The sequence below is a fragment of the Bradyrhizobium sp. HKCCYLS3070 genome (genome assembly GCF_051167575.1).
Classification (GTDB): domain Bacteria; phylum Pseudomonadota; class Alphaproteobacteria; order Rhizobiales; family Xanthobacteraceae; genus Bradyrhizobium.
The window spans coordinates 1-53,753 of record NZ_JBNPTI010000012.1; the positions used below are offsets into that span (position 1 = coordinate 1).

Annotated in this window: 60 protein-coding genes (1 of these 60 running past the window's edge); 34 read left to right on the forward strand and 26 right to left on the reverse strand. The window is 65.7% G+C overall.

All coding sequences use genetic code 11. The features are described 5' to 3' along the window. A partial coding sequence (locus ACQR03_RS27200) for a flagellin (RefSeq protein WP_316187257.1) occupies window positions 1-737 on the forward strand: 737 nt, incomplete at its 5' end. A gap of 174 nt (window positions 738-911) precedes the next feature. On the opposite strand, the gene flbT is transcribed toward ACQR03_RS27200, so the two are convergent. Continuing rightward, window positions 912-1,337, reverse strand: a complete 426-nt coding sequence (flbT, locus tag ACQR03_RS27205) for a flagellar biosynthesis repressor FlbT (protein WP_315715996.1) — start codon at window positions 1,335-1,337, stop codon at window positions 912-914. 388 nt (window positions 1,338-1,725) lie between these two features. Between flbT and ACQR03_RS27210 the strand changes: the two genes are divergently transcribed. The 4 genes from ACQR03_RS27210 (at window position 1,726) to ACQR03_RS27225 (ending at window position 6,124) form a co-directional block, all read left to right on the forward strand. After that, the gene (locus ACQR03_RS27210; protein WP_315715997.1) at window positions 1,726-3,273 is read left to right on the forward strand and encodes a flagellin; all 1,548 of its coding nucleotides are present in this window, start codon (window positions 1,726-1,728) and stop codon (window positions 3,271-3,273) included. A gap of 227 nt (window positions 3,274-3,500) precedes the next feature. Continuing rightward, window positions 3,501-5,072, forward strand: coding sequence for a flagellin (locus tag ACQR03_RS27215; protein ID WP_315715998.1), 1,572 nt, complete (start codon window positions 3,501-3,503; stop codon window positions 5,070-5,072). Window positions 5,073-5,443: 371 nt separating this feature from the next. After that, a complete protein-coding gene (flaF, locus tag ACQR03_RS27220; protein ID WP_315715999.1) occupies window positions 5,444-5,809 on the forward strand; it encodes a flagellar biosynthesis regulator FlaF in 366 nt (121 codons plus the stop codon). Between the two features lie 156 nt (window positions 5,810-5,965). Next, on the forward strand, window positions 5,966-6,124 hold the full coding sequence (locus ACQR03_RS27225; protein WP_315753144.1) for a hypothetical protein: 159 nt from the start codon (window positions 5,966-5,968) through the stop codon (window positions 6,122-6,124). A 90-nt stretch (window positions 6,125-6,214) separates the two neighbouring features. Here ACQR03_RS27225 and ACQR03_RS27230 read toward each other — a convergent pair whose 3' ends face one another. The 4 genes from ACQR03_RS27230 to ACQR03_RS27245 all read right to left on the reverse strand — a co-directional run bounded on the left by ACQR03_RS27230 (window position 6,215) and on the right by ACQR03_RS27245 (window position 8,870). Next, the gene (locus ACQR03_RS27230) at window positions 6,215-6,601 is read right to left on the reverse strand and encodes a hypothetical protein (RefSeq protein WP_315716001.1); all 387 of its coding nucleotides are present in this window, start codon (window positions 6,599-6,601) and stop codon (window positions 6,215-6,217) included. Window positions 6,602-6,817: 216 nt separating this feature from the next. Beyond that, window positions 6,818-7,303, reverse strand: coding sequence for a hypothetical protein (locus ACQR03_RS27235; protein ID WP_315716002.1), 486 nt, complete (start codon window positions 7,301-7,303; stop codon window positions 6,818-6,820). A 56-nt stretch (window positions 7,304-7,359) separates the two neighbouring features. Next, window positions 7,360-7,746 carry a flagellar assembly peptidoglycan hydrolase FlgJ gene (gene flgJ, locus ACQR03_RS27240; protein ID WP_315716003.1) on the reverse strand — a complete coding sequence of 129 codons (387 nt, stop codon included), beginning with the start codon at window positions 7,744-7,746 and terminating at the stop codon, window positions 7,360-7,362. After that, window positions 7,746-8,870 (reverse strand): flagellar basal body P-ring protein FlgI, encoded by a 1,125-nt coding sequence (locus ACQR03_RS27245; RefSeq protein WP_315828149.1) that lies wholly within the window; start codon window positions 8,868-8,870, stop codon window positions 7,746-7,748. Before ACQR03_RS27245 ends, flgJ begins: the two co-directional genes overlap by 1 nt. Window positions 8,871-9,139: 269 nt before the next feature. On the opposite strand from ACQR03_RS27245, the gene ACQR03_RS27250 reads away from it, so the two are divergent. Then, window positions 9,140-9,553, forward strand: a complete 414-nt coding sequence (locus tag ACQR03_RS27250; protein ID WP_315804304.1) for a flagellar assembly protein FliX — start codon at window positions 9,140-9,142, stop codon at window positions 9,551-9,553. A 15-nt stretch (window positions 9,554-9,568) separates the two neighbouring features. Here the strand turns inward: ACQR03_RS27250 and ACQR03_RS27255 are convergent, their stop codons facing one another. Next, complete coding sequence (locus ACQR03_RS27255; RefSeq protein ID WP_315716006.1) at window positions 9,569-9,943, reverse strand: winged helix-turn-helix transcriptional regulator; 375 nt, start codon at window positions 9,941-9,943, stop codon at window positions 9,569-9,571. 144 nt (window positions 9,944-10,087) lie between these two features. Here ACQR03_RS27255 and ACQR03_RS27260 point away from each other — a divergent pair, with 144 nt between their 5' ends. The 4 genes from ACQR03_RS27260 to ACQR03_RS27275 all read left to right on the forward strand — a co-directional run bounded on the left by ACQR03_RS27260 (window position 10,088) and on the right by ACQR03_RS27275 (window position 14,740). Beyond that, on the forward strand, window positions 10,088-10,699 hold the full coding sequence (locus ACQR03_RS27260) for an NAD(P)-dependent oxidoreductase (RefSeq protein WP_315716007.1): 612 nt from the start codon (window positions 10,088-10,090) through the stop codon (window positions 10,697-10,699). A 228-nt stretch (window positions 10,700-10,927) separates the two neighbouring features. Then, window positions 10,928-11,293, forward strand: a complete 366-nt coding sequence (gene dksA, locus ACQR03_RS27265; protein ID WP_170323279.1) for an RNA polymerase-binding protein DksA — start codon at window positions 10,928-10,930, stop codon at window positions 11,291-11,293. A gap of 233 nt (window positions 11,294-11,526) precedes the next feature. After that, complete coding sequence (locus tag ACQR03_RS27270; protein ID WP_434844009.1) at window positions 11,527-13,623, forward strand: sensor histidine kinase; 2,097 nt, start codon at window positions 11,527-11,529, stop codon at window positions 13,621-13,623. A 325-nt stretch (window positions 13,624-13,948) separates the two neighbouring features. After that, entirely contained in the window at window positions 13,949-14,740 is a 792-nt protein-coding gene (locus tag ACQR03_RS27275) for a 2-keto-4-pentenoate hydratase (RefSeq protein ID WP_316167109.1), read from the forward strand. A gap of 357 nt (window positions 14,741-15,097) precedes the next feature. Here the strand turns inward: ACQR03_RS27275 and flgH are convergent, their stop codons facing one another. Genes flgH through flgF form a run of 4 tightly spaced genes read right to left on the reverse strand, consistent with a single transcriptional unit; the run spans window position 15,098 to window position 18,545 of the window. After that, a complete protein-coding gene (gene flgH / locus ACQR03_RS27280; protein WP_315716010.1) occupies window positions 15,098-15,877 on the reverse strand; it encodes a flagellar basal body L-ring protein FlgH in 780 nt (259 codons plus the stop codon). Window positions 15,878-15,882: 5 nt separating this feature from the next. Further along, window positions 15,883-16,947, reverse strand: coding sequence for a flagellar basal body P-ring formation chaperone FlgA (gene flgA / locus ACQR03_RS27285; protein ID WP_315716011.1), 1,065 nt, complete (start codon window positions 16,945-16,947; stop codon window positions 15,883-15,885). A 22-nt stretch (window positions 16,948-16,969) separates the two neighbouring features. Then, complete coding sequence (flgG, locus tag ACQR03_RS27290) at window positions 16,970-17,758, reverse strand: flagellar basal-body rod protein FlgG (protein WP_315716012.1); 789 nt, start codon at window positions 17,756-17,758, stop codon at window positions 16,970-16,972. A gap of 22 nt (window positions 17,759-17,780) precedes the next feature. Continuing rightward, the gene (gene flgF / locus ACQR03_RS27295; RefSeq protein WP_315828144.1) at window positions 17,781-18,545 is read right to left on the reverse strand and encodes a flagellar basal-body rod protein FlgF; all 765 of its coding nucleotides are present in this window, start codon (window positions 18,543-18,545) and stop codon (window positions 17,781-17,783) included. Between the two features lie 377 nt (window positions 18,546-18,922). On the opposite strand from flgF, the gene fliL reads away from it, so the two are divergent. The 5 genes from fliL to ACQR03_RS27320 all read left to right on the forward strand — a co-directional run bounded on the left by fliL (window position 18,923) and on the right by ACQR03_RS27320 (window position 25,757). Next, entirely contained in the window at window positions 18,923-19,417 is a 495-nt protein-coding gene (gene fliL / locus ACQR03_RS27300) for a flagellar basal body-associated protein FliL (RefSeq protein ID WP_315716014.1), read from the forward strand. A 20-nt stretch (window positions 19,418-19,437) separates the two neighbouring features. Beyond that, window positions 19,438-20,640 carry a flagellar motor switch protein FliM gene (fliM, locus tag ACQR03_RS27305; protein ID WP_315716015.1) on the forward strand — a complete coding sequence of 401 codons (1,203 nt, stop codon included), beginning with the start codon at window positions 19,438-19,440 and terminating at the stop codon, window positions 20,638-20,640. Further along, complete coding sequence (locus ACQR03_RS27310; protein WP_315753139.1) at window positions 20,637-21,122, forward strand: DUF6468 domain-containing protein; 486 nt, start codon at window positions 20,637-20,639, stop codon at window positions 21,120-21,122. Before fliM ends, ACQR03_RS27310 begins: the two co-directional genes overlap by 4 nt. Next, entirely contained in the window at window positions 21,119-21,889 is a 771-nt protein-coding gene (locus ACQR03_RS27315) for a flagellar protein FlbB (protein WP_315716017.1), read from the forward strand. Before ACQR03_RS27310 ends, ACQR03_RS27315 begins: the two co-directional genes overlap by 4 nt. Window positions 21,890-21,992: 103 nt before the next feature. Beyond that, window positions 21,993-25,757 carry a tetratricopeptide repeat protein gene (locus tag ACQR03_RS27320; RefSeq protein ID WP_434842005.1) on the forward strand — a complete coding sequence of 1,255 codons (3,765 nt, stop codon included), beginning with the start codon at window positions 21,993-21,995 and terminating at the stop codon, window positions 25,755-25,757. 145 nt (window positions 25,758-25,902) lie between these two features. Here the strand turns inward: ACQR03_RS27320 and ACQR03_RS27325 are convergent, their stop codons facing one another. Beyond that, window positions 25,903-26,310 (reverse strand): MerR family transcriptional regulator, encoded by a 408-nt coding sequence (locus tag ACQR03_RS27325; RefSeq protein WP_315753137.1) that lies wholly within the window; start codon window positions 26,308-26,310, stop codon window positions 25,903-25,905. 66 nt (window positions 26,311-26,376) lie between these two features. Between ACQR03_RS27325 and ACQR03_RS27330 the strand changes: the two genes are divergently transcribed. After that, complete coding sequence (locus ACQR03_RS27330) at window positions 26,377-27,039, forward strand: cation transporter (RefSeq protein WP_315753136.1); 663 nt, start codon at window positions 26,377-26,379, stop codon at window positions 27,037-27,039. Window positions 27,040-27,103: 64 nt separating this feature from the next. Here the strand turns inward: ACQR03_RS27330 and fliP are convergent, their stop codons facing one another. Both fliP and ACQR03_RS27340 read right to left on the reverse strand, forming a co-directional pair. Next, window positions 27,104-27,856, reverse strand: a complete 753-nt coding sequence (fliP, locus tag ACQR03_RS27335; protein ID WP_315716020.1) for a flagellar type III secretion system pore protein FliP — start codon at window positions 27,854-27,856, stop codon at window positions 27,104-27,106. Then, window positions 27,853-28,920 carry a flagellar biosynthetic protein FliO gene (locus ACQR03_RS27340; RefSeq protein WP_315753135.1) on the reverse strand — a complete coding sequence of 356 codons (1,068 nt, stop codon included), beginning with the start codon at window positions 28,918-28,920 and terminating at the stop codon, window positions 27,853-27,855. The genes fliP and ACQR03_RS27340 overlap by 4 nt, the downstream gene beginning before the upstream one ends. Before the next feature lie 356 nt (window positions 28,921-29,276). Between ACQR03_RS27340 and flgB the strand changes: the two genes are divergently transcribed. The 11 genes from flgB (at window position 29,277) to ACQR03_RS27395 (ending at window position 38,605) form a co-directional block, all read left to right on the forward strand. Continuing rightward, the gene (flgB, locus tag ACQR03_RS27345; protein ID WP_315716022.1) at window positions 29,277-29,684 is read left to right on the forward strand and encodes a flagellar basal body rod protein FlgB; all 408 of its coding nucleotides are present in this window, start codon (window positions 29,277-29,279) and stop codon (window positions 29,682-29,684) included. 29 nt (window positions 29,685-29,713) lie between these two features. Continuing rightward, window positions 29,714-30,139 carry a flagellar basal body rod protein FlgC gene (flgC, locus tag ACQR03_RS27350; RefSeq protein ID WP_315716023.1) on the forward strand — a complete coding sequence of 142 codons (426 nt, stop codon included), beginning with the start codon at window positions 29,714-29,716 and terminating at the stop codon, window positions 30,137-30,139. A gap of 16 nt (window positions 30,140-30,155) precedes the next feature. Beyond that, on the forward strand, window positions 30,156-30,512 hold the full coding sequence (gene fliE, locus ACQR03_RS27355) for a flagellar hook-basal body complex protein FliE (RefSeq protein WP_315716024.1): 357 nt from the start codon (window positions 30,156-30,158) through the stop codon (window positions 30,510-30,512). 126 nt (window positions 30,513-30,638) lie between these two features. Beyond that, window positions 30,639-30,902, forward strand: coding sequence for a flagellar biosynthesis protein FliQ (gene fliQ / locus ACQR03_RS27360; protein WP_008965881.1), 264 nt, complete (start codon window positions 30,639-30,641; stop codon window positions 30,900-30,902). Window positions 30,903-31,135: 233 nt separating this feature from the next. Further along, a complete protein-coding gene (gene fliR / locus ACQR03_RS27365) occupies window positions 31,136-31,903 on the forward strand; it encodes a flagellar biosynthetic protein FliR (RefSeq protein ID WP_315716025.1) in 768 nt (255 codons plus the stop codon). Between the two features lie 12 nt (window positions 31,904-31,915). Continuing rightward, window positions 31,916-32,995, forward strand: a complete 1,080-nt coding sequence (gene flhB / locus ACQR03_RS27370; protein WP_434842006.1) for a flagellar biosynthesis protein FlhB — start codon at window positions 31,916-31,918, stop codon at window positions 32,993-32,995. Window positions 32,996-33,150: 155 nt separating this feature from the next. Next, window positions 33,151-35,718: a cell cycle histidine kinase CckA gene (gene cckA / locus ACQR03_RS27375; RefSeq protein WP_434842007.1), complete on the forward strand. Its 2,568-nt coding sequence runs from the start codon at window positions 33,151-33,153 to the stop codon at window positions 35,716-35,718. 167 nt (window positions 35,719-35,885) lie between these two features. Then, a complete protein-coding gene (locus ACQR03_RS27380; protein ID WP_315753151.1) occupies window positions 35,886-36,857 on the forward strand; it encodes a Tim44 domain-containing protein in 972 nt (323 codons plus the stop codon). Window positions 36,858-37,074: 217 nt separating this feature from the next. Beyond that, window positions 37,075-37,779 (forward strand): glutathione S-transferase, encoded by a 705-nt coding sequence (locus ACQR03_RS27385; RefSeq protein WP_315753131.1) that lies wholly within the window; start codon window positions 37,075-37,077, stop codon window positions 37,777-37,779. Window positions 37,780-37,838: 59 nt separating this feature from the next. Further along, the gene (locus ACQR03_RS27390; protein WP_315716031.1) at window positions 37,839-38,165 is read left to right on the forward strand and encodes an ArsR/SmtB family transcription factor; all 327 of its coding nucleotides are present in this window, start codon (window positions 37,839-37,841) and stop codon (window positions 38,163-38,165) included. Beyond that, complete coding sequence (locus tag ACQR03_RS27395; protein WP_315753130.1) at window positions 38,165-38,605, forward strand: SRPBCC family protein; 441 nt, start codon at window positions 38,165-38,167, stop codon at window positions 38,603-38,605. The genes ACQR03_RS27390 and ACQR03_RS27395 overlap by 1 nt, the downstream gene beginning before the upstream one ends. 42 nt (window positions 38,606-38,647) lie before the next feature. Here the strand turns inward: ACQR03_RS27395 and ACQR03_RS27400 are convergent, their stop codons facing one another. The 4 genes from ACQR03_RS27400 to ACQR03_RS27415 all read right to left on the reverse strand — a co-directional run bounded on the left by ACQR03_RS27400 (window position 38,648) and on the right by ACQR03_RS27415 (window position 40,761). Further along, window positions 38,648-38,872: a hypothetical protein gene (locus ACQR03_RS27400; protein ID WP_315716033.1), complete on the reverse strand. Its 225-nt coding sequence runs from the start codon at window positions 38,870-38,872 to the stop codon at window positions 38,648-38,650. Between the two features lie 161 nt (window positions 38,873-39,033). Continuing rightward, window positions 39,034-39,513 (reverse strand): hypothetical protein, encoded by a 480-nt coding sequence (locus ACQR03_RS27405; RefSeq protein ID WP_315753129.1) that lies wholly within the window; start codon window positions 39,511-39,513, stop codon window positions 39,034-39,036. 143 nt (window positions 39,514-39,656) lie between these two features. Continuing rightward, window positions 39,657-39,974, reverse strand: coding sequence for a hypothetical protein (locus tag ACQR03_RS27410; RefSeq protein WP_315753128.1), 318 nt, complete (start codon window positions 39,972-39,974; stop codon window positions 39,657-39,659). Window positions 39,975-40,077: 103 nt separating this feature from the next. Then, a complete protein-coding gene (locus ACQR03_RS27415; protein ID WP_315753127.1) occupies window positions 40,078-40,761 on the reverse strand; it encodes an alpha/beta fold hydrolase in 684 nt (227 codons plus the stop codon). A gap of 116 nt (window positions 40,762-40,877) precedes the next feature. Here ACQR03_RS27415 and ACQR03_RS27420 point away from each other — a divergent pair, with 116 nt between their 5' ends. Together ACQR03_RS27420 and ACQR03_RS27425 are read left to right on the forward strand one after the other, a co-directional pair. Beyond that, window positions 40,878-42,533 carry a fumarate hydratase gene (locus tag ACQR03_RS27420; protein WP_315753126.1) on the forward strand — a complete coding sequence of 552 codons (1,656 nt, stop codon included), beginning with the start codon at window positions 40,878-40,880 and terminating at the stop codon, window positions 42,531-42,533. Between the two features lie 419 nt (window positions 42,534-42,952). After that, the gene (locus tag ACQR03_RS27425) at window positions 42,953-43,633 is read left to right on the forward strand and encodes a DUF429 domain-containing protein (protein ID WP_315753125.1); all 681 of its coding nucleotides are present in this window, start codon (window positions 42,953-42,955) and stop codon (window positions 43,631-43,633) included. A gap of 1,826 nt (window positions 43,634-45,459) precedes the next feature. Here ACQR03_RS27425 and ACQR03_RS27430 read toward each other — a convergent pair. The 4 genes from ACQR03_RS27430 to ACQR03_RS27445 form a co-directional block, all read right to left on the reverse strand. Then, a complete protein-coding gene (locus tag ACQR03_RS27430) occupies window positions 45,460-45,756 on the reverse strand; it encodes a hypothetical protein (RefSeq protein ID WP_315753123.1) in 297 nt (98 codons plus the stop codon). A gap of 120 nt (window positions 45,757-45,876) precedes the next feature. Further along, window positions 45,877-46,428, reverse strand: coding sequence for a septation protein IspZ (locus ACQR03_RS27435; RefSeq protein WP_315753122.1), 552 nt, complete (start codon window positions 46,426-46,428; stop codon window positions 45,877-45,879). Between the two features lie 25 nt (window positions 46,429-46,453). Beyond that, window positions 46,454-47,038 carry a hypothetical protein gene (locus ACQR03_RS27440; RefSeq protein WP_315753121.1) on the reverse strand — a complete coding sequence of 195 codons (585 nt, stop codon included), beginning with the start codon at window positions 47,036-47,038 and terminating at the stop codon, window positions 46,454-46,456. A 117-nt stretch (window positions 47,039-47,155) separates the two neighbouring features. Continuing rightward, entirely contained in the window at window positions 47,156-48,583 is a 1,428-nt protein-coding gene (locus ACQR03_RS27445) for a carotenoid oxygenase family protein (RefSeq protein WP_315753120.1), read from the reverse strand. Window positions 48,584-48,719: 136 nt separating this feature from the next. On the opposite strand from ACQR03_RS27445, the gene ACQR03_RS27450 reads away from it, so the two are divergent. Further along, window positions 48,720-49,436, forward strand: coding sequence for a TetR/AcrR family transcriptional regulator (locus ACQR03_RS27450; RefSeq protein ID WP_315716048.1), 717 nt, complete (start codon window positions 48,720-48,722; stop codon window positions 49,434-49,436). Window positions 49,437-49,481: 45 nt separating this feature from the next. After that, the gene (locus ACQR03_RS27455) at window positions 49,482-49,787 is read left to right on the forward strand and encodes a hypothetical protein (RefSeq protein ID WP_315753119.1); all 306 of its coding nucleotides are present in this window, start codon (window positions 49,482-49,484) and stop codon (window positions 49,785-49,787) included. On the opposite strand, the gene ACQR03_RS27460 is transcribed toward ACQR03_RS27455, so the two are convergent. Next, window positions 49,784-50,407, reverse strand: coding sequence for a hypothetical protein (locus ACQR03_RS27460; RefSeq protein ID WP_315753118.1), 624 nt, complete (start codon window positions 50,405-50,407; stop codon window positions 49,784-49,786). The genes ACQR03_RS27455 and ACQR03_RS27460 overlap by 4 nt on opposite strands. Window positions 50,408-50,553: 146 nt before the next feature. Here ACQR03_RS27460 and ACQR03_RS27465 point away from each other — a divergent pair, with 146 nt between their 5' ends. Further along, the gene (locus ACQR03_RS27465; protein WP_434842008.1) at window positions 50,554-51,219 is read left to right on the forward strand and encodes an SET domain-containing protein; all 666 of its coding nucleotides are present in this window, start codon (window positions 50,554-50,556) and stop codon (window positions 51,217-51,219) included. Window positions 51,220-51,244: 25 nt separating this feature from the next. Here the strand turns inward: ACQR03_RS27465 and ACQR03_RS27470 are convergent, their stop codons facing one another. From ACQR03_RS27470 to ACQR03_RS27485, 4 genes are all read right to left on the reverse strand, one after another. Beyond that, window positions 51,245-51,862 (reverse strand): class I SAM-dependent methyltransferase, encoded by a 618-nt coding sequence (locus ACQR03_RS27470; RefSeq protein ID WP_316194703.1) that lies wholly within the window; start codon window positions 51,860-51,862, stop codon window positions 51,245-51,247. A gap of 120 nt (window positions 51,863-51,982) precedes the next feature. Continuing rightward, window positions 51,983-52,381: a hypothetical protein gene (locus tag ACQR03_RS27475; RefSeq protein WP_316194704.1), complete on the reverse strand. Its 399-nt coding sequence runs from the start codon at window positions 52,379-52,381 to the stop codon at window positions 51,983-51,985. A gap of 27 nt (window positions 52,382-52,408) precedes the next feature. Beyond that, window positions 52,409-52,633, reverse strand: coding sequence for a hypothetical protein (locus tag ACQR03_RS27480; RefSeq protein WP_315716053.1), 225 nt, complete (start codon window positions 52,631-52,633; stop codon window positions 52,409-52,411). Between the two features lie 61 nt (window positions 52,634-52,694). Continuing rightward, window positions 52,695-52,871 (reverse strand): hypothetical protein, encoded by a 177-nt coding sequence (locus ACQR03_RS27485; protein WP_434842037.1) that lies wholly within the window; start codon window positions 52,869-52,871, stop codon window positions 52,695-52,697. On the opposite strand from ACQR03_RS27485, the gene ACQR03_RS27490 reads away from it, so the two are divergent. Both ACQR03_RS27490 and ACQR03_RS27495 read left to right on the forward strand, forming a co-directional pair. Then, entirely contained in the window at window positions 52,797-53,552 is a 756-nt protein-coding gene (locus ACQR03_RS27490) for a helix-turn-helix domain-containing protein (RefSeq protein WP_434842035.1), read from the forward strand. The two genes, ACQR03_RS27485 and ACQR03_RS27490, sit on opposite strands and share 75 nt — an antisense overlap. A 66-nt stretch (window positions 53,553-53,618) precedes the next feature. Next, window positions 53,619-53,753, forward strand: the beginning of a protein-coding gene (locus tag ACQR03_RS27495; RefSeq protein WP_315716055.1) for a DsbA family oxidoreductase. It continues 531 nt past the right edge of the window; the window shows 135 of its 666 coding nt (coding positions 1-135); its start codon is at window positions 53,619-53,621; its stop codon lies off the right edge, out of view.

The window sequence follows — 53,753 nt, forward strand, 5'->3', positions numbered from 1 at the left end:
CGTTCGGTCTAGGGACAGGACAGGTCAAGTCGCTGAACGATCTCAACGCGAAGCTCGCAGCCAACAACCTGCAGGCCTCGATCGATTCGTCGACCGGCAAGATCACCCTCAGCACGACCAACGACGCGGCGTCCGCCACGATCGGCGCGATCGGCGGTACGTCGGCTGCATCCAGCCAGGCCTTCAACGGTCTGACGGCGGCGGCTCCGGTGGCGGATGTGACCGCGCAGACGCAGCGCGCGAGCCTGGTCTCGCAGTACAACAACGTGCTGGCGCAGATCAATACGACCGCGAGCGATGCGTCGTTCAACGGTGTCAACCTGCTGAACGGCGATACGCTGAAGCTGACCTTCAACGAAAACGGCAAGTCGACGCTGTCGATCACCGGCGTGACCTTCAACTCCGCGGGGCTCGGGCTGACGACCCTGACCTCGGGCACCGACTTCCTCGACAACAACTCGGCGAACAAGGTCATCGGCGTGCTCACCACCGCCAGCTCCACGCTGCGCAACGAGGCCTCGACGCTGGGTTCGAACCTGTCGGTGGTGCAGGTTCGTCAGGACTTCAACAAGAACCTGATCAACGTGCTGCAGACCGGCTCGTCGAACCTGACGCTGGCCGACACCAACGAGGAAGCGGCCAACAGCCAGGCGCTGTCGACCCGCCAGTCGATCGCGGTGTCCGCGCTGTCGCTCGCCAACCAGTCGCAGGCGAGCGTGCTGCAGCTGCTGCGCTGATCCGCAAGCATCGCATCTCGACGACCAGGGCGGCGGGGGAAACCCCGCCGCCTTTTTATCGGAGGAAAGGTCCGACATTGCTGCGGCGTAGCTTGGCGAGCGCGCAAAAATAGGAAAGCCCGGCCTCGCGACTGGCGAGCCGGGCCCTTCGATGTCGGGTGAGGAGGCGAAAGCTCAGGCAGCCGAGCTCACCGGCTTGTCCTGCTGTTCGGCTTCAGCCTGCTCGATCAGCTTCTTCTCGTAGGCGACGAGCTTCTTGGCTTCCTTCAGCGCCTGGTAGAGATCGCCGTTGAGGATATGACCGTTGATCGCCTCGATGATCGGCCAGGCGCTCGGCACCGTGGTGATGATGTCGCGCAGCAGGTTGAAATAGGTGCCGTGATCCGCGTCTGCCCCCGGCGAGATGTACATCAGCTGGACCGCAAGATAGACGAGCTTGGCCGGCGTGTCGGCCGTCTCCGGCGTCAGGATGTCCTTCTCGCGCAGGATCGGAATGTTCTCGCCGTCGATCAGGAGGCGCGCGCGCTGATCGGTGTTGGTGATCACGCAGGAGCCGATGATGATGCGCTCATGCGGCTTCAGTTCGACTTTCAGGGCCATTCTCATTCTCCGTTGCCGCAATCGGCGTGGCGCCGAACCTGCTGCGTCGAGGCCGATGACGGGTCCAGCTGCCAGTCTAGATCGCGCGGGGAGTCTGCGCGCTCGATCGGTCGGTGCGCAGCAATCCTTTCCGATCATGGTTAACGGACGGTAAACGGCCGCGCCCACCTGGCGAATATGCGGTGTTTTCAAGGTGATCCGCGGCGAATCGCCGATGCGCGGCCGTGCCGATGCCACGCATCGGGGACCGCGAGCGGTCGTGACTTCACTGTTTGTTAGCCGCTCGCATTTACCTTAACGCCCGTCGCCCGGTGGTGCAGTCACCGACGGGCTTCGCCTTGATCCTGAATGGATCGGGCCGTTTGTTTCACACCAGAAGGGTATGAAAATGTCAGGTATTGTTCTCTCGGCGTCGGTGCGTCAGAATCTGCTCTCGCTTCAGTCGACGGCTCAGCTCCTCGCCACCACCCAGAACAATCTCTCCACGGGCAAGAAGGTCAACTCGGCGCTCGACAATCCGACCAACTTCTTCACCGCCCAGGGTCTCGACAACCGCGCTTCCGACATCTCCAATCTGCTCGACGGTATCGGCAACGGCGTGCAGGTGCTGCAGGCCGCCAACACCGGCATCACCTCGTTGCAGAAGCTCGTCGACAGCGCCAAGTCGATCGCCAACCAGGTGCTGCAGAGCTCCGTGGGCTACTCGACCAAGTCCAGCGTGACCTCGGCGGCTCTGACCGGGGCGACCGCCACCGACCTGCTCGGCTCCAGCTCGACAGCTGTGACCGGCTCGGTCGTGAACAACGACAATACCTCGAGCGCGGTGGCGATCACCGGCTCGACCAAGCTGTCGGGCACGGCGGGCACCGCGTCGAACAACCTCGCCTCCGGCATCACCTCCGGTGAGACGCTGGTCGTCAACGGCACCACCTTCACCTTCATCACCGGCACGTCCTCGACGGGCACCAACATCGGCATCGGCGACAGCGTCAGCAACCTGCTGTCGGCGATCCAGACCCAGACCGGCGTCACCGCGTCGATCACGGCGGGTGCGATCACCTTGACGCCGCCGGCGGCGGGATTGACGCTCTCGGGCAGCACCGGCACCTTGGGCAAGCTCGGGCTGACTGCTGTCGGCGACGGCTTGTCAGGTCAGACCTTGACGATCGGCGCCACAGGAGGTGGCACGGCGACGAGTGTCACGTTCGGTCTAGGGACAGGGCAGGTCAAGTCGCTGAACGATCTCAACACCAAGCTCGCGGCGAACAACCTGCAAGCCTCGATCGATACCACCGGCAAGATCTCGATCACCACGACCAACGACGCGGCTTCGGCCACGATCGGCGCGATCGGCGGTACGTCGGCTGCATCCAGCCAGGCCTTCAACGGTCTGACGGCGGCGGCTCCGGTGGCGGATGCGACCGCGCAGACGCAGCGCGCGAGCCTGGTCTCGCAGTACAACAACGTGCTGGCGCAGATCAACACGACCGCGGCCGACGCCTCGTTCAACGGTGTCAACCTGCTGAACGGCGATACGCTGAAGCTGACCTTCAACGAGAACGGCAAGTCGACGCTCTCGATCACCGGTGTGACCTTCAACACTGGCGGTCTTGGCCTGTCGAACCTCACCTCGGGCACCGACTTCCTCGACAACAACTCGGCGAACAAGGTGATCACCCTGTTGAACTCGGCGAGCTCGACGCTGCGGTCGGAAGCCTCCACGCTGGGTTCGAACCTGTCGGTGGTGCAGATCCGTCAGGACTTCAACAAGAACCTGATCAACGTGCTGCAGACCGGCTCGTCGAACCTGACGCTGGCCGACACCAACGAGGAAGCGGCCAACAGCCAGGCGCTGTCGACCCGCCAGTCGATCGCGGTGTCCGCGCTGTCGCTCGCCAACCAGTCGCAGGCGAGCGTGCTGCAGCTGCTGCGCTGATCCACAAGCATCGCATCTCGACGACCAGGGCGGCGGGGGAAACCCCGCCGCTTTTTTTCGCCTGGTTTGGCCGTCCGGCCCGTATCAATACTGGTCTGGAACCGGACGCGAGTGGAGCCAAGGATCGCAACCAGTCGTTAAGCAAGAAATTTAAAGTGCCATTAACCATGTTTTAAAAGTGGGTGGACTAGAACCCCCTGGTGAATAACTAGGAAGGTTTCACACACATGTCCGGTATCGTTCTCTCGGCTTCGGTTCGCCAAAACCTGCTGGCGCTGCAAAACACCGCATCGCTGCTGGCCACGACTCAAAACAACCTGGCCACCGGCAACAAGGTCAACACGGCGCTCGATAACCCCACCGAATTCTTCACCTCGCAATCGCTCAACAACCGCGCGAGCGACATTGCGAATCTGCTCGACAGCATCGGCAACGGTGTCCAGGTTCTCCAGGCTGCGAATACCGGTCTCACCTCACTTCAGAAGCTTGTCGACAGCGCCAAATCGATCGCAAGCCAAGTGCTTCAGGCGCCGACGGGATACACCACCAAGTCGAGCGTGACCTCCGCGGTCATCTCAGGGGCGACGGCGAACAACCTGCTCGGCAGCTCCTCAAACAATTTCGTGACCGGCAGCACGGTCAACAACGACAACCTCAGCTCGGCCGTTGCGATCACCGGATCCACCAGGCTGTCGGGTACGGCGAGCTCGACCTCGAACGACCTGGCGAGCAGCGTCACCACCGGCGATACGCTCGTGGTCAACGGTGTCGTGTTCACCTTCGTGGCCGGCTCGGTCTCGGCCGGTACCAATATCGGCGTCGGCGACACCGTCAGCAACCTCCTGGCTGCCATCGATTCGGTAACCGGAGCCACCGCAACGCCGTCCACGGTGGCAGCGGGCAAGATCCAGCTGGCGACAGGCACGGCGCAGGATCTGACAGTATCGGGCACGGCCCTGGCCAAGCTCGGATTGACCGCCGGCACGACCACACGAAATCCGCCAGCCTTGACAGGACAGACGCTGACAATTGCCTCGACAGGGGGCGGCGTCGCAACGAACATAACGTTCGGCACAGGTGCTTCGCAGATCTCGACGCTGGCACAGCTCAATACGGCGCTCGCGGCCAACAACCTGCAGGCCAGCCTGAGCACGACGGGCCAGCTTACGATCCTCACCACCAACGAAGCGGCATCGTCGACGATCGGCGCGGTCGCCGGCTCTTCGACCGCGGCCAGCATGGCCTTCAACGGCGTGACGGCCTCGACCCCGGTGGCCGACACCAACTCTCAGACGACGCGTGCCGGCCTGATCGCGCAGTACAACAACGTCCTGGCGCAGATCAACACCACGGCGCAAGACGCCTCGTTCAACGGCATCAACCTGCTCAACGGCGACACGCTCAAGTTGGTGTTCAACGAGACCGGACGGTCCACGCTGAACATCACCGGCGTGACCTTCAACAGCACCGGTCTCGGCCTGTCGGCGCTGGTGGTCGGAAGCGACTTCCTCGACAGCAACTCGGCCAACAAGGTGCTCACGACCTTGAACAGTGCATCGACCGCGATCCGCTCTGAAGCGTCGTCGCTCGGTTCGAACCTCTCGATCGTGCAGATCCGTCAGGACTTCAACAAGAACCTGATCAACGTGCTGCAGACCGGCTCGTCGAACTTGACCTTGGCCGACACCAACGAGGAGGCGGCCAACAGCCAGGCGCTGTCGACGCGCCAGTCGATCGCGGTCTCCGCGCTCGCGCTGGCCAATCAGTCGCAGGCGAGCGTGCTGCAGCTGCTGCGCTGACGCGCGAACGTACCGGAATAATATCTCATCGAAGCGGCGGGCCATGCCCGCCGCTTCTGCGTTAGGCTATGCCGAGCGTGCCGGCACTGGTCTCCGTTCGATGTCGGGGCAGTGAGTCAGCTCTGTGAGAACGCCGTTGTTCGTGTAGTTCGCGCCGCTCGGGCGGGATGAACAACGTACGAGCTTCGTCCGGACATTTTGAATCACCGCGTTCGCAAGAAATTAAGAGGTGCACCAAACAAAGCGATTTCCGGTGCTCCGTGACGCTACGAAACAAATTCCGCTAACGGCCGCTAACCATATTTTAAAGGCACACAAAGTACAAAACCTGAGCAGTTTGGTCGTGTCCCTGCGTCAGTCCGGAGTAGTTGATGTCATATGCCGCTCAAGCCTATGCCCGCACGTCGCAGACGACGGCATCACCACGGGAGATCGAAGCTCAGGCTCTTTTGAAAGCGGCACGGCAGCTGCAGGAAGTCCAGGCCAATTGGAACGGCCCTGATCGCAACATGTACAAGGCTCTGCTCTTCAATCGTCGCTTGTGGACGATCTTCATGAGCGCGATGGAGGCGGACGACAATCCGAATCCGCTCGACATCCGCCAGAACATCGCAAATATCGGCGTGTTCGTGATGAAGCAGACGATCGAGATGCAGATGGACCCGGATCCGGCGAAGCTCAAGTCGCTGATCGACATCAACTGCCACATCGCCGCGGGGTTGTCCGGGCGGAGCTGACCGTCGGGGGCAGGGCGGGAGGCGCGTCGTCGTGACCGATATCGCCAGCATCCTGTCTGCGTCCTACAAGTCGAACCTGCGCAGTACGGCGCGAAGCAACAGCAGATACGTGGCCGTCTATCCGACGCTCTATATCGGGCGGCTGGAGCGGAAGACATGCCAACGGGAAGTCGTTCCCGGTCTCATGCGTTCAGGATCGGCGATACGAAGTTCACGCCGACCGGCAACGGCAAGGCCCAGATCAAGAACGTGGTTGCCGACGCCGCCTCGGGCCGGACCTATCTCGACACCGCCTACGCGATACGGAGCCGTTGATCCGCCAAAGCTGCGCGGCTCGATACGGCAATGCCGCCCGGTGGGGCGGCGTGCGGGCGGCGGAATGAAGCGGCCCGGTTCCGCGGGGGCTCAGGCAGTGCGATCGGTCGCCACGACGCGCGGCACGTCCGCCCTCTGCATATCCTTCTGCAGGTCGAGCGTGTTGAAGTAGGCCCGGCGGCGCAGCACGGCCTCATCTGGATATTGGGTCACGACCTGGTCGGTCTTGCGGTTGACCACCTGGAACACCAGAGCGGCAGCGGCGCGATCGTAATAGGCTTGGCGTGATACGGACAGATCGTTTGCGATGTTGACCGGGATGTCGTTGCGCACGGGGACGCCGGGCTCGGCCGCGGTCACGGTCTGGCTGGGAGGAAGGTCCGTCGGAACAGCGCTCACCACCGCCTGGCTCGACGGCGGAATTATCGGAACGGACGCAGGCGTCCCTACCGGTCTTACGCTGAAATCGGAACTCATGGCAGCCTCCTCATGGCCATCGAGTCAATTCCCAACCCATCCCGCTTGCAACTATGCCGATGACCAATCAACGTTATGTTAGGAAATAGGATGAACACCGCGTTGTGATTCGCGCCGGCCTTTTAAGCTTATCCGAGCGTTAAACGGCGGCGGCCGCGCGGCCCTCGAGGCGGCGCGGCGCGGCGCTGCGATGCAGATGGGGGCTGGCGGTGAGGCTCAGAGCGTTCGGCTGACGGCGAGCGGGGTGAGGTGCCGTGCGCCCGGGGCGGCGCGGCGGCCGCCGGCGGTATAGGTGCTGGGGATGTTCTTGCGCTGAACCTCGGCATTGACGCCGCGCACGATCTTTTCCGAGATCGCGTGCGCCGTCGCCAGCACGGTCAGGTTCACCTGCAGCATGGCGCGAAAGGTGTCGTGGTGGCGATGCAGGGTGGCGAGCAGCTCCGGCGCGGTCTGCTTCATGAAATTCTGGCTCGCCTTGAGGCGGCCCACGGTCGTGACGTAGTGGCGGGACAGCTCGGTCTTCTTGGGGCCGAACGCCATGCCTTCGCGCAGCTTGCCGGCGCGGACCAGTTCGGTCTCCTGCTCGATGACCGCGATCAGCTCGCTCATGACGCTCACCATCTCGTCGGCGAGCGCGCGTGCCTCTGCGGCGCTGGTGGCGGCCGTGTAGGTCGTCTTCTTCGCTTGTCCCTGTGCGGTCATTTCATAACTCCCTTCGGCGTGAGCGTTTGCCGCCCACGCGCTCGTCACGCGAACATCTACGCTTTGCCGTTGGCGCCGGAGCTGCTGCCGGCCTGTTGCAGGATGAGAGTGCGGAAGACGTCGTTTGAGATGCCGACGCCGCCGGCCTTGGCGAAGTTCTTGGAATATTGCTCCGTCAGCATCGAGCGCCAGACGCCGGTGCCCGGCGTGTCGCCGAACGGACCTTCGCCCTTCACGCCGCTGGTCATCTGCGAGAACATGCTGTTGAGGAACATGGCTTCGAAGTCGGTTGCCGTCGCCTTGGCCCTGGCCTGTGCCTTGGGCGAGACCTTGGTCAGAGCCGCCGCGAGATCGAGATCGGTGCGCGGCGCGGTGACGGCCGCGGCCGTCGGCATGCTGAGAGCGACGCGGCCATGATAGGAGTCGATGAAGGACGTCGCCATCACATCACCTCGATGTCGGCTTCGATCGCGCCGGCCGCCTTGATGGCCTGCAGGATGCTGATCAGGTCGCGGGGGCCGATGCCGAGGCCGTTGAGGCCGTCGACCAGTTGCTGCAATGACACGCCGTCCCTGACGACCGCGAACTTCTTGCCTTCCTCGGTGACGCCGACGCTGGTGCGCGGCGTGACCACGGTGCGGCCGCGCGACAGCGGATTGGGCTGGCTGACCTGCGGACTTTCGGAGATCGTGACGGTGAGGTTGCCCTGGGCCACGGCGACGGTCGCCACACGCACGTCGCGACCCATCACGATGATGCCGGAGCGCTCGTCGATGACGATCTTGGCGGCGAGATCCGGGTCGACCTGCAGCTGCTCGATCTCGGTCAGCAGGGCGACGACGTTGCCCTTGAACTCCGGCGGGATGCTCAGCTGCACCGTCGACGGATCGATCGGCTCGGCAGTCTTGACGCCGAGGAAATCATTGACCGCGGCCGCGATGCGCTTGGCGGTGGTGAAGTCGGCGTTGCGCAGCGCAAGCCGCACGTTCGGCAGCCGGTTCAGCGCGAACTCGATCTCGCGCTCGATGATGGCGCCGTTGGCGATGCGGCCGACCGTCGGCACGCCGCGCACGATCTTGGCGGCCTCGCCCTCGGCCTGGAAACCGGAGATCGCGAGCGAGCCCTGCGCCACCGCATAGACGTTGCCGTCGGCGCCGAGCAGCGGGGTGACGAGCAGGGTGCCGCCCTGCAGGTTCTTGGCGTCGCCGAGCGCGGAGACCGTCACGTCCATGCGCGTGCCTTGCGTGGCGAATGGCGGCAGGTTTCCGGTGACCATGACAGCGGCGACGTTGCCGGTGCGGATGGTGGCGCCGCGGATGTTGACGCCCATGCGCTCGAGCATCGCCTGCAGCGACTGCTTGGTGAACGGAATGTTGTTCAGCGTATCGCCGGTGCCGTTGAGGCCGACCACGAGGCCGTAGCCGATCAGCTGGTTCTGGCGCACGCCCTCGATATTGGCGAGATCCTTGATCCGCGAGGTCGCATTCGCAGACATGACGGTAGATGCCAGCGCCAGCACCGCGGCGCAGGCGACCTGAAACAGGCGCGTAGTTCGGACGCGTCGCATCCTATGCTCCCCTCGAACTCTTCAAGTGATCACTCGGCCACTCCCATGACCGCATGATCGGCATTAACTATGCGAGGGCCGTGCCACAGCGATGCTCCGGGCTAACTCATTGAAAGAGTGTGAAATCGACTCGAAGCTTTGTCGCGGTCCAGGGTTACTCCGGGGGAACGAAGCTGCCGCCCCGGCAGAATTTGCCGGGCCGTTTACGCACCGTTAACCACGGCGGAGCCAATCTCCCGCTCGACACGCGAAGCTTGCGGGAGCCATCGATGCGCATCTACGGACCGAACGGCACGACCCTGGGCTCGTCGACCAGCTCCACGCGGAAGACCTCGTCCAGCGGCTTCAAGCTGCCTGACGTCGGCACCACGCAGGACACGCGCGCGACCCTCGCGCCGAAGCAGACGGCGAACATCGATGCGCTGCTGGCGCTGCAGGGCATCGAGGAGGAGCCGGCGGAGCGCCGCAAGCGCTCGGTCCAGCGCGGCAAGCGCGCGCTCGACGTGCTCGATGATCTCAAGCTGACGCTGCTGTCCGGCAAGCTCGACACTGCGATGGCGCTGCGGCTTCGCGATGCCGCGGCCGACCTGAAGCAGACCTCGGGCGACCCGGGACTGGATGCGATCCTCTCCGAGATCGAGCTGCGCGTCGAGGTCGAGCTCGCCAAGGCCGGGCGGGGCTGAGACGCATCGCGCGTTTCAAGCCGCCTTCGACGGCTGCTGCGCGTCGTAGCGGCGCTGCGCGGCGGTGACCTCCTTGAGATGACGCTCGGCCCAGTCGCGCAGCGGATCGACCGCGGCGGCGAGCGTCAGCCCGAGCGGCGTGATCGAATATTCGACGGTGACCGGGACGGTCGCGATCGCGCGCCGCCGCACCAGGCCGTCGCGCTCCAGGCTCTTCAGCACCTGGGACAGCATCTTCTGCGAAATCCCTTCGATCGACCGCCGCAACTGATTGAAGCGCAAGGGTTCGTTGCGCAGCAGGATCAGGATCAGCACGGCCCATTTGTCGCCGACGCGATCCAGGATCTGTCGCGTTGGGCAGTCGGCCGAATAGACGTTCGCGGCTCTCATCGGTTACTCCGGCGTGACCAGGTGATCTTAAAGTGCGCTCTTAACACCAGCATTCGTTCCGCTATCTAGTCACTATCGGATACCGAGGCGGCTTCGTCCAGACCTCGGATCCGACCTCGTGATCTCGAACATAGGAGTTTCCCCATGAAGATCGCCGTCGCCGGCGCCTCCGGCCGTGCCGGGTCCCGCATCACCGCCGAGCTGGCCAGCCGCGGCCACCAGGTCACCGGCATTGCCCGCAACCCGGACAAGATCGAGAAGCACGCCAACGTCACGGCGGTGCGGGGGGACGCCAACGACCGCGCCGCGCTGGCGAAACTCTGGGCCGGCCATGACGTCGCGATCAGCGCGATCCATTTCTCGGCCAGCGATGTCGAGACCCTGATCGGGGCGGCCAAGGACTCCGGCGTATCGCGTTACCTCGTGGTCGGCGGCGCCGGCTCGCTCGAGGTCGCGCCGGGTGTGCGGCTGGTGACGACGCCCGGCTTTCCGGCCGCCTACAAGGCCGAAGCGGAGAAGGGCGCCGCGTTCCTCGACCGCCTGCGCCAGGAGAAGGAGCTCGATTGGACCTTCCTGTCGCCCTCTGCGATGATCGATTTCGGCCCCCGGACGGGCAAGTTCCGGCTCGGAACGGATCAGCTGCTGGTCGATGCCGACGGCAAGAGCTTCGTCACCTTCGAGGACTTCGCGGTCGCGATGGCCGACGAAATCGAGCGTCCAGCCCACCGGCGGGCCCGTTTCACGGTCGGTTACTGACGCCGTCCACGGCGTCCCGCCGGCTGGGGCCGAATTTGCCTGTGCAACGGCCCGAACGGCGGGGCGCCCGTGCCGATGGAAATATTGTCTGTCACATGAGGCCGCTATATAACGCGGCCGCGAACGGGCGTATTCCGTCCGCCGGTGCCGAAACCGGCGCCAGCACGTACAGATGGGCTGACCTTGGAAAAGTTGAAGAACTACAAACCTTCCGAAAAAGAGCCTTTCATGAACGAACGCCAGCGCGACTATTTCCGCGCCAAGCTGCTGGCATGGAAGGAGGAGATCCTGCGCGAATCGAAGCTCACCCTGCAGGCTCTGCAGGAGGAGAACGTGAACCATCCGGACCTCGCCGACCGCGCGTCGTCGGAGACCGATCGGGCGATCGAGCTTCGCGCCCGTGACCGCCAGCGCAAGCTGATCTCCAAGATCGACGCGGCGCTCCAGCGCATCGAGGACAACACCTACGGTTATTGCGAGGAGACCGGCGAGCCGATTTCGCTGAAGCGGCTCGAGGCCCGTCCCATTGCGACGCTGTCGGTGGAGGCGCAGGAACGCCACGAGAAGCGTGAAAAGGTCTATCGCGACGAGTAGGTCGCGACATTGACCTGAACGAGCGGGGATTGCGGCCGCTTGCCGGGTGCGGCCGCAGCGTCTGTTGCTGAGACGGCGCCGGTGTGCGCGAGGTCGAGTGTCTCGTCACCTGAGCGGTCTGCGGGCCGGCAATGCCGGCACGACCGCGCGCGCTGTTGGTTTTCCAAGCGTCCGGAACTTTTTCGCGTCTGCTGAATTATCGGCGGTTCCATCTCGGAACGCCGCGGGGAATCATGGGCGAGCCGGACATAGCCAGGGGCGCGCTGGCAACGATGCAGCGTTCCTATGGCGCCTTGAGCATCAAGGGGCGCCTCCTTCTCCTGGCCGGCATTCTGTTCCTGCCCTGCGTCGGGCTGATCGCCTATGTCATCGTATCGATGGCGCAATCCGCCGACGCCTCGATCCGGCGCGGCCTGTCCTATGCCGCGCAGACGATCTCCGGTGCCGTCGACGCCGAATTGCGGCGTTACATCGCGCTCGCCGAGGTGCTGGGCAAGTCTCCGGATCTCAGTGCCGCCGATCTCAGCAACTTCGAGGCGGAGGCGCGCCGCGTCGGTGCGGTCAGCGGCGAAGGCTGGATCATCGTGTCGGACGCGAGCGGCCGCATCCTGCTCAACACCGGGGCGACGCCGGGTAAGCCGCTCGGCGAGCGCGCGCCCGAAGGCTGGGGCTCGCAGGAGCGCGCTTTTCAGTCCGGAAGGCCGTCGATCTCCGACATCTTCACCGGTCCCAATTCCGGCGCGTGGGTGGCGACCGTCGATGTCCCCGTCTTCAGGGACGGCAAGCCGTTCCGCTGCCTTTCGATTGCCATGCCAGCCGCGAACTACACCCGGCTGCTGGCCCAGCAGCAGCTGCCGGCCGACTGGCTGGTCGGCATCATGGACGGCCAGGGCCGCTACATTTCGCGCATCCCGAAGAACGCGACCTCGACCGGGCAGCCGGCGTCGGCCGGATGGCGGGCGACTGCCAAGGCTGAGGGGATCGCGGAGTTTCCGTCGATCGAGGGCGATCGGATCATCAACGCCAATGCGCGTCCCCAACTGAGCGACTGGACTGTCGGGGTCGGCATCAAGCAGGCGGCTTTCGCCCAGGCGATCTCCTCGACGGTCCAGACCGCAACCATCGTGGCGACGACGATCTGTGCCCTGGCGCTGCTGCTGGCGGCCGGCATCGGCCGAAGCATCGCCCGGCCGCTCGAAAGCATCGCCGTCAAGCGCGCCATCCCCGGCGAGGCCGCGCCCTCCGATCCCCCGGAGGTCCGGGCGCTCAACGCCCGACTAGCTGCGGCCGAAAAGGCGCAGGCGGAGAGTGCACGCGTCATCCAGGAGAATTTCGGGATGCTCGCCCAAGCCAGGGACGATGCGTCGCGCACGGCCGGGCAGCTCAAACTCGCCGCGAAATACGGACGGCTTGGCACCTTTACCTGGGACGGCAGATCCGGCGCCAGCCACTGGTCCGATGAGATCGAAGAGCTCTATGGACTTGCGCCGGGCACGTTCCCCGGGACCTATGACGCCTGGCTGGCGCTGGTGCATCCCGAGGACCAGGCGCGTGCCGACCGGGACAACAAGCAGGCGCTGACAACCGGGGAGCTCGATTCGGAATGGCGGGTGCCGCTGCCCGACGGCTCGATCCGCTGGATCGAGGCGCGCGCCCGCATGTTGGGCGGCGAGGGCGGCGGCGATCCGTACATGATCGGCGTCAACATCGACGTCACGGCCGCGAAGGAAGCCGACCGCAAGCGCGAGCTGCTCGTGCATGAGCTGGCACATCGCGTCAAGAACAGCCTTGCCGTGGTGCAATCGCTGGCGCATCAGCTGCTGCCGCGGCACGACGCCAAGGTCCGCGATTTCACGTCGCGCCTGCATGCGCTGGCGACGGCGCACACGAGCCTTGCCGAGAACGACTGGCAGGGCGCCGATCTCGCCGCCCTCATCAGGAGTCAGGTCGTGCCGTTCGCCAGCACACCGGATCAACTCGCCACCAGCGGCCCCGCCATCCTGGTTCCGGTCGAGCTGACGACGCAGCTGGCTCTCGTCATCCACGAGATGGCCTGCAACGCCAGCAAATATGGCGCGCTCACCACGCCCGACGGCCACGTCGATGTCAGCTGGTCGTTGGCGCAGGACGCGCTGCATGTTCGCTGGCAGGAAAGCGGCGGCCCGCCGGCAACGGAGCCGCCAGTGGTCGGCTTCGGCAGCCGGCTGCTGACCCGCACGGTCAGGCATCTGCAGCGGACGTTTGCCGAGAGCGGGCTGACCTGCCAGTTCGAGTTGCCCTGGCTCAAGACGCCTGGCGAGAGTTCGGTGGCCGCAACGGAGGCGAGCTGAGCGCCGGCGCGCGAAACGCTGCGCGGCTGGTCCCGACATGGCCTCGCCCGAAGTCCAAGCGAGGCGGGCGTCGACAAGGCGCGGCGTCTGCGCGGCTGGAGTTCGCGCTCCAACGAGGACGCGATCGTCGCCACTGCGGAAAGTCTGCTCGAACTCGGCATCGTGAAACGTGAAATCGGTTGAACGAGCCGCTTGCGCTGCGGCCGCGCCGTCTCAAATTGTTGATGAAGCTGAGATGGGAGCCCAAAACTCGTTTATAAACAATCCGTTCACCATAGATCCTGCGATGCCGGTTCGGACCGCGGGCCAAGGGAGTTGAAGGGCCATGGGAGCAGACGAGATACTTTCCGCTGCGCGACTGATCGTAGATGCCCGCAAGCAACGGGCGCCCTTGGGGGCTCTGCCGCCTCAGCTTCAGCCGAAGGATGAAGCTGCCGGCTATGAGATCCAGCGCGAAGTCCATTGGCTGCTCGCCGAACAGGCCGGTGACTTCGCCGGCTACAAGATCGGCTGCACCAGCAAGGTGATGCAGGACTATCTTGGCATTCCGCATCCCTGTTCCGGCGGAGTGTTCGCGTCCGGTATTCACCAGACAGGTGTCGAACTGCGCACGGCCGACTTCGTCCGCGTGGGCGTCGAATGCGAGATCGCCGTGCGGCTCAAGCACGACCTGCTGCCGTTGGACGCGCCGTTCACCATGGATCGTGTCGTCGAGGCGATCGGCGACTGTCACGCGGCGATCGAGATCGTCGACGACCGTTATGTGCAATGGCAGACGCTGGGCGCGCCGACGCTCGTCGCCGACGATTTCTTTGCTGCCGGCTGTGTCCTCGGCCCTGCGCTCCCACGCGCTGCCGTAGCGGACTTGGCCGCGGTGCAGGGCCGTGCCATCGTCAACGGCACCTTGGTCGGCGAGGGCACTGGCGCGGATGTGCTGGGACATCCTGTCCATGCGCTGGCCTGGCTTGCCAATCATCTCGCCGCCAGTGGTGACGGGCTCGAGGCCGGGCAGTTCGTCCTGACCGGCAGCCTGGTCAAGACGATCTGGCTCAAGGCCGGCGACCGGGTAAGGATGGAGCTGGACGGCCTCGGTGTGGTCGAGGCGACGTTCGGGTGAGCCGAGGTAGGGCCGGAACGTCTTGAGCTGGGGTCCGTCAGCTCGGGTGTGACAGCCAAAACGAACGCGGCCTCCGGCAGGGGAGCTACCGGAGGCCGCGTATACATCACCCGCCGCGCCTAGGTTCGCATTGGGCAATGTGGGAGCTCGTTTTCAGAGAAGGGCGGCGGCTGCGGGGGTCATGCGCCGTGACCCATATCGCGCTCGGCCATCCCTTGTCCGACCCTCTCGCGCGGGGAGGGATTTCGGTCGTGTGTCCTGGTCCTCGTTTCGATTTGCGCCTTGCGAGGTCATCGCATGGGCGGCTTCCTGAGCGACCGGGCGGGCTCCGCCCGGTCATTGATGCTGAGGTTTGCCTCAGAACGGCAGCAGGATATCCATCACCTGCTGGCCGTAGCGCGGCTGCTGGACGTCGGAGATCTGGCCGCGGCCGCCGTAGGAGATGCGGGCCTGGGCGATCTTGGTGGAGTCGATGGTGTTGTCGCTCTGGATGTCCTCGGGCCGCACGATGCCGGCCACGATCAGCTCGCGGATCTCGTAGTTGACCCGGATCTCCTGCTTGCCTTCGACGACGAGGTTGCCGTTCGGCAGCACCTGCGTCACGACCGCGGCGACGCTGGTGGTCAAGGACTCCGACCGCTGGATCGTGCCCTTGCCGTCCGAGGACGAGGTGCCGTCGGCAGTCAGGATGCGGCCGGGCAGCACCTTCTGCGCCTGCACGCCGAGCGTCTTCGCGCCGATGAAGTCGGTGATGCCCGAATCCTCCTTGTTGGTGCGGCTGCGCTGGGTCTCGTTGGCGAAATTGGCCTTGTCGGAGATGCTGACCGTGACGGTCAGGAGGTCGCCGACCTGACGGGCGCGCTGGTCCTTGAAGAAGGCGCGCGAGCCGTTGCGCCACAGCGAGTTCGGCGCGTAGGACACGGTTTCAGGCTTCGGCATCGGCATCTGCACCGGCTTGTAGCCCGGCTGCGTGGTCGGATTGTCGATCTCCGTCAGCTTCGGCCGCTCGCCAATCTGGCTGAGACGGTCGATCGAGGAGCATCCGCCGGCGATCGACAGCACCGCGAAGGAAACCGAGATCAGCGCGACCCGGCGCAGGCTCGAGACGCCCCGATCATCAAACTTGAACTTCGACATGAAACTTACTCGGCTTTCGGGGTGGCGGAGGTGGGAAGGCGGCTGGCGACGGCGACGGGTGCGGCGATGTCGGCTTCGGAGGTCTGCGCCGGCTTGGCGACGGCGATGTCGACGGAGACCTGCCCGCGACCCGAAACGCGACCGGTCACGGTGCGCTTGGACTGCAGATTGAGCACGCTGACGACGTCGCCTTCGGTGCCCGACTCCAGCGCCTTGCCGCGCGTGGTGAGATAGATGCCGGCGGTCTGGAAGATCAGCGTGACCGCCTGGTCGCGCTGCACGAGGTCGGGCTTGGCGAGGTCGGTGGTCTTCAGCGCCTGGCCCGCGCGCGCCGGGCGGCGCATCTGCATGCCCACCGCGAGCTCGCGCGTGGCGGGGTCGCCGCCGCCGAGCTCGGCGCGCGGCCGCCGCTCGGTCTGCAGGTCGCCTGAGCGGATCATCTCGTTGCGGTCGATGTTGCGGGTCAGCACCACGGCCTCGACGGTTTCGATCGCCGTGCCGGTGTAGCGCAGCTTGGTCGGGCTCGCGCCATTGGCATGGCCGAGCTCCAAGGTGATGTCGAAGCGGCCGCTGCGCGGGTCGAACCGGACGCTGGTCGGCGCCAGCGTGCCCGACGTCGAGGCCTCGAATTTGAGGTCCTGCACCGGCTGGTCGAAGCTGATGCTGAGGTTGGCGGCATCGCCAAGTCCGTTGCGGTGATCGAGCGCCTGGGCCACCGTCGTGCTGATCTCCTTGGCGTCGACGGCGCGCGCCAGCCGCGTGACCGCGACCTCCTTGATGTCGCGGACCTCGACGCCGATCACCTGGTGGGTGCGCAGGGTCGCGATCACCTGCGCGGCCGGCAGCACGCCGGTCGTGCCGAGGTCGGGCGCGCGGTAGACGGCGATGTTGGCCGCGACGCCCGCATTGTCGATCAGGTCGCCGACGCGAACGATGTCGCCGGTGACGTTCACGGTGGAGCGCAGCACGGGCGCCTTGATCTGGTCGTCGGCCTCGCCGGCCAGCGCCGATAGCGCAGTCGAGGCGAGCAGGGCGGCCGCAAGCAGGAAGGGACGGACGGTACGGGTCATGACGGTGATCTCCCTTCGAACCTCAGCGGAACAGCGCAGTGGTCGACTGCAGCATCTGGTCCGCGGCCGAGATGACCTTGGCGTTCATCTCGTAGGCGCGCTGCGCGGCGATCAGCTCGCTCATCTCGCTGACGACGTCGACATTGGCCTGCTCCAGGCTGCCCTGGGTGATGCTGCCGAGACCGTCCTGGTTGGCGACGCCGTCCTGCGGCGGCCCGGAGGAGGGGGTGTCGGTGAACTGGTTGTTGCCGACCGGCTGCAGGCCGGCCTTGTTGATGAAGCGGGTGACCTGGAGCTGGCCGATGATGTTCGAGGTGGTCGAGCCCGGCAGCGTCACCGAGACCTGGCCCTGCGCGTTGACGGTGATGCCCGAGGCGTTCTGCGGGATCGTGATGGTCGGCTGCACCGGGTTGCCCTGGGCGGTAACGATGCGGCCCTGATTGTCCATCTGGAAGGTGCCGTCGCGGGTGTACTGGAAGGTGCCGTCGGGCATCAGCACCTTGAAGAAGCCCTCGCCAGAGATCGCGAGGTCGAGATCGTTGCCGGTCTGCGACAGCGTGCCCTGCGTCATCGAGCGCGGCGTGCCGACGGTCTTGACGCCGCCGCCGATGTCGATGCCGACGGGCAGGATCGTGCCCTGGTCCGACGACTGCGCGCCGACGCGGCGCATGTGCTCGTAGATCAGGTCCTGGAACGCCACCGTCTGCTTCTTGAAGCCGGTGGTGCGCAGGTTGGCGATGTTGTTGGAGATCACCTGAACGTTGAGTTCCTGTGCCGCCATTCCGGTCGCAGCGGTGTGAAGCGCCTGCATGTCACGTCTCCTTCAAGATCTGTCAGGCCGGAACGTCGGCGAGTTTCTCGATCGCGTTCTTGCGCAGGTCGCTCTGGACCTGGAGCATGTTGGCGACCTGGGTGTAGGCGCGCATCACTTCGACCATCTTGCTCATCTCGCCGACCGCGCTGACGTTCGACTTCTCGATGTAGCCCTGCTGCACGGTCGACTTGGTGTCCTGCTGCGGGGTGGCGCCGCCGGCGGCGGCGTAGAGGTTGTTGCCCTGCTTCTGCGCGGCCTGCGGATCGGCGAAGTTCACGATGCGCAGCTTGCCGCGGATCGAGTCGGTGCGGTTGACGCCCTCGACCACCGTCACGGTGCCGTCGGGCGAGATGTTGATGTCGTGGTCGGTCGGCTGAAACACGATCGGACCGCCGGTGCCGAGCACCAGGTCACCGGCGGCGGTGACGAGCTGGCCGAGATTGTTCATGTGCAGATTGCCGTCGCGGGTGTAGCGCTCGCCGGCCGCGGTCTGCACCGTCAGGAAGCCGTCGCCCGTGACGGCGACGTCGAGCGCGTTGCCGGTGCGCTGCATCGAGCCCTGCGAGAAGTCGCGATAGGTGCCGCGGTCCTGGACATAGGACACCCTGCGGGCGGCGCCCGGAAAATTGTCTTCATGCGCGCCGGAGGAGAGATACTCCTCGAACAGCTGCTGATCGGCCTTGAAGCCGTTGGTGTTGACGTTGGCGACGTTGTTGGCAACGACGTCGAGTTGCCGCTCCAGCACCATCTGTCGCGACAATCCGATGAGAAGCGCGTTCTCCACCGGTCGATCTCCCCTCTTAACGAATCCCGTTCGCGGCACCTCTCCCAAGGCGGTCTCGACCGGGTCTTCAACGAACCGTTCAGCTCTCCCAAGCCGGCGGGTTCGCAAGGGGTACAGCGAAAGCCGTGCCACTATGAAAATCGTATTCTTATCAATGAATTAGAGTTTCGATGGCGTCCGAAACGCCCGGCAATAACGTCTCGCTAACCATAATTGCCCGGCAAGATTTTCCCACCGCCTCGGCAAAAGAAAGCTTCCGTTAACCATTGTTACCGTAGCGTTCACTCAACAAAGCGCAGATGCGCTGGGAGCGTTGGTTTCGCGTCATTAAGCTTTCTGGCGGCATCGGCTCGATTTTCCGGAAGGATCCGAAAGCTATGGCCGAGAACGACGCCGGAGCAGGCGAAGGCGAGGAGCAAGCAGGCTCGCCGAAGAGCAAGCTCAAGCTGATCATCATGGTCGTCGGCGCGCTGGCGCTGCTCGGCGTCGGTGGTGCGGCCTATTTCTTCTTCTTCAGCCACAAGAACGACGAGCATCACGCCGAGGCGGCGCCGCCGCCGAAGCCGCCGGCCTTCGTCGAGGTGCCGGACCTTCTCGTCAACCTGGTCGGCAATCCCGGTGACCGCGTCCAATATCTGAAAGTGAAGATCGTGCTCGAGGTGAAGGAGGAGAAGCAGGTCGAGTCGATCAAGCCGACGCTGCCGCGCGTCACCGACATCTTCCAGACGTACTTGCGCGAGCTCCGGCCGAGCGACCTCAACGGCTCGGCGGGCCTGTTCCGGCTCAAGGAGGAGCTCACCAAGCGGGTCAACGTCGCGCTGGCGCCCAACCAGGTCAACGCGGTGTTGTTCAAGGAAATCGTGGTCCAGTAAGGCAAAGAAGCTCAACGATCATGGCGGGCAACGATCAAGTCGACCAGGATGCGATAGCCGCGCAATGGGAAGCCTCGCTCGACTCGGAGGATCCCACAGAGGCCGCGGAAGCCGCAGCAGCCAATGAACTCACCGAATCGATGGCCCTGCAATGGGCCGCGATGGTCGAGGACGGCAGCCGCGATTTCGGCGCCACCAAGAACGGCGGCGAGCGGGTGCTGTCGCAGGAGGAGATCGACAATCTCCTCGGCTTCACCGCCGGCGAGGTCAGTCTCGACGACCATTCCGGCATTCGCGCGATCATCGATTCGGCGATGGTCTCCTACGAGCGTCTGCCGATGCTCGAAATCGTCTTCGACCGCCTGGTGCGGCTGATGACGACGTCCTTGCGCAACTTCACCTCCGACAACGTCGAGGTCTCGCTCGATCGCATCACCTCGGTGCGCTTCGGCGACTACATGAACTCGATCCCGCTGCCCGCCGTGCTCAGCGTGTTCAAGGCGGAGGAGTGGGAGAATTTCGGGCTCGCCACCGTCGACTCGACCCTGATCTATTCGATCATCGACGTGCTGCTCGGCGGCCGCCGCGGCAACACCCAGCTCCGCGTCGAGGGTCGCCCCTACACGACGATCGAGACCAACCTGGTCAAGCGCCTGATCGAGGTGGTGCTGAGCGATGCCGAGCAGGCGTTCCGGCCGCTGTCGCCGGTGCGCTTCACCATCGACCGGCTCGAGACCAATCCGCGTTTCGCCGCGATCAGCCGGCCCGCCAACGCCGCGATCCTGGTGAAGCTGCGGATCGACATGGAAGACCGCGGCGGCAACATCGAGTTGCTGCTGCCCTACGCGACGATCGAGCCGATCCGGCCCGTGCTGTTGCAGATGTTCATGGGTGAGAAGTTCGGCCGCGATCCCGTCTGGGAAGGCCACTTCGCCACCGAGATCGCCAAGGCCGAGATCGCCGTCGACGCCGTGCTCTACGAGGCCGACGTGCCGCTGAAGCAGCTCATGAAGCTGAAGGTCGGCGACACCCTGCCGCTCGACATCCGTCCCGATGCGCTGGTCGCGGTCCGCTGCGGCAGCACCATGCTGACGGAAGGACGGATGGGCCGGGTCGGCGACCGCGTCGCGATCCGTGTCACCAAGAATTTGCGCAAGCCGAATACGACGCTTGCGATGTTCGAAGGCGCAGAAGGCCAGAACAAGTTGATGGAGGCCCAATGAACCACTCCCTCGGATTGATCATCGAAAGCCTGGTGGCGGTCTTATTGGTGCTGACCATCGGCTATTGCATGCTGCTGAATTCCAGGCTCAAGCGGCTGAAGGCGGACGAGCATTCGCTCAAGGCCGTGATCGCGGAGCTGATCACCGCGACCGAGATCGCCGAGCGGGCGATCGGCGGCCTCAAGCTCGCGGTGCGCGACGTCAACGACAATCTCGGCAATCAGCTCGCCGCCGCGACGCAGATGTCCGACCAGTTGCGCAAGCAGCTCGCCGAGAGCGACGGCGTGGTGCGCCGGCTGTCGCGCATCGCCAGCGCCGCGCGACCCATCACCTCGCCTGAAGCCGCGCCGGAGCCGGCCCCTGCGCCTGCGCCGGTGCCGGCGATCACGACCGAGCCGGTGCGCGTCTCCAGTGCCAAGGCGGTTGCCGCCGCGGCCCAGGCATTCTCCGAACGTCGAAGGACTGGTGGCCTTGCCGCATGAATGCGTTTCGTAACATCCGCGTCATTCCCGTCGTCCTGATCGCGGTGGCCTGCCTTGCGGTCCTGAAGGTGGCCGGCCTCGTGATCGATGGCGGCTACGTTTTCGACTATGACCCTCACCCGACCAAGCGGTCCTGGGCCCAGGAGAACCTGGGCTATCCCGGCCGCGAGGACAACGACATCGTCACCGGCTCCACGCACGGCGCGCCGAAGGAGAAGAAGGAGGAGGCGCCCAAGCCCGCCGCTCCCGACACCAAGCCCGAGGGCGTGGTGATCAAGCCCGAGGAGAACCAGCAGCAGGTGTCGCCGGCGGAGAAGGCGATCCTCGAGCGGCTGCAGTCGCGTCGCCAGGAGCTCGACGCGCGCGCGCGCGAGATCGACATCCGCGAGAGCCTGTTGCGCGCCGCCGAGCAGCGCATCCAGTCCAAGACCGAGGAGATGAAGGCGATCGAGGGCCGCATTTCCGGCGCGCAGGCCGCCAAGACCGAGGCCGACAACGCCCGCTTCAAGAGCATCGTCACGATGTACGAGGGCATGAAGCCGAAGGATGCCGCCAAGGTGTTCGACCGGCTCGAGATGTCGGTGCTGATCGAGATCGCCTCGCAGATCGCCCCGCGCAAGATGTCGGACATTCTCGGTCTGATGACGCCGGAGGCCGCCGAGCGGCTCACCGTCGAGCTCGCGCGCCGGGCCGGCGCCGACAGGCCCGAGACCAGCGCCGAGCTGCCGAAGATCGAGGGCAAGATCGTGCCTGTGAAGAGCAATTGAGCCGCATGTTTAATGCGCCCTTAAACGCCGGCACCTAGATTTCCGGCGTGGCGGGGCAGGCGTATCCGTCAAGTTGCGGATGTCGAACCGGAAGCTTGTGACCATGGCGCGCACGACTCCCATTGGATTGCGGTCGAAGGCCCGCGCACGGGCGCGCGCCGGCCTTGCCCTGCTGTCGGCCATCGTCATCGGTCTGGTGCTGTCCACGGTCGCGGCAGGCGCTGCGCCGGTGCCGGGCGAGGCGAGCCTGTCGGCTCAGGACGGCTATGCGCGGCTGGTGCTGAAATTCGCCGAGGACGTCAGCGCCGACGTCACCACCGCCGGCTCGATTCTGCTGATCAGGTTCGATCGCGCCGCCACCGTTCCGATCGACCGCTGGGTGGATGCTGCGCCCGACTATATCTCATCGGCCCGCGGCGACCCCGACGGCTCGGCGCTGCGGTTGTCGCTGTCGCGCAAGGTCCGCGTCAACACCATGACCGCGGGCGAACGCGTCTTCATCGACCTGTTGCCCGACAGCTGGAGCGGCCCGCCGCCGCCGCTGCCGGCCGAGGTCGTGCGCGAGCTCGCCGAGCGCGCGCGCGCCGCCGAGAAGGCGCTGCGGCTGCAGCGCGCCGAGGCGGAATCGAAGAAGCGGCCGCCGATCCGCGTGCGCGCGCTGGTGCAGCCGACCTTCGTGCGCTTCGTGTTCGAGATCCCCGACGGTGTCGGCATCTCCTCGGTGCTCAACGACCAGAAGCTGTCGCTGTTCTTCACCGCGCCGCTGTCCTTCGATCTCGCCGACGCCAAGCTCGTCGCGCCGCCGAACGTCGCCGCGATCAACCAGCGCATCGACGGCAGCAGGACCGTCGTCGAGCTCGGCCTGGTCGGCGAGGTCGACGTTCGCGCCTTCCGCGAGGAGAAGAACTACAACATCGACGTCGCCTATCAGCAGCCGGACAAGAAGGTCTCCGCAGTCTCCTCGGACACGCTGCCGGGCGCCAAGGCGGCCGCGGCCGACAAACCCAACGGCAGCAAACCCAATGGCGACAAGCCCAAGCAGGCTGCGCAGCCCGAGATCGTGCCGCCGACCTCCGACACCATCGCCAAGGAGATGAAGGCGGAGACCAAGCCGGCGCCTGCGGTCGCGGCGCCGGCCACCGAGCCCGCAGCCCAGCCGGCGCCGTCGGCAGCGGCTGTTGCCGCGCCCGCCGCCGCGAAGGCCGAAGCCGCGCCCGAGGCCGCCAAGCCTGAAGCTGCTGCGCCCGAAGCCGTCAAATCCGAAGCCGCCAAATCCGAACCAGCGAAGCCCGAGGCGATGAAGCCGGAGGCCGGCAAAGCCGAAGCCGCCAAGCCCGTCGAGACCAAGTCTGCCGAAACCAAGTCTGCCGAAACCAAGCCTGCCGAAACCAAGCCGGCCGAGAAGGCAGCCAATGGAGCCGCCACCCTGGAGGCCCTGCGCGACAGTGAGGGCCTGCGGCTCACCTTCGGCTTCGGCCAGGTCACGCCGGCGGCGCTGTTCCGCCGCGGCGATACGGTATGGATGGTGTTCGATTCGACCAAGCCCGTCGACGTCGAGCCCATCCGCGCCAAGGGCGGCGCCATCATCGGCGAGGTCAACAGGATGTCGCTCGATAACGGGCAGGCCATCCGGATCCGGCTCAACCGCCCGCAGATGCATTCGCTCGGCAGCGATGACGGCGGGCGCAGCTGGATGCTGTCTTTCGCCGACAAGGGCCAGGCCAATCAGCAGCCGCTGATGGTGATGCGCAACGTCACCGATCCCGCGCTTGCCAATGTGATGGTGCCGCTCGCCAATCCCGGAGCCGGCATGCTGCACCGGGTGACCGACCCGGATGCCGGCGACACGCTGCTGGTCGTGACGGCGCCGCCGCCGATCCGCGGCTTCATCAAGCGCCAGGATTTCGTCGATCTGTCGCTGCTCGATTCCATCCACGGCATCGCGGTTCGTCCGAATTCGGATGACGTCGCCGTCGAGATCGCGCCCGACAAGGTGATCCTGGGCCGGCCGGGCGGGCTGACGCTGTCGTCGATCGGCTTCTCGCCGGAGCGGGCGCCGACCGCTGTCAGGCCGATGTTCGACATCGACGAATGGCAGCAGAACCAGACCCAGCCGTTCGTGCCGCGCGAGGATCTCCTGATCAAGGCCGCGGCCAACGCCGAGCCGGAGCGGCGGGCGCAGGCGCGGCTGGCGCTGGCGCGCTTCTACATGGCGCGAGCGATGTACCCGGAGGCGCGCGGTGTCACCAATCTGATGATCTCCGACGCCGACCCGCGCACCGACGAGACCGCCATGCTGATGATCCATGCGGTGGCGAGCATCCTGATGGGCCGGCCGGACCAGGGGCTCAAGGATCTCGCCACGCCGTCGATCGGGAACAATTTCGACTCCCAGATGTGGAAGGGCCTCGCCTTCGCCCGGCAGGGCAAGTTCGCGGACGCGCGCGAGAAGCTGAAGAACGTCGAGTTCGCCATCGCCTCGCTGCCGCTCGATCTGCAGCGCGTCGTGATCGCTGACGCGATGAAGTCGGCGCTCGAGATCAAGGATTTCGCCGGCGCCGCGAAGCGGCGCGCCGAGCTCGACGTGATCGGCGTGCCCGCGGACATGAAGCCCGACATCGCCGTGCTGCGCGGCCGACTCGCCGAGGCGATGGCGCAGGAGAAGGACGCGCTCGACGACTATCGCTTCGCCGTCAATTCCGACGACCGCATGGCGGCCGCGGAGGCCAAGCTGCTGGAGATCAAGCTTCTGCAGAAGCGCGGCGAGATCAAGCCGCCCGACGCGTTGAAGGAGCTGGAGACCTTGCAGGCGATCTGGCGCGGCGACGCCATCGAGGTGCAGACGTTGCAGATGATGGCGCAGCTCTACGAGGAGGCCGGGCGCTACGCGGACTCGCTCGAGGCCGCGCGCCAGGCCACCCGCCTGATGCCCAACTCCGACTTGGCGCGGCAGGCCCAGGATGCAGCCTCCCGCCTGTTCTCGCAGTTGTTCCTGAGCGGCAAGGCCGACGAGCTTCCGCCGGTCGATGCGCTCAGCATCTTCTACGGGTTTCGCGAGCTGACTCCGATCGGCCGCCGCGGCGACGAGATGATCCGCAAGCTCGCCGACCGCCTGGTCGGCATCGATCTGCTCGACCAGGCCGCCGAGCTTCTGCAATACCAGGTCGACCACCGCCTCGAAGGTGCGGCGCGCGCCCAGGTCGCCGCGCGTCTCGCCATGGTCTACCTCACCAACCGCAAGCCGGACCGCGCCATCGAGGCGCTGCGCACCACCCGCATCGCCGATCTCGCGGGCGAGCTGCGCCAGCAGCGGCTGCTCTTGGAGGCGCGCGCCAACAGTGACATCGGTCGTTACGACCTCGGGCTGGACATCATCAGCAACATCGGCGGCCGCGAGGCGATCCGGCTGCGCTCCGACATCTACTGGGCGTCGCGGCGCTGGCGCGAGGCATCCGAGCAGATCGAGCTCTACTACGGCGATCGCTGGCGCGATTTCCGCCCGCTCAATCCGGCGGAGCGCGGCGACATCCTGCGCGCCGTGGTCGGCTATGCGCTCGCCGACGACGCCATCGGCCTCGCCCGCTTCCGCGAGAAATATGCGCCGCTGATGACCGGCGAGGCGGACAAGATCGCGTTCGACGTCGCCAGCAAGCCGGCGAGCGGCTCCAGCGCCGAATTCGCGCAGATCGCGAAGATGGCCGCGAGTGTCGACACGCTCGACGGCTTCCTCCGCGACATGCGGGCGCGCTTCCCCGATGCCACCGGCAAAGGACCGGACGGCGGCAAGGATGCCGCGAAGGCCCCGTCGGAAGCGACCGGCGCCTTGCCGCGCATCCAGGGCGTCAAGCAGGCGATCGCCGGCCGTTGATTTCGGCGCCACACGCAGAGCCGGAGAGCCACCAGATGAGCCGACCAGGCCGAAGCCGAGCTCATCGCGATGCTGTCCGCAATCCGCCCGACGCGCGTCCAGACGAAAGGTCGAGACTGCCTTGCGACGCCATTGTCTTGTTCGCTCAGTCAGAGCGACGCGGCGCAAGCGCTTCGATGATGCGGCAGTCGGCAACGGTGCCGTGCTTGCAGCGCCCGATGACATCGGCAAGCTCGTCGCGCAGCGCCACGAGGTCCGCGATCTTGCGTTCGATCTCTGCCAGGTGTTGGCCGGCGATGACGTCGACCGCGTCGCACGAGCGGTCTCGCTGATCGGCGAGGTCCAGCAGGTCACGAACCTGGTCGATGGAGAAGCCCAAGTCGCGGGCACGCCGGATGAAGCTCAGTCGCCCCAGTTGGTCGTTGTCATAGGCTCGGTAATTGCCCTCGGTTCTCGCCGGAAGAGGTAGCAGACCGATCCGCTCATAATAGCGGATCGTTTCGACTTTGGTGCCGGTCCGCTTCGCGAGGTCGCCGATGGTCAGTCGTGACATGGCTTGACCCTATAGTGGCTACAGGGTCCATATAGGACGTCGCATCATCTTGTAAGAGGCGACGATATGCCTGGTTGTCATGACGACTGCTGTTCCTCTTCCCCTCCGAGGGAACTGGACAGCCCCCGCTGGCGTCGTGCGCTCTGGATTGCGCTGGCTATCAACGGAGCCATGTTTTTGACGGAGATCGCAGCAGGCGTGGCGGCCGGGTCGGCCTCGCTGCAGGCGGACGCGATCGACTTCCTCGGTGATACGGCCAACTATGCGATCAGCCTCGGAGTGGCGGGACTGGCGCTGAGCTGGCGAGCGCGCGCCGCCCTTCTGAAGGGCTGGTCGCTCGTCCTGCTTGGCGTCCTTGTCCTTGCCTCCACTGTCTGGCACGCAATGACCGGCACCCTCCCGGAGGCGAAGGCGATGGGGATCGTCGGCATGCTCGCCCTTGTCGCCAATGCGGGCGTGGCCCTCATGCTCTACCGCTTCCGGATCGGCGACGCGAATATGAGGTCGGTCTGGATCTGCTCCCGGAACGATGCGATCGGCAACGTCGCCGTACTCGCGGCCGCAGCCGGTGTGTTCGGCACCGGCACGGCATGGCCGGATCTCATTGTGGCGGCGATCATGGCCGCGCTTGGTTCGAGCGGTGGCTGGCACATCATACAGCGAGCTCGCATCGAGTTGCGCGGCTCTCCCACATCGCGCCCCGTCGCGAGCCCAATCCGGGCGAACTGATCGAGGGCACGTGTCAATGGAAAGTCACGACCGACTGGCTTTCGCTCACACCGAGAGGTGAAACCTACCCGCCGTAGCTCTGCACCAGGCTGCCGGCCACCAGCGACCAGCCGTCGACCAGCACGAAGAAGATCAGCTTGAACGGCAGCGACACCACGACCGGCGGCAGCATCATCATGCCCATCGACATCAAGACCGACGCGACCACGAGGTCGATGATCAGGAAGGGTAGGAACAGCAGGAAACCGATCTCGAAGGCGCGCTTGAGCTCGGAGATCATGAAAGCCGGCACCAGGATGCGCAGCGACAGGTCGTCGGGCGTCGCCGGCGGCGGCTCGCCGGAGAGGTCCATGAACAGCTTCAGGTCCTTTTCGCGCACGTTCTTCTGCATGAAGCCGCGCAGGGGCACCGAGGCGCGCTGCAGCGCGTCCTCGACGCCGATCTGGTTTTCCACCAGGGGCCGGATGCCGTCATCATAGGATTTCTGCAGCACCGGGCCCATCACGAATGCCGTGAGGAACATCGCAAGCGCGATGATGACCGAGTTGGGCGGCGCGGTCGCTGTGCCCATCGCCGTGCGCAGCAGCGACAGCACGACCACGATGCGCGTGAACGACGTCATCATGATCAGGATCGACGGCGCGATCGACAACACCGTGAGCAGCGCGATCAGTTGGACCGCGCGTTCGGTGACGCCGCCACCGCCGGCGCCGAGATTGATGCTGATGTCCTGCGCAGCAGCACGTCCCGCCAGTAAACCGGCGGCAGTCAGAACAGCGGTGAAGACAACTCTACGCGGGGGAAGCAGCGATCTCACTGAGACGACTTCGGACGTCCGAGCAGCGAGGCCATCTCGTCCTCCAGATTCTCGAAGCTGGTCTTGACCGGCGCGGCCTGCGCCGCAGGCGGCTCGTTGCGCGCGGCCGCCCGGAGCGCCGGGGGACCCGAGGCCGGAGCAGCCGACGGATCGGCTGATGGACGCCGCAGCGCGGCCTCGAGCCGTTGCGCCATCTCGGCCAGATTGGCTTCGGCGCTCGAATCGGCCGCTGCGGGCGGCGGGGCAGCCGGGGGCGGGGGCGGCGGCATCTGGGCCACCGGCGGCAGCGGCGGCGCCGCCGCGCGCTCGACGCGCTCGGCTGCGCGCTCAGCGCTCCGCACCGGCGGCAGCCGGGGCCCCTCGGAAGGGCGCTGCGCCTCGGCCTGACGCTGCGGCTCGGCGGGGCGCAACGGGCGCGGCATCACTGGTTCACCGCGGGCCACCCGCTCGGGGCGCGGCTCCAGGCGGGCTTCGTCTCCGCCGCGCGGTTCTCCACGGACGTCCGCCCGGAGGTCCTGGCGGGGATCGGGACGGCGCGGAGGGAGCGGTGGTTCCGGCGGAAATGCCGGTGCCGGCTCACGCCGCTCTGCGGCAGTCGGCGCCGTGCGGCGAACCTCATCGATGAACGACGGCCGCATCGGGCGCTGCGGCGGCTCCGACATCTGCAACTCGGCATGCTCGGCGGCCTCGGTCTTCGGCTCGTTGTCGGCCCAGGACGGCGCATCCGGCAGCGGCGCGATGCGAGCCGCCGGTGGCTCGGCACTGATGCCCGGCCGCTGTGGCAATTGCTCGCGCGCCGGCATGGCCCGCACGATATTGGATTCGACCACGATGTCGGTCGGCCCGCCGATCATCAGAAGATGCTCTATGTTATCACGGCGCACGAGCACGAGACGGCGGCGGCCATCGACGGCGGCGGCATCGATCACGGCAAGCCGGGGCATGCGGCCGCGATTCGGGTTGGTCCCGAGACGATTGCCCGCGAATCGACGGACCAGCCAAGCGGCGAGGCCGATCAGCGCCAGCACCGCCACGAATGCAAAAAAGAACGTCAGTGCCTGCATCTCTGTCCCCGGCAAATACCGCGTCCTTTCGAAGTCTTTCGTCTGTCCAACGCATCGCCGGCAGCGAACGGAGCTTCAGAACCGGAACCAACCTGTTAACGCATGACGGCAGGAACTGCCGCTCCGCCTCTTAATAACCCATGAATCGGCCGGGCCAAAACGACTTCTTGGCGAGCCGCGCCGTCCCGGAATGATGCATCGGTCAGCTGGGACCCCGGCAGTTTCCTAAGAATTCGTCAAGACACCGGGATAGTCCCGGTGGGCATCGCACCCTTTCTTAACTCCCTGTTAACCATATGCACGGCAATTTCTACCTACCCAAACCGTCCGGTAGTCGGACACAACCGAGCAGCGCCATGTCCATCAACGATCTCCCCGTGTTGTCGGCGTTGCGGACCAAGATGCAATGGCATCAGGAGCGCCAGCGCGTGCTGTCCGAGAACGTGTCCAATTCGGATACGCCAAACTTCAAGCCGAAGGATCTGGTTGAGCCGAAGTTCGATTCAACCGGCCAGGCGGTCGGCGGCTTTGCGCCGCTGTCGCTGACCCGGACCAGCACCGCGCACATCGCCCCGTCGTCGGGCGAGAGCGCGAGCTTCGACCAGAACCGCAAGGTCGGATTTCAGACGAGGCCCGCCGGCAACGCGGTGAGCCTCGAAGAGGAGATGCTGAAGGTCTCCGCCAACCAGATGGACTACGCCGCGGCGACCTCGTTGTACGGCAAGAGCCTGCATCTGTTGAAGACGGCGATCGGCAAGGGCTGAGCTCGGGTTAAGGACAGAGACCGACAAGCATGGCAAACGACTCCAGCGATTTCCTCCGCTCGATGAGCATCGCGACCTCCGGCCTGCGTGCGCAGGCGGGACGTATGCGCGTCATTTCCGAGAACATCGCCAATGCCGATTCGACCGCTGCCAAGGCGGGCGGCGATCCGTATCGCCGCAAGGTCCCGACATTCACCTCGGCACTCGATCGTGCGCTCGACGCCAAGGTGGTGGCACTCGGCAAGGTGGTGCCCGATCAATCGTCGTTCCGCGTCAAATACGACCCCAGTAACCCGGCCGCGGACGCGTCCGGCAATGTCAAGTACCCCAACGTCAATCCGCTCATCGAGATGACCGACATGCGTGATGCGCAGCGGTCCTACGAGGCGAATTTGAACATCATCGGCGCCACGCGCCGCATGATCCAGCGCACGCTCGACATTCTGAAGACCTAGGACAGGAACGAAAGTCATGGCCTCCCCAATCTCCGCAGCGAATGCCTACGCGAATTCCGCGCGCGTGCTCGACACCGGCGGCTCGAGCGGTGCCTTCGGCAGCCTTGGGCGCGTGCGCGACGTGCTCGGTAGCGGCAACGGCGCCGACAAGGGTGGTCCGTCATTCAGCGCGGTGCTGAAGGACGCGATCGGCAGCGTGATGGAGGCCGGACGCAAGTCCGACAGTCAGGCGGTCGCGATGGCCGCGGGCAAGGCAAACGTCATGGATGTCGTCACGGCGGTCGCCGAAACCGACGTCGCGGTGTCGACGCTGGTGTCGGTGCGCGACCGCGTGATCCAGGCCTATGAAGACGTGATGAAGATGACGATCTAGGCGCAGCTCGTAACGCTTCAGGCCGCCACGTGCCTGATGCGCCCAGGGGATTTGCCGTCTGCCGCGACCGCGCGCGATGAGGCGGGTGCCGGACCGGAGCCGATCGACAGTGAGGAACGACAGGACATGACGGGAGCTGAAACGCTCGATGTGGCGCGCGATGCGATCTGGACCATCGTGCTGGTGTCGTCGCCGCTGATGGTGGTCGGCCTCGTGGTTGGCGTGGTCGTCTCGCTGTTCCAGGCGCTGACGCAGATCCAGGAGCAGACGCTGGTGTTCGTGCCGAAGATCATCGCGATCTTCGTGACGCTGCTGCTGGCGCTGCCGTTCATGGCCGATGCGCTGCATTCGCACATGATGCGGATCTCGTCGCGAATCATCGGCGGATGAGGCAATGTCCGGGGCGGCAGGGCAGGCCTGCGTGAGGGCGCTGCGAGCGGTCGTAAGGAGCAGTGCGGGGGGCGCTGCCGCTTTCAGGCGCGCGCGGGCAGCCTTTCGGGCAAGCTCTTCGCAGGCTGCCTCTTCGCAGGTTGCCTCGTCGGAGGCTGTCTCTTCGGAGGCTGTCTCTTCAAAGACCGTCGTGCCGCACCAGCATGCGGTCGAAAGGGCCGTGACGGCGGACGATGCGCATCGATATATCCTTCCTTCCGGCGCTGGCCGCCGTGTTCATGCTGGCCTTCGCGCGCGTCGGCGCCATGGTGATGCTGTTGCCGGGCCTCGGCGAGGTCAACATCCCCGTCCGCATCAAGCTCGCGACCGCGCTGCTGCTCACGATGATCGTGCTGCCGCTGCATCGTCAGGCCTATCAGGTCGACCTGCAGGCGTTGTCGCCGCTCTTGGTGATGATGGTGCACGAGATCGTGATCGGCATCGTGCTCGGCGCGACGGCGCGGGTGACGCTGTCGGCGCTGCAGGTCGCGGGCTCCGTGATCGCGCAGCAGATGGGACTCGGCTTCGTCACCGCGGTGGATCCGACGCAGGGACAGCAGGGCGTCCTGATCGGCAACTTCCTCACCATGCTCGGCGTGACCCTGCTGTTCTCGACCGACAGCCATCATCTGGTGATCGCCGCACTCAGCGACAGCTACAAGATCTTCGCGCCGGGCGAATTGATCCCGAGCGGCGACGTCGCCTCGCTGGCGACCAAGGCGTTTGCCGCGGCGTTCAAGATCGGTCTGCAATTATCGGCGCCGTTCCTGGTGTTCGGCCTGGTCTTCAACATCGGGCTCGGCGTCTTGGCGCGGCTGATGCCGCAGATGCAGGTCTATTTCGTCGGCGCGCCGCTCTCGATCCTGATCGGCTTCCTGATCTTCGCGCTGGTCCTGACCGCGATGATGGGAACGTTTCTCGGCTATTTCGAAGGCGTCATGCACGAGATGATGCCGCGGTGAGGGGGCCGATCGATGTCCGATGAGGCCGATTCCGAAGACAAAACAGAAGACCCGACGCAAAAACGGCTGGACCAGGCGCTCGAACGCGGCGACGTCGTCAAGAGCCAGGAGCTCAACACCTGGTTCGTGATCGCCTCCGCGACCTTGGTGATGTCGACCTTCTCGGGCTCGATCGGCACCGCGGTGCTGGTGCCGATGCGCAACCTGATCGCCAATTCCTGGATGATCCACACCGACGGCGCCGGCCTGCTGGCGCTGGCGCGCAGCCTGTCGTTCGCCGTGATCGCGGCGATCGGCGTGCCGATCCTGATGGTGATGCTGGCGGCGATCGCCGGCAACATGATGCAGCATCGCCTGGTCTGGTCGGGCGAGCCGATGAAGCCGAGCCTGAGCAAGATCTCGCCGCTCGCCGGCGCCAAGCGGCTGTTCGGCAAGCAGGCCGCGGCCAATTTCGCCAAGGGCCTCTTCAAGCTCGTGCTGCTCGGCACGGTCATGGTCATGATCCTGTGGCCGGAGCGGCTGCGCCTCGAATCGCTGCTGCATATGGACGTCAGCGAGCTGCTCGGCGTCACGATCTCGCTGACGACGCATCTGATGGGCTCGGTGGTCGCGCTGCTCGCCCTGGTCGCGATCGGCGACTACCTGTTCCAGTATCGGCAATGGTACGAGCGCCAGAAGATGTCGGTGCAGGAGATGAAGGAGGAGTTCAAGCAGTCGGAAGGCGACCCGCACGTCAAGGGACGCATCCGGCAGATCCGCCAGCAGCGCATGAAGAAGCGCATGATGGCCGCGGTTCCCAAGGCCTCCGTGATCATCACCAACCCGACCCACTACTCGGTCGCGCTGTCCTACGAGCGCGGCATGTCGGCGCCGGTCTGCGTCGCCAAGGGCGTCGACAACATCGCCTTCAAGATCCGGGAGGTCGCCAAGGCGCACGACATCCCGATCGTCGAGAACGTGCCACTGGCGCGCGCGCTCTATGCCACCGTCGAGATCGACGAGGAGATCCCGGTGGAACATTATCATGCCGTCGCTGAGATCATCGGCTACGTGATGGGGCTGCGGCGCAACCTCTCGGGGCGCCCGCAATGACAATCGATTCGGTCCATGGACGGACCGCAAAATACGGATAAATCATGGAATATCGGCTTGACGGGCTTGCGCTTGACCCGTCGATTCAGGCAGGTGGAAGGGGGAGCCGCGCGAACGGGCTGGGGCTCCCAGCCGACAGGTCGCGTCCCCGAGCCATGAGCGCCGATTCCGACAACGATGGGTTACAGGATCAGGCGAGCCTGCCGGAGCGGCCGCGCCGCAGCGGCAGCATTCTGCTGATCCTGCTGGTGGCGTTCGGCCTCGTCGCGGTCGCGATCGCGCTGATGACGATCGGCCGCGCCCAGGCGCAGCCCTATATTCTCGGCCTGCTGTCGCTGCTCGCCACCGTCGGCCTGTTCAACCTGTTCGCGTTCGCCGCCGGCATCGTCCGCTTCGCCGACAAGTCGACCGACGATCCGGTGTTGGGCGCGATCGCCGATCACGCCTTCGATGGCCTCGCGGTGACCGATCCGCGCGGCCATGTCGTCTACGCCAACGCCGCCTATCTCAACATGACGGGAGCGGCGACCGCGCAGGAGGCGCGTCCCGTCGAGCGTGTCTTCATCGGCAATCCCGATGTCTCCGAAGCGGTGTTCCGCCTGCTCAAGGCGGCGCGCGAGGGCAAGCGGCAGCAGGAGGAGGTGCGCATCACCGCGGCCGAAGGCGCGCAGGGGCGCTGGCTGCGGATGCGCGTGCGCCCGCTCGGCCAGACCAAGCGCCACGCCCGCTACGCGGTGTGGTCGATCGCCGACATCACCCGAGATCGCGAGCGCCAGGAGGACGTGTTCCAGGAGCTGCAGCATGCGATCGAATATCTCGACCATGCGCCGTGCGGCTTCTTCTCGGTCAATCCGGAAGGCAGCCTCGTCTACGTCAATGCCACGCTCGCCAACTGGCTCGACTACGATCTCGCCGAGATCGGCTCGGGCGGGCTGAAGCTCGCCGACGTCGTCTCCGGCGACGGCGCGTCGCTGCTGACCTCGATCGTTGCGGTGCCCGGCGAGGTCCGCACCGAGGTGTTCGACATCGACCTGAAGATGCGCGGCGGCAAGACCATGCCGGCGCGGCTCTACCACAAGCTCGCCTTCGGCGCCGACGGCAAGCCGGGCGCCTCGCGCACCCTGGTCATCAGCCGCGCCCGCGACGAGCGCTCCGATCCGGAGCGCGCCGCCGAGGTGCGCTTCATGCGCTTCTTCGACCATACGCCGATGGCGATCGCCACCGTCGACCGCGGCGGCGCCGTGGTCAGGGCCAATGCGCGCTATGCCAAGCTGGCGCAGAGCGTCAGCGGCGACGTGGCCGCGGCGAAATCGATCTTCCGCACCGTCAGCCAGCGCGACCGGCATCTGCTGATCGCCGCGATCAACCAGGCCTCGGAAGGGCAGGCGGACATTCCGCCGGTCGAGGTGATGCTGGAGGGCGCGAAGGAGCGCTTCGGCCAGTTCTTCGTCACCGCCGTCGACGAGGACGAGCGCGAGACCGAGGCCGCGATCGTCTATCTGCTCGAGACCACCGAGCGCCGCGCGCTGGAAAACCAGATCAACCAGTCGCAGAAGATGGAGATGGTCGGCCAGCTCGCCGGCGGCATCGCCCACGACTTCAACAACGTGCTCTCGGCCATCATGATGGCCAACGACTTCCTGCTGAACGCGCACAAGCCGACCGACCCGTCGTTCCAGGACATCATGCAGATCAAGCAGAACGCGACCCGCGCGGCGACGCTGGTGCGGCAGCTGCTCGCGTTCTCGCGCCGCCAGACCCTGCGGCCCCAGGTGCTTGATCTCGGCGACGCACTGTCCGACCTGACGATGCTGTTGCGTCGGCTGATCGGCGAGAAGGTCAAGCTCGACCTGGTTCACGGCCGCGACCTTTGGCCGGTCAAGGTCGACGTCTCGCAGTTCGAGCAGGTGGTCGTGAATCTCGCGGTCAACGCCCGCGATGCGATGCCCGATGGCGGCAAGCTGTCGGTGCGCACCGCCAACGTCTCGGCCGACGAGGTCGCGCAGGCCGCCTACAAGGGCATGCCGGTGGCCGACTACGTCCGCATCGAGATCAGTGACACCGGAACCGGCATTCCGGCCGAGATCCGCGAGAAGATCTTCGAGCCGTTCTTCTCGACCAAGGAGGTCGGCAAGGGCACCGGTCTCGGACTGTCGACCGTCTACGGCATCATCAAGCAGACCGGCGGCTTCATCTACGTCGACAGCGAGGTCGGCAAGGGGACTTCGTTCCAGATCTTCCTGCCGCGCCACATCGTCGTGCCGGAGGTCCAGGCCGAGCCGCACGCGGCCAACGGCGCCGTCAAGGAGCCGGCCGTCGCGGAAGCGTCGAAGCCGCGCGCGGACCTGACCGGGCAGGGCACCATCCTGCTGGTCGAGGACGAGGAGGGCCTGCGGGCGCTGAACGCGCGCGGCCTGCGCTCGCGCGGCTACAGCGTGATCGAGGCGTCGAACGGCGTCGAGGCGATGGAGGCGCTGGACGAGTGCGACGGCGTGCTCGATCTCGTGGTGTCCGACGTCGTGATGCCGGAGATGGACGGGCCGACGCTGCTCAAAGCGATGCGCGAGCGCAATCCGGAGATCAAGATCATCTTCGTCTCGGGCTATGCCGAGGATGCGTTCGAGAAGAGCCTGCCGGAGAACCAGCAGTTCGCGTTCCTGCCGAAGCCCTTCACGCTCAGCCAGCTCGTGGCGGCGGTCAAGGAAACCATGGCGCCGCAATAGGTTACCGGAGTTCCTTGGCAAATTCCTTGGCAAGCCGGCCGGGCGCGTTCATCCCGCGACCCCGCGCCGCAGCCGCGCGGCCTCGTGCCGCCTTCCCTTTTCGCGGGTTGTGCCCATCTTACAGGCATCCCCATTCCGGGGAGTTATGGGAAACACAGATGAGCTTCATGCAGCGCAAAAGCGGCCTCCTCAAGGCGATGGCCGTGGCCCTTTCACTGGCGCTGCCGACGGTGCTCGCCGTCTCGGCGGCCGACGCCCGGATCGGCGGCGGCTCCAGCTCGGGCTCCCGCGGCACGCGCACCTTCTCCGCGCCGCCTCCGACCGCGACCGCGCCGGGATCGGCGTCGCAGTTCAACCGCACCATCACCCAGCCGGGCCAGCCCGGCGGCTTCAACACGGCTGCGCCCGCGCGTGGCGGGCTGTTCGGCGGCCGCGCGGGCGGCCTGCTGGGCGGCCTCGCTGCCGGCTTCCTCGGCGCCGGCCTGTTCGGCATGCTGTTCGGCGGCGGGCTGTTCTCCGGGCTCGGCGGCTTCGCTTCGATCATCGGCCTGATCCTCCAGGTCCTGCTGGTGGTGTTCCTGGTGCGCATGGGGATGGCCTGGTGGCAGCGCCGCAACCAGCCGGCCTATGCCGCCGGCCCGGCGCCGACGCCCACCGACGGCCAGCCGAGCTTGCGGTCGGGCCTCAGCGGCCTTGGTGGTTTCGGCGGCTTCGGCGGTGGCAGCAACACGCCGCCGCTGCAGATCCTGCCGGCCGACTACGAGGCGTTCGAGCGGCTGCTCGGCGAGATCCAGTCCGCCTGGTCGAACGAGGATGTCGGCCGCCTGCGGCTGCTGTCGACGCCCGAGATGGCCTCGTATTTCGAGCGCGATCTCGAGCAGAACCAGGCCCGCGGGGTGGTCAACAAGGTCAGCGCCGTGAAGCTGCTGCAGGGTGACCTCGCCGAAGCCTGGCGCGAGAATGGCGCCGACTATGCCACGGTCGCGATGCGCTTCACCTTGGCCGACAAGACCATCGAGCGCGCCTCGGGTCGCGTGGTCGAGGGCTCCGACCAGCCGCAGGAGGTCACGGAGATCTGGACCTTCCTACGCCACGCCGGCGCCGATTGGCAGCTGTCGGGAATCCAGCAGGTCAGCTGAGCCTGACTTGAGATCCTCATCAGGCGCCGCGGAGCAATCCGCGGCGCTTTTGCTTGTCAACAATTCCCCCCCCGCGCGAGCCCGATGGCGGCTGTTCCCGGTCGATCGGACGAGCACCGGCGGTGGCAGGCTGCTATACTGCTTCGCGGCGAACGAACACCGCGTCCGTTACGTCGTCCGAGCCGAACGTGTGGGCGCATCACTGCGAGGATGGCCGATGCGTTACGAGCTCTACTACTGGCCCATGATCCAGGGCCGCGGCGAATATGTGCGTCTCGCGCTGGAGGAGGCGGGCGCCGCCTATCGCGACGTCGCGCGCGAGGACGGCATCGCTACGATGACGGCGATGATGGAGGCGGTCAGCGACACGCCGCCCTTCGCTCCGCCCTTCCTGAGAGCGGGCCGCCGCGTCATCGGCCAGACCGCCAACATCCTGCTGTTCCTCGGCAGCCGTCATGGGCTCGCGCCGAAGGCCGAAGCCGGCCAGCTCTGGGTGCATCAGCTGCAGCTCACCGTGACCGACTTCGTGGTCGAGATCCATGACACGCATCATCCGCTGGGGCCGACGCTGTACTACGAGGACCAGCGCGCGCCGGCCAGGAAGCGCACCGCCGAGTTCTGGAGCGAGCGGGTGCCGAAATTCCTCGGCTATTTCGAGCAGCTCCTATCGAAAAGCGGTGGCGCCTACGTCACCGGGCGCCGGCTCACTTATGTGGACCTGTCGCTGTTCCAGATCGTCGCCGGCCTGCGCTACGCGTTCCCGAAGCGCATGATGGCGTTCGAGCGCAACATCCCGAGCCTCATCGCGCTGCATGACCGCGTCGCCAGCAGGCCCAACATATCAGCCTATCTCGGCAGCGAGCGCCGCATCGCCTTCAACGAGGACGGCATCTTCCGCCACTACAAGGCGCTGGATGCGTGAGGCGAGGCTCCGCGGCGCCACCCGTTGACAATGTATAAGCATTGGCTTATACATTCCTTATGACCGTCGAAGCCCAGTTGACATCCGTCATGAAGACGCTTGCCGACCCGACGCGGCGGGCCGTGTTCGAGCGCATCGCGCGCGAGGGGGAGGTGGCGGCCACCGGCCTGGTGCAGGGCTCGCGGGTATCCCAGCCGGCGATCTCACAGCATCTCAAGGCGCTGCGCGACGCCGGGCTGGTCAGCGAACGGCGCGACGGCCGCCACAACTACTACAGCGTCGCGCCAAAAGGGCTGGTGCCGCTGGTCGACTGGCTCGGTCATTACCGCGCATTCTGGCATGAGCGCATTGCCGGCCTCGAGGCACTGTTGAAGGAGACCGAGTGATGGGTGAGGCGCATGCGATCGTGGTGGAGAAGCATCTGCCCCATTCGCCCGACAAGATCTGGCGCACGCTGACCACGAGCGACCTGATCGCGAAATGGTTGATGCCGAACGACTTCGTCGCGGCCACCGGTCATCGCTTCACCTTCCGCACCAAGCCGGTGGGCGACTGGGATGGCGTCGTTCATTGCGAGGTGCTCGCTTGTGAGCCGCCGCATCTGCTGAGCTATTCCTGGAAGGGCGGTTCGGACTCCAATCCGGCCTACGGCTTACGGCTCGACAGCGTCGTGACCTGGACGTTGACGGCGGCCGAGGGCGGCACGCATCTGCGGATGGTCCATGACGGCTTCGTCTTCCCGGGCAACAAGTTTCAGTTCGACATCATGGGACAGGGGTGGAGTCGTATCGGCGATGCCATCACACGTATAGCGGCGGATGCCTGAGGCGCCGCCGCTATACGAAGTTGGCCTGAGGGTGTGGGATCGTCAGGCGAGAATGTCGACGCGGGTGCCCTGGCCGGGCGGCAGCGGCGGACGCGAGGCCTGCTTCTCCGCGGCCGCCTCGTCGCCGGTCTTGGCGGGATTGACGGCCTGGCTCTGCTGCGTCTGGTTCCGCGCCTGCGTGTCTTGGGTCTGCGGCTTGGTCGTCTCGGTCGAGATCGGCGGCGGTGAGGGCGGCGGCGATGACGACGAAACGCTCGAAACGGACATTGTCCAGCTCCTCGCTTGGTGTTGCGACAAGCGTGGCCATCGCTCACGAAAACTTCGTCAATCAGATCGTTCGAATTGTCTGCAACTGTCGGTGGCGCGGCGAATAGTGAACGGGTCGCTGCTGTCGGTGCAGAAACGGCGGGCTGTAGCGTCACACCGGCCTATTGATCCTTGCTGCGGCTGATCGTGATCGAGGACTCGGTCTTGGTTCGGGCGCAGCGCATGTCGAGCCGGCGGTAGCGGCTGGCGACGTCGTCGCCGCGGAAGATCCCGAGCCGGCGGTAACAGCGTGTGACGCCGCGCTGCATGTCGTCCTTCGGCAAGGTGAACACGATCGCCGCCGCGCTCGCCATCAGCTCGATGAAGGCCGGCGTCGGCTTGCGCTCGGATTTTCCGAACAATTGATTGCTGACGTTCTTCGATGAGCAGCCGAGCGTGATCTCGCGCGCCTTGGGATGGGCGAGATAGACGGTGCCGGCCGCGGTCTGGCCGATCTTGATGCCGTCGATGCCGTTCTTCAATTCCTTGGCGAGGTCGTCGCAGCGATCCGCCCGCGCGGCCTGCGGCAGCAGCGCGCTGCTCAACGCAACGAGAAAAACAAAACCGGCCAAGCGGCCAAATGAGCAAAGCGATGACTGCATTCCAAATACCCCCGCGCCATTGAAGCCTGCGCGCGGAGGTCATGCAAGCGCGATGCGCCGCGGCCGCACAAGATCGTCGGCCGACGTGACCGCGTGTTGACGGGCCGCGGTCACCTGCCGGCGGCAGTGGCGCGATCGCTTCGTCAGAACCAGCAGCGGCCCGGATGCGACAGCGATACGCCGGCGGCGCGGCGCTCGCAGTCGTTGCCGTAGGTCTGGAAGTTGCAGCCGCACACCGGCATGTAGATGCGATTGCAGAACGTCGGCTTTCGGCGGCAGACACCCATCATGTCGAACCGGCCACACTGGCCGGCCGGGAATTCGCAATAAAGACCGGCATTGCAAGGGATGCCGGCAAATCCGCCGCACGCACGACCGGGACCGACCGCGCCGGCGCTGCCGGGGGCCATGGTGATCAGGGCAAGAGCAATTGTGATGGCAACGAAGAGACCTCGTTTCATGACGCCTCCAGGAAGAAAATGAATAGGTCAACAATCTAAGGTTACATAATTCGGCGACGGATCGCAATTGATCTCGCCGTACGACATTGCGCCGGTCGCGGCGTCATGTTGCGGCGACCTCGCGGGCCGTCTCGATCAGCAGGTCGAACGTCTCGTCGGGTGCGTGCTGCACGACATCGTGCCCGCACGCAAATGCGTGCACGCGCCACGCGGGATCGTTGCGCAGCCGCTCATATTGCGCGGTGAACGGCGTCGCGCTCCATCCGCTGGCGTAGACGAAGGTGCGCTGCAGAGCCGCCGGCGCCGGACTGTGGAGCTTCAGGGCCTGGATGAAGGTCCCGAGCGGATGCGGCCGGCGGCGCGGATCGGAGCCTTCGCGCGGCAGCGCCGTCAGCCCGTCATGCCCGGCACGTTCGATCACGAACCGGCGATACGCGTCACCGGCGAGATCCCACCATGACTGGCCGTTCTCGGGTGCGAAGGCATCGAGATAGATCAGTGCGGCGAGCCTTTCCGGCACGCGGTCGGCGACGCCGGTCGCGACCATGCCGCCATAGCTGTGCGCGCACAGGATGACCTCGGACAGGTCCTCGATCGTCAGCAGGTCAATGACGTCAGCGATGTGGGTGTCGAGATTGACGGCATGGGCGGCGCGGGCCGGTGTCTGCTCCAATCCACTCAAGGTCACCGCATAGGCGTCATGGCCGGCCTGCTGGAGCCTGGCCGAGAGCGCAGCGTACATCCAGCCGCCGTGCCAACCTCCTGGAATCAGGACAAAACTTGCCATGATCGTACCCCTCTGCCGCTGTGCCGAGACATGTCTTGCAAGGCTTCAGACGGGTAGCGTATCAGACCTGTCAAGACCGCTTTGGGCGGCCATTTCTAGAACCCCACGAGCTCGCCATGAACGCGCCCACCGCCTTTCCCGACCAGTCCAAGCCCGTCCCGCCCTACAAGCACACGCCGCTGTTTCCGCTCGGGCCGGACACCACGCCCTACAAGAAGATCACCACCGACGGCGTGCGGGTTGAGAAGGTCTTGGGCCGCGACATGCTGGTGGTGTCGCGGGAGGCGCTGCGGACCTTGTCGGAAGCCGCGTTCGGCGAGATCAACCACTTTCTGCGTCCCGGCCATCTGAAGCAGCTGCGCAGCATCCTGGAGGATCCGGAGGCCAGCCCGAACGACAAGTTCGTCGCGCTCGACTTCCTGAAGAACGCCAACATCTCCGCCGGCGGCGTGCTGCCGATGTGCCAGGATACCGGCACCGCGATCATCATGGGCAAGAAGGGCTGCAACGTCATCACCGATGGCGACGACGAGGCGGCGCTGTCGCAAGGCGCGCGCGACGCCTACTTGCGCCGGAACCTGCGCTACTCACAGGTCGCACCGCTGTCGATGTACGAGGAGAAGAACACCGCCAACAACATGCCGGCGCAGACCGAGATCTATGCCGAGGGCGAGGACGCCTACAAGTTCATGTTCATGGCCAAGGGCGGCGGCTCGGCCAACAAGAGTTTTCTGTTCCAGGCGACGCCCTCGGTGCTCACCAAGGACCGGCTGCTGGCGTTCCTGAAGGAGAAGATCCTGACGCTGGGCACCGCGGCGTGCCCGCCTTATCACCTCGCCATCGTGATCGGCGGCACCTCGGCCGAGCTGTGCATGAAGACGGTGAAGCTGGCGTCTGCGCGTTATCTCGACGCGCTGCCGACCCAGGGCTCCCCGGATGGCAATGCCTTCCGCGATCTCGAGATGGAGCAGGAAATCCACAAGATGACGCAGTCGCTCGGCGTCGGCGCGCAGTTCGGCGGCAAGTACTTTTGCCATGACGTCCGCGTCATCCGCATGCCGCGCCACGGCGCGTCGTTGCCGATCGGTCTCGGCGTGTCGTGCTCGGCCGACCGCCAGGTGCTCGGCAAGATCACCAGGGACGGCGTCTATCTCGAGGAGCTCGAGCATCATCCGGCGCAGTATCTGCCGGAGGTCGAGCAGGCGCTTGGCGGAGAGGTCGTGAAAATCGACTTGAACCAGCCGATGAAGGACATCCTTGCCACTCTGTCGAAGAACCCGATCAAGACCCGGCTGTCGCTGACCGGCACCATGATCGTCGCGCGCGATGCCGCGCATGCCAAGCTGCGCGAGCGTCTCGACCGCGGCGAGCCGCTGCCGGACTACTTCAAGAACCATCCGGTCTACTACGCCGGCCCCGCCAAGACCCCGGACGGCTACGCCTCCGGCGCGTTCGGCCCGACCACCGCGGGCCGCATGGATTCCTTCGTCGACCAGTTTCAGGCGGCCGGCGGCTCGATGGTGATGGTCGCCAAGGGCAACCGCGCGCCGGCGGTGCGCGAGGCCTGCAAGAAGCACGGCGGCTTCTATCTCGGCTCGATCGGCGGCGCCGCGGCCAACCTCGCCGAGCACTGCATCAAGAAGGTCGAGGTCGTCGAATATCCCGAGCTCGGCATGGAGGCCATCTGGCGCATCGAAGTGGTGGACTTCCCGGCCTTCATCATCATCGACGACAAGGGCAACGACTTCTTCAAGGAGCTGAACCTCGGCTGAGGTGAGCCGGGCGTGATGTTTGTTGCGGCGGCCGGGAGCGATCCCGCCCGTTGGTGTATGGGGGAGGCCCATCTCGCCTGAGCGCGTAGCGTGGCAACCGAATTCGCACGCCGACGGTGCGCTCCCCTCCCCCTTGCGGGGAGGGGTTGGGGGTGGGGGTCCACGAGTCGCGCTCTATCTGATGGGCGAGGAAACGCAGCGCGATGCGACCTCGCTCTCTCGATAGTTTGGTGGTTGATGTGTGTGCGCGCCCATAGCGTTCAGCGCCCGGAGACCCCCACCCCCGACCCCTCCCCGCAAGGGGGAGGGGAGCTCACTGCTGTTGTGGGGCCAGCTCGGCTCCGACTACCGTGGGACTCAGCGTGCGTTCGTGGCAAGAGGAGCACGATGCTGAACGAAGCAACTGGTAGTCTGATGTAATGCACGCCAACCGCATCATCGGTCTCGACGGCTTCTCCCGCGGCTGGGTCGCGGTGTCGATTGCAGGCGACCGGCGCGACATCGCCTTTCCCGCCGACGTTTCGACGGCACTATCGGCTCCTTTTACCCGCGCCGCGATCGACATCCCCATCGGCATGACCGACGGCGGCAACAGAACCTGCGACAAGCTCGCGCGCGACAAACTCGCGCCGCATCGCTCGCGCGTGTTCACCGGCGCGCGGCGCTGGCTGTGGGAGAACTACAAGGACCCAGATGAGGCCAATATCGAGGCGTCGCGGCGCGGGCAGACGCGCGCCTCGCGCCAGCTCTGGCATCTCGGCCGAAAGATCATGGAGGTCGACGCCTTCGTGCGCGCGCATCTCGATCGCGACATTCGCGAGGTGCATCCCGAGCTAGTGTTCCTTCGCCTCCACGGCGCGCCGTTGCCGTCGAAGAAGACGGATCATGGCGCCAGGCTGCGGCGCGACTTGTTAGTTTCTGCAGGCTTCGCCGCCATCGACGACTGGATGACTCGCGCCCGCATCGGCACCGGTGCCAAGCCCGACGACGTCCTCGACGCCTGCGCGGTCGCGCTGGCCGCTCGCGACTGCGCGGGCTGCGTACCGGAAGAAGCTGCGCCGCGCGACGCGCATGGCGTGCCGATGCAGATCTGGTTTTGAGGCGCGGCCCGGCCAAGTTTGTCCCACATCTGCTTCAGCGTGGAGGGCTGGCGTACATGGGGTAAGCGATCAACGGACGGGTTTCCGCTTATCCCTGCATAGGGCTAGGCCGTCGAGTTTCGAGATGCTGCTAGCGGAAATCGCGTGCGTTGAGCGGGTGCTTGTGGTTGGGCACCGGGCCGAATTCGCTGCGTGGTGCAAGAGGGAGCGTCTTTGTTGAGCACTGAACCATGTTCGTGCTGAGATTTAGGTCGCAGTCGTCATAATCCAACGTCACCCGCCGCTTGCAGCTGTTCTTCAGGCTGTACCAGTTGACCCCAGGAGCTTTCGGCCACGCCTTCTCTACCACGCACTGGCTTGGATCTGATTGTAGGGCCGAACTGACTGTCCGCGCCGGTCGAACTACGCTTGATGGTGGCTCGGCAACGGGCTTGGTAATGGGAGTTGCTGCCGGATTCGGCTGCGTTCTGTCCACGCCGAGAATGTCAGCGGTCACATTCTTCGCTGCAGAGCCAAGATCCCGGGAACGAGCGTTTGCCGGTACCGCTCCGATGCGGACAGCGGTAGCGGCCCCGCCATTCGTGGACATGGACTTTCCGTCCGGCTCGAGCGTGTAGTTCCATGTCCCCGCGCTGTTCGTATAGGTCAATACGTTTCCCGAGCAGGTCCACGTACCCTGGACACAAGCCGGGTGTTCGCTGCACAATGCTCTGCCGTCAGGGAGTAGCGTACCTCTGTTGCCACTGCCTGAGTGTCGCCAGTCACCGATAAACTTGGCTGCGCAACTCGATTGCGGAGCGGCCTCTGCCGCGGCGGTACCGGAAAGTAGTACCGAAAGAAGTAAGAGATATCTCATTGTAGTTCCAATGAAGCAGGTTGGACTATGATTACCCAATTCCTAGCTCGAATGTGAGTTAGGTGATCCAATCAGATTCCGATCGCGACCGCAACGATGACCGCTTGAGCCATTGCGGCAGCCGTAGCGATGGATATAGGAAGTCCCCGCCTCACGGTTGATGGCTTCGATGCCTGCCAGGGGTCGAAATACAAACAAGTGCGCACCGTTCCGCTGGTCGGACCTCAATGAGGGGGCGCGGCTTCCCTGACGGGCCATAGGCCAATGTTCGATCCGATTTCCAGGGGGAAGGTTCTAAAAAAAATAAATCGCTTGTGATTTTTCCGAAATCGTGATTTTATCTCGCCATCCCGCCTCACTGCGGAGGGGCGTTGCGCGCGATCGTCACGACACGCGAGGCGGGGAGGCGATGGCCGCGATGGAGCCGCAGCGTGTCTTCGGATACGCGGACGAACGGCTTGGCGCGGACGCGAAGTCGCAGCGTCCTGACACCCCGAAGCTGGTGTCACGTTCGTGCGGTGCTGAGCGCATCGCGCGGATCATGGTGGCCAACAAGCCGGCGCACCAGGGAGACTGCGTATAAGCGTGAAGCCATCGCGCAGGGAAGGCCGGGCGTTTCCGGCTGCACCTGTGGTACCTGCCGCCTGCATTTCTTTCGCAGGCGGGCCGCAGGCGTCAGCCGACGCCTGGCCTTCCCTGCGCCCTCTGCATTTGGCGAGGGACATGCCGATGCATCACTCGGGCCTTATCAGCCGCGAGGCTGCGTCCGCTTGTCCGGGCTGTTTGAGATGTGAAGCGGAACGAGCCGGACAAACGCTGCCGCAGGGTGGGCAAAGCGTCCGCCCGTGGGGCGGGTGCATGCCCACTGTCGATTGGCGCACTGCGGAGCTAATGGTGGGCACGGCGCGCGTGGGGCCGCCACGAAGCGGCAGCGGCGTGGCGTGCCTTTACCCACCCTTCAGAACGGTGATCAGCCCCGCGCGCCGGTGAACGGGAAGCTGCCCATGAAGCCGATGCCCATCTCGCCGGAGATGGTGTCGCCGGCGACCTTGCCCTTGAAATCCAGCGTCAGCGGCATCGGGCTGGTGATCGAGACCTTCCAGGCGACGTCGTCGCCGTTGACGGTGCCGTCGAAGATCTCGGCGGAATCGCCTTCCGCGGCCTGGGTCCCCGTCAGCGTCGCGCCCGAGCTCTTCAGGCTCAGGGTCGCGCTGCGCTCGCCCATGGGCGTGTTCAAGGTCAGATTCCAGTTGCCGTCCACAGCCATCGATCGTTCTCCTGGCATTGCGATTTTGCGGACCTCGAGGCAACGACCTCGAGGATGCGTTCGGCCGCCCCTATAGCGCATCTTTGCGCGTAAGCCCATTGCGGCGATCGGATGCAGCGATCAGGCCCGCGCCGCCCTGAGGCGGTTGGCGACCACGAAGCGGAAGGCCATGAACTGCAGCGCGAAGGCCGCGACCTTGGCGCCGCCCGCGACCACGGTGATGTAGAGCACCCACAGCTTGATGTCGCCGGTCATGGCGACCGCGATCGTGCCGAGACCGAGCGCGAACATCAGCGCCGCCCAGGCATAGCCGGCGATGGTGACGTATTCCGGAATGGTCTCCGACACGATCGGCGGCACGTAGCGCAGCATCCAGCCGCGCTTGAGCATGATCAGCCCGATGGCGAAATGGCCGATCGCGGGCTTGGCGAACATGAAGCGGGGGTCATTGGTCAGCAGCGTCACGCCGCCGAGCACGATGACGAGGCCGACGCTGGCATAGGCCATGAAGCTGAGGTTCACGCCCCTGATGCGCGCCCAGACCACCTGCACCACGGCGACGGCGACCGCGGCGGCGGTGGCCAGCACGACATCATCGGTTGCGATGTACAGGATGAAGAACACCGCGGCCGACAGGAAGTCGGCAATCAGCTTGGCAAACACGATTTTCACGCACGTCTCCTGCAGCAGACCCCGGTCACGAATCTTGGCCGGACATTGCGGCGGCAGTCTGCGCTGCCACGTCCTTTGTTCGGCGGTAGTCAGGATACCAGCGCGTGAAATAAAGTGCACTATTGCGGGCGGCAAAGGCGATGGCGAGGCCGGTCCAATAGGGCAGGCCCGGCACGTAGAGCGTCATCAGGTTGCCGACGATCATCAGCAGCGCCGATACGGTCCAGGCGCCGGTGATGACGTAATTGGCGCGCAGGAAGCCCGGAATCGCCGCGGTTTCCGGCGGTACGGCCTCGAGCGCATATTGCAGCGTGAACGGCGCGCGCAGCAGCATCGAGCCGAGCGACAGCGCGAAAATGCCGCAGTCGACCGCAAGACGCACCGCGGATGCGCTGAGGGTCGGATCGATGAGGCCGAGGTAGGCGGCTATGCTTGCGAACACGATCGCCGAGCCCAGGCCGAGAATCTTGATCGAGCGTCCCTTGACGACGTCGACCGCGACAACGATCAGGCACATCGCCGTGGCCACGGCCAGGCTGAGCGTGGCCGAGACCACCATCATCAGCGCCGCGTAGACGCCGTAGGGCGCAAGGATGAGGAAGATCGTCATAGAGCTCGCCCGGCCAATCTTTACACTGCCAAGATTAGTAGGATCCCGGCGGAACCGGGTCAAGCAAATCTTGACAATGTCAAAATTTTGTGAAGCAACATATTTAGCTAAGCTTTATCAATGACTTGCTTCGTTTGCGCCGACCCAATTGCCGTGGAAGCCATCGGGCACGCGGTGGCCGAGATGAACCAGGGCCACCGGACCGCCGCCGATGTCGGTGGCGTTGAACACGGCGAGGTCGCTGGTGTTGGAGCCGGCACGCCAGACCACGGTCAGCAGCCAGCCGTCGCCCTCGGCGGCATCGCGGCTGCGCGGCACGAATACCGGCTCGGACAGGGTGTCGCCGGCGGGCAGCAGATGCGTCGCGTGGCGCGTGCCGGCGCCGTCGACATGGACGAGGCCGGACAGCGCCCCGAACAGCGGGCCGTCCGGATTGGCGCAGGCGTACCAGCCATGGCCGCTCTTGAGCCCGGCGCGGCGGTCGTCGATGCGGGGGAATTCACCGGTGAGGTCGTCGAGATAGCTCTGGGTGAAACGGTCGGTGTTGCCGGCGAGATCGAAGCTCCAGCGGCACAGCCGCGCGACCGACTTGGCCGGATCGGTCGGACGTCCGTCGGGATGCGGAAACAGCGGCGCTTCCTCGAACTGCATGACGTCGGCAATGATCCGGCTGCCGTCCTCCCAGGCATTCATGATGTGGAAGACGTAGCAGGCGTCACCGCGAAACCAGACGATGTCCTTGATGTCGCCGCTGCGCTTCATCACACCGACATAGGCGCCCTTGTCGGGCTCCCAGGCATAAGGCGGCTTGCCGGACATTGCGCGCTCGATGCTGCCGGTGAGCGGCAGGATTGGAAACAGCACGTGATTGGCCGTGACGATGAAGTCGTGCACCATGCTGGCATAGGGCGCCTCGAAACGATTGAGACGCGTCAGCTTGCCGGCCGCATCGACCGTGCCGTAGGACAGCGCTGGCGTCAGCGGACCGGCGGCGTTGTAGCCGAAGAACAGCAATTCGCCGGTGACCGGATCGGTCTTCGGATGCGCGGTGAAGGCGCCGCGCAGGCGGCCGCCGAAATCGTGATAGCCGCGGGTGGCGAGCGTGCCGGGCTCGATCTCGGTCGGCAGATGCGCCTCTTCGAGCGCGAGCAGGCGGCCGGCATGGGCGATGATGTTGGTGTTGGCAACGCCGCCATCGGTGACCTCGGCTGGCGCGTCCGGCAGCCTGCGGCCGAAGCCGCCGAACAGCGCGCGCCCCGCGCGGCGCTCGGCCTCGAATTTCGGGGTGCGGATCCAGCGGTTGCGATAGGACGCGCGGCCGTTCTCCAGATGGAACGCGTGCAGCATGCCGTCGCCGACGAACCAGTGCGAACCCGGCGAGTCGAATTGCGGATTGGGGCCGTTGCGATAGAGCGTGCCGTTCAGCTCACGTGGCAGTTCGCCGGTGACTTTCAGGAACGGCGCGTCGCATTCGAACGGGATCGGCGCGATGTTGTCGCGCGGTGTGGGGCGCTGGCGGGCTGTGTCGTGCAACGGTCCGTTCATCGACTGTCCATTCATGGCGCTTCCTTCCCCTTGGATCCGGCTTTATCTTTACGATGTAAAGATAAGGCTACCGGCCGAGCGCCTGCAGGTCAAGGCTAATCTTTACGCTGTCAAAATTGCTTGTATAAGGAGAGGCATGACGAAGATCGAACAGGCAAGACTGAGCAGGCACCGGACGGCTACGGCGGTGGCCCGGACGCGGTCGCGCCGCGCGGTGAGCGCGGGCGAGCCGGCGGCGCCCTATCATCACGGCGCGCTGCGCGATGCGCTACTCGAAGCGGCCGAGCGCGTGCTGGAGCGCGACGGGCTGGCCGGACTCACCTTGCGCGCGGTGGCGCGCGAGGCCGGCGTGTCGCATGCGGCGCCGACGCATCATTTCGGCGATCTCACCGGGCTGGTCAGCGAGCTCGCGGCGATCGGCTTCACGCGGTTCAATGCGGCGATGAAAGCGGCCGGCGAGCAGCCCGGCACGCCGATCGAGCGGGCGATGGCGCGGGCCCGCGCCTATGTCGCCTACGCGCAGGCCAATCCCGGCATGTACGGACTGATGTTCCGCACCGAGCGTCTGGATTATTCGCGCCCTTCGCTGCACGAGGCCGCGGAAGCCTCGTTTGCCGGACTCGCGGGATCGGTCGCCGCGCGCAGCGAAGGCCCGGTCGGCGACGAGGAGTTGTCGCTCGATCAGTCGGCGGCAATCGCCCGCGCCTGGTCGCTGGTGCATGGCTACACGATGCTGCTGCTCGACGGCCGCCTTGCCGACATTCTGCGCCGTTCGCCACCGGGCACCACGGCCGAATCGCTGCTGGAGGCGATGCTCCGGGCCACCGTGCCGAAGCTGCCGCCGGGCGCGTAGTTCGACGCACCGGAAACCGGGTGGGGGATCGTGCGTTGGCAACGCATGGCACGAACCCCACGCGCTCCCTGGAGCAAGGCCAATCCGCGCAAGCGCGCCGGCAAGGCCTCCACCCGTCTCACCCCGGCCGAAAAGGCGGCGGCCAAGGCGCGCGCCCGTCGGGCCGGGCGGCGCTATCCCAACCTGGTCGACAATATGCGCGTCGCGGCCACGAAGGCGGCAAAGACCAAGACCAGCGGCCGCAAGCGGGCGGCGAAATCGAAGACCGGGAAGGGCGCATCGAAGACGGCGAGCAGGCGCACATCCGCCGTGCGCAAGACCGCAAAGTCCGGACGGAAGTCGGCGCGCTAATTGGGCGGCAACGCCAGATCGACGGCCCGGCCGCGCGTGCCGACGATCTTCACCCTGTCCTTGCCGCAGGCAAAGCCTCGCGCCGTCTGGTCAGCCGCCTGCCGCGCCAGTTCGTTGGCATTGGAGTTGGCGGCAGCGTCGACATAGGCGACGTGGCACACCGGTCCGGGCGGCAGCCGGGTCACCACCAGCATCGGCTTGTCCTTCGGCCCCTTGCTGCCTTGATCGTCGTTGTCGGCGATCTGCCAGCGCTGGATGATCGCGAACGGCTTGCCGTCAGCCAGCCTCCATTCGACAGCGTTGCCGGCGGAGTTGAACGGTCCGAACCAGGTCTGAGCAGCCGGCTCCTTGGCGGCCGCGCGGACATTGCGCCCCACAGACACGGTCTGGCGAAGATCGCCTTCGTTGACGAGCAGGATCAGGCCGTCCTTGCCAGGGCAGGTCTGAGTCGAGCTGTCATCCTCCTGCTTGCCGCCGATGGTGCGGCAGTCCTTGGCGGCGGCCGATGTATAGGCGCTGGCGATGGTCTCTGCAGCCGCCTGTCCGATCCACGCCGTGCAGAGCATCAATGCGACACCGATTCGTCGCGCCACGACGCGATGTGGGAGGAATTCGGACATGCGAGGGCCCCTGATGACCGGAATTCGTCCCTGCGCAGGACGCTGCAAACTGGGGACGGCGCGAAACGGCGGCGGGAAACACCTGACATCGTCGCGAATTTATCCTAGAACGGCGGCCTCGCGAGGTCCATGTCTTCTCATCACTCATGCCTGTCATTCCGCAATCCAAACCCTATCGCATCGGCCGCTCCAAGACGGGGCTTGGTCTGTTCGCCACCCAGCCGATCAAGAAGGGTACCAAGATCATCCGCTATTTCGGTCCGCTTTTGGATTCGAAGAAGGCGGACGAGGACGCGATCGAGAACAAATATCTGTTCGAGCTCGACAAGCGCTGGACCATCGACGGCTCGATCCGAGAGAACGTCGCCCGCTACATCAATCATTCCTGCAAGCCGAACGCCGAGTCCGACGTCAAGCCGCGCAAGAAGAAGATCTTCATCCGGGCGATCAAGAACATCGAGCCCGGCGAGGAGATCAACTACGACTACGGCACGGACTACTTCAAAGCCTATCTGAAGCCGATCGGCTGCAAATGCGACGCCTGCGAGAAGAAGCGGGCCAAGAAGAAGGCCGAGGCGCGCGCCGAGCGGACGCGGGTGAAGGCGAAGGACGTGCGCAAGGCCGAGAAGAAGGCGAAGAAAAAGGCCGAGAAGCTCGTCAAGGACAAGGCCAAGCAGCGGCCCAAGGCCAGAGCCCAATCGGGCGAGGCGGCTCGCGGCAAAGCCAAGACCCGGCGGCCGGCTGCCGGCAATCGTGGCAGGACCAAATCCACCCCGGCGAAGACGCAGACCAGCCGCGCCAAGGCGGCCTGATCCGATCGGCTCGTGTCCGGATCTCTCAGGACGGCTTCCCGAAGGCCAGCGTCGTCCAGGTGACGCCGGCCGCCCGGTTCTCCGCGCCGAGCGACTCGCCATGCCGGTTGAGCTGGAGCGTCAGCCCGAGCTGCCGCGCGGGCTCGACGATCGTCTCGGCCGCGATCTCGAACATCCGGCGGCCCGGCGGCACCGGACCATGCCGCAACGTCATGATCAGCAGTCCGCCGGGAGCAATCCGCGCCGCGATGTTGGGAAGCGCGCGTCGCCGCTGTGCCTCATCGAGATGCATCAGGACGGCGGTCAGCATGACGAGGTCGAACTGCTCGCCACGAGCGGCCAGTGCGGCGAGCTCCGGAAGGCTGTCGTCGATCCAGGTGATCGCCGGCGAGGCATGCAGTTGCATGGCGCCGACGCGCAGTGCTTCGGTCGGCTCGACGGCCACCACCTGATGTCCAAGGCCCGCGAACCAGGCGGCGTCGCGGCCCGTGCCCGCGCCGATGTCGAGCACGCGCGCGGGCGCGTTGGGCAGCAGATGAAGCACGGCGGCATGGACCTGTTCCGACGGGATGCTCTCGTAGCGCAGGAAGAGATCCTCGGCCTCGGTGGCGTAGCCTTCCGTTCCGATCACCTGAGGCTGCATCGCTACGATCTCCCGTCGATCTCCGATTATGCAGAAGATGCGTTCGCCGCGCATGTCCAAATATCGGATTGGCCGTGAGCGCCGGGCCGCTCGATCATGAAGCCCGGCGCTCACCACCGGTCAGGCCGTGACCGCGGCGGTGCTCCGGCGCAAGCCCATATACTGCAATTCGGCGAATAGGCCGGTGCCCAGCGCCTGCACTGCGACGAAGATCTCGCCGAGCACGTTCGGTGCGACCAGGCCCGAAAACAGCAGTGCGATGCTGCCGACCGTCCACGCCGCATTGCCGGCGATGACCAGGACGATCAGCGGCCTCGGCGCCACCGGCCGCGAGCCCAGCCAGCCGACGAAGCTCGCGTAGACGACCAGGAACAGGCCGGTCTCGCGCAGCAGCGCGTCGGGCAGTTGCAGCAGCGCCGCCAGCGGCGAGGCGCCGAAGGTGAGCGCGAGCCCGGCAACGCCGCTGAAGGCGGCATCGGCGAGCAGAGCGCGGCGGAGCAGGGCGGACGAGGTGATCATGTCGGGTCTCCTTCGGTTGGGGGCGGTTCAACGGAACCAGGCCAGGAGCTGACGGCGCAGGCGCGCCGGGCGCAGCGAGCGCGCTGCTCTCGTCTCGATCGCGTACACCTGTGCAAAGACGAGGCTGCCCGTGACGTACAGCAGCGGCTCCGGCATATTGAGCGAGCGCGCCAACAGCGATGTCGCGAGACCCGCCAGCCATTGGCTGGCGGCGGTGAAGGGAAGGGTCTCGAGATTGCGCTGCCTGCTCATCGTCATCTCCTGTGGTGAGGACGATGACCTGCGCCGGGAGGCATTTCGATTACCTGGCAGGTCATGGAGGTGCTGACGTCAGCGTGTTAGGTCTTGGCTCATGAATGCACAGCTTGCTTCGGCGCGCGCCGACCGCGCCAGACCCGTTCATGTCGGCGAGCACCTGCGGCAATGGCGGCAGCGGCGGCATCTGTCCCAGCTCGATCTCGCGCTCGATGCCGAGATCTCGGCGCGCCATCTGAGCTTCGTGGAAACCGGCCGCGCCGCGCCGTCGCGCGACATGGTCCTCAAACTGGCGGAGCGACTGGACGTGCCCCTGCGCGAACGCAACGTTCTGCTGGTGGCGGCTGGCTACGCGCCCGCCTTCCAGCAGCGCCCGCTGGATGATCCGGCGCTCAAGCAAGCGCGCGAGGCGATGAACCTCGTGCTCAAGGCCCACGAGCCCAACCCTGCGCTCGCGATCGACCGGCACTGGAACCTGGTCGCGGCGAACCGGATGATCGCGCCGCTGCTGTCAGGTGTCTCCGAGCGGCTGCTTGCGCCGCCCCTGAATGTGCTGCGCGTGGCGCTGCATCCGGAGGGGTTGGCGGCGCGGACGGTGAACCTTGCCGAATGGGCCGGCCATCTGCTGGAGAGACTGCACCGGCAATGCGAGGCAACCGCCGATGCCGGCTTGCTCAAGCTTTATGAGGAGCTGAAGTCCTATCCGATCCCCGCGCGATCGGCGCCGCTCGCGGCCGACAGCGTCGCGATCCCGTTGCGGCTTCGGGTCGGCGATGATGTGCTGAGCTTCTTCTCGACGACGATGGTGTTCGGCACGCCGGTCGATATCACGCTGTCGGAGCTGGCGTTGGAGACCTTCTTTCCGGCCGATGAGCTCACCGCGCTCAGGCTGAAGGAGATGGTTACCTCGCCGTGACCCCGCTTGTGTTGGCCGTGCGCGGGTTTATCTTGGGCGCAGCCATGGGAACCCGGAGGCACGCGCATGAGCACCTTGAAGCCGCTGATCATCGATGTCGTCTCCGATGTCGTCTGTCCCTGGTGCTACATCGGCAAGAAGCGCATCGAGGAGGCGCTGAAGCTCGTGCCTGACGTGCCGGTCGAGGTGAACTTTCGGCCG

Bases quoted from the DNA above. Each gene is read 5' to 3' on its own strand.
- flbT (WP_315715996.1), bottom strand. From the start codon at position 1,337: ATGGCCCTGAAAGTCGAACTGAAGCCGCATGAGCGCATCATCATCGGC.
- ACQR03_RS27210 (WP_315715997.1), top strand. From the start codon at position 1,726: ATGTCAGGTATTGTTCTCTCGGCGTCGGTGCGTCAGAATCTGCTCTCG.
- ACQR03_RS27215 (WP_315715998.1), top strand. From the start codon at position 3,501: ATGTCCGGTATCGTTCTCTCGGCTTCGGTTCGCCAAAACCTGCTGGCG.
- flaF (WP_315715999.1), top strand. From the start codon at position 5,444: ATGTCATATGCCGCTCAAGCCTATGCCCGCACGTCGCAGACGACGGCA.
- ACQR03_RS27225 (WP_315753144.1), top strand. From the start codon at position 5,966: ATGCCAACGGGAAGTCGTTCCCGGTCTCATGCGTTCAGGATCGGCGAT.
- ACQR03_RS27230 (WP_315716001.1), bottom strand. From the start codon at position 6,601: ATGAGTTCCGATTTCAGCGTAAGACCGGTAGGGACGCCTGCGTCCGTT.
- ACQR03_RS27235 (WP_315716002.1), bottom strand. From the start codon at position 7,303: ATGACCGCACAGGGACAAGCGAAGAAGACGACCTACACGGCCGCCACC.
- flgJ (WP_315716003.1), bottom strand. From the start codon at position 7,746: ATGGCGACGTCCTTCATCGACTCCTATCATGGCCGCGTCGCTCTCAGC.
- ACQR03_RS27245 (WP_315828149.1), bottom strand. From the start codon at position 8,870: ATGCGACGCGTCCGAACTACGCGCCTGTTTCAGGTCGCCTGCGCCGCG.
- ACQR03_RS27250 (WP_315804304.1), top strand. From the start codon at position 9,140: ATGCGCATCTACGGACCGAACGGCACGACCCTGGGCTCGTCGACCAGC.
- ACQR03_RS27255 (WP_315716006.1), bottom strand. From the start codon at position 9,943: ATGAGAGCCGCGAACGTCTATTCGGCCGACTGCCCAACGCGACAGATC.
- ACQR03_RS27260 (WP_315716007.1), top strand. From the start codon at position 10,088: ATGAAGATCGCCGTCGCCGGCGCCTCCGGCCGTGCCGGGTCCCGCATC.
- dksA (WP_170323279.1), top strand. From the start codon at position 10,928: ATGAACGAACGCCAGCGCGACTATTTCCGCGCCAAGCTGCTGGCATGG.
- ACQR03_RS27270 (WP_434844009.1), top strand. From the start codon at position 11,527: ATGGGCGAGCCGGACATAGCCAGGGGCGCGCTGGCAACGATGCAGCGT.
- ACQR03_RS27275 (WP_316167109.1), top strand. From the start codon at position 13,949: ATGGGAGCAGACGAGATACTTTCCGCTGCGCGACTGATCGTAGATGCC.
- flgH (WP_315716010.1), bottom strand. From the start codon at position 15,877: ATGTCGAAGTTCAAGTTTGATGATCGGGGCGTCTCGAGCCTGCGCCGG.
- flgA (WP_315716011.1), bottom strand. From the start codon at position 16,947: ATGACCCGTACCGTCCGTCCCTTCCTGCTTGCGGCCGCCCTGCTCGCC.
- flgG (WP_315716012.1), bottom strand. From the start codon at position 17,758: ATGCAGGCGCTTCACACCGCTGCGACCGGAATGGCGGCACAGGAACTC.
- fliL (WP_315716014.1), top strand. From the start codon at position 18,923: ATGGCCGAGAACGACGCCGGAGCAGGCGAAGGCGAGGAGCAAGCAGGC.
- fliM (WP_315716015.1), top strand. From the start codon at position 19,438: ATGGCGGGCAACGATCAAGTCGACCAGGATGCGATAGCCGCGCAATGG.
- ACQR03_RS27310 (WP_315753139.1), top strand. From the start codon at position 20,637: ATGAACCACTCCCTCGGATTGATCATCGAAAGCCTGGTGGCGGTCTTA.
- ACQR03_RS27315 (WP_315716017.1), top strand. From the start codon at position 21,119: ATGAATGCGTTTCGTAACATCCGCGTCATTCCCGTCGTCCTGATCGCG.
- ACQR03_RS27320 (WP_434842005.1), top strand. From the start codon at position 21,993: ATGGCGCGCACGACTCCCATTGGATTGCGGTCGAAGGCCCGCGCACGG.
- ACQR03_RS27325 (WP_315753137.1), bottom strand. From the start codon at position 26,310: ATGTCACGACTGACCATCGGCGACCTCGCGAAGCGGACCGGCACCAAA.
- ACQR03_RS27330 (WP_315753136.1), top strand. From the start codon at position 26,377: ATGCCTGGTTGTCATGACGACTGCTGTTCCTCTTCCCCTCCGAGGGAA.
- ACQR03_RS27340 (WP_315753135.1), bottom strand. From the start codon at position 28,920: ATGCAGGCACTGACGTTCTTTTTTGCATTCGTGGCGGTGCTGGCGCTG.
- flgB (WP_315716022.1), top strand. From the start codon at position 29,277: ATGTCCATCAACGATCTCCCCGTGTTGTCGGCGTTGCGGACCAAGATG.
- flgC (WP_315716023.1), top strand. From the start codon at position 29,714: ATGGCAAACGACTCCAGCGATTTCCTCCGCTCGATGAGCATCGCGACC.
- fliE (WP_315716024.1), top strand. From the start codon at position 30,156: ATGGCCTCCCCAATCTCCGCAGCGAATGCCTACGCGAATTCCGCGCGC.
- fliQ (WP_008965881.1), top strand. From the start codon at position 30,639: ATGACGGGAGCTGAAACGCTCGATGTGGCGCGCGATGCGATCTGGACC.
- fliR (WP_315716025.1), top strand. From the start codon at position 31,136: ATGCGCATCGATATATCCTTCCTTCCGGCGCTGGCCGCCGTGTTCATG.
- flhB (WP_434842006.1), top strand. From the start codon at position 31,916: ATGTCCGATGAGGCCGATTCCGAAGACAAAACAGAAGACCCGACGCAA.
- cckA (WP_434842007.1), top strand. From the start codon at position 33,151: ATGAGCGCCGATTCCGACAACGATGGGTTACAGGATCAGGCGAGCCTG.
- ACQR03_RS27380 (WP_315753151.1), top strand. From the start codon at position 35,886: ATGCAGCGCAAAAGCGGCCTCCTCAAGGCGATGGCCGTGGCCCTTTCA.
- ACQR03_RS27385 (WP_315753131.1), top strand. From the start codon at position 37,075: ATGCGTTACGAGCTCTACTACTGGCCCATGATCCAGGGCCGCGGCGAA.
- ACQR03_RS27390 (WP_315716031.1), top strand. From the start codon at position 37,839: ATGACCGTCGAAGCCCAGTTGACATCCGTCATGAAGACGCTTGCCGAC.
- ACQR03_RS27395 (WP_315753130.1), top strand. From the start codon at position 38,165: ATGGGTGAGGCGCATGCGATCGTGGTGGAGAAGCATCTGCCCCATTCG.
- ACQR03_RS27400 (WP_315716033.1), bottom strand. From the start codon at position 38,872: ATGTCCGTTTCGAGCGTTTCGTCGTCATCGCCGCCGCCCTCACCGCCG.
- ACQR03_RS27405 (WP_315753129.1), bottom strand. From the start codon at position 39,513: ATGCAGTCATCGCTTTGCTCATTTGGCCGCTTGGCCGGTTTTGTTTTT.
- ACQR03_RS27410 (WP_315753128.1), bottom strand. From the start codon at position 39,974: ATGAAACGAGGTCTCTTCGTTGCCATCACAATTGCTCTTGCCCTGATC.
- ACQR03_RS27415 (WP_315753127.1), bottom strand. From the start codon at position 40,761: ATGGCAAGTTTTGTCCTGATTCCAGGAGGTTGGCACGGCGGCTGGATG.
- ACQR03_RS27420 (WP_315753126.1), top strand. From the start codon at position 40,878: ATGAACGCGCCCACCGCCTTTCCCGACCAGTCCAAGCCCGTCCCGCCC.
- ACQR03_RS27425 (WP_315753125.1), top strand. From the start codon at position 42,953: ATGCACGCCAACCGCATCATCGGTCTCGACGGCTTCTCCCGCGGCTGG.
- ACQR03_RS27430 (WP_315753123.1), bottom strand. From the start codon at position 45,756: ATGGCTGTGGACGGCAACTGGAATCTGACCTTGAACACGCCCATGGGC.
- ACQR03_RS27440 (WP_315753121.1), bottom strand. From the start codon at position 47,038: ATGACGATCTTCCTCATCCTTGCGCCCTACGGCGTCTACGCGGCGCTG.
- ACQR03_RS27445 (WP_315753120.1), bottom strand. From the start codon at position 48,583: ATGAACGGACCGTTGCACGACACAGCCCGCCAGCGCCCCACACCGCGC.
- ACQR03_RS27450 (WP_315716048.1), top strand. From the start codon at position 48,720: ATGACGAAGATCGAACAGGCAAGACTGAGCAGGCACCGGACGGCTACG.
- ACQR03_RS27455 (WP_315753119.1), top strand. From the start codon at position 49,482: ATGGCACGAACCCCACGCGCTCCCTGGAGCAAGGCCAATCCGCGCAAG.
- ACQR03_RS27460 (WP_315753118.1), bottom strand. From the start codon at position 50,407: ATGTCCGAATTCCTCCCACATCGCGTCGTGGCGCGACGAATCGGTGTC.
- ACQR03_RS27465 (WP_434842008.1), top strand. From the start codon at position 50,554: ATGCCTGTCATTCCGCAATCCAAACCCTATCGCATCGGCCGCTCCAAG.
- ACQR03_RS27470 (WP_316194703.1), bottom strand. From the start codon at position 51,862: ATGCAGCCTCAGGTGATCGGAACGGAAGGCTACGCCACCGAGGCCGAG.
- ACQR03_RS27475 (WP_316194704.1), bottom strand. From the start codon at position 52,381: ATGATCACCTCGTCCGCCCTGCTCCGCCGCGCTCTGCTCGCCGATGCC.
- ACQR03_RS27480 (WP_315716053.1), bottom strand. From the start codon at position 52,633: ATGAGCAGGCAGCGCAATCTCGAGACCCTTCCCTTCACCGCCGCCAGC.
- ACQR03_RS27485 (WP_434842037.1), bottom strand. From the start codon at position 52,871: ATGGCGCGCCGAGATCTCGGCATCGAGCGCGAGATCGAGCTGGGACAG.